This is a genomic window from Flavobacterium sp. UBA6195 (assembly GCF_002422095.1).
Classification (GTDB): Bacteria; Bacteroidota; Bacteroidia; order Flavobacteriales; family Flavobacteriaceae; genus Flavobacterium.
Genome location: NZ_DITB01000128.1, coordinates 1 through 51,778, shown reverse-complemented (window position 1 = coordinate 51,778; position 51,778 = coordinate 1). Strand labels below are relative to the sequence as shown.

At 32.9% G+C, this 51,778-nt stretch carries 52 protein-coding genes; 28 read left to right on the top strand and 24 right to left on the bottom strand.

All coding sequences use genetic code 11. From position 1 onward, the window contains the following. Positions 1–398 (bottom strand): DUF6252 family protein (locus tag B4I81_RS11665; RefSeq protein WP_291110826.1); only part of this gene is annotated, 398 nt, incomplete at its 3' end. A 138-nt stretch (positions 399–536) separates the two neighbouring features. On the opposite strand from B4I81_RS11665, the gene B4I81_RS11660 reads away from it, so the two are divergent. From B4I81_RS11660 to B4I81_RS11640, 5 genes are all read left to right on the top strand, one after another. After that, positions 537–1,091, top strand: a complete 555-nt coding sequence (locus tag B4I81_RS11660) for a 30S ribosomal protein S16 (RefSeq protein ID WP_291110824.1) — start codon at positions 537–539, stop codon at positions 1,089–1,091. A 15-nt stretch (positions 1,092–1,106) separates the two neighbouring features. Beyond that, positions 1,107–1,634 carry a ribosome maturation factor RimM gene (gene rimM, locus B4I81_RS11655; protein ID WP_291110822.1) on the top strand — a complete coding sequence of 176 codons (528 nt, stop codon included), beginning with the start codon at positions 1,107–1,109 and terminating at the stop codon, positions 1,632–1,634. 61 nt (positions 1,635–1,695) lie between these two features. After that, positions 1,696–2,400, top strand: a complete 705-nt coding sequence (locus tag B4I81_RS11650; RefSeq protein ID WP_291110820.1) for a tRNA1(Val) (adenine(37)-N6)-methyltransferase — start codon at positions 1,696–1,698, stop codon at positions 2,398–2,400. Between the two features lie 145 nt (positions 2,401–2,545). Continuing rightward, positions 2,546–3,724: an acyl-CoA dehydrogenase family protein gene (locus B4I81_RS11645; protein WP_291110818.1), complete on the top strand. Its 1,179-nt coding sequence runs from the start codon at positions 2,546–2,548 to the stop codon at positions 3,722–3,724. 124 nt (positions 3,725–3,848) lie between these two features. Further along, positions 3,849–4,631: a DUF3050 domain-containing protein gene (locus B4I81_RS11640; RefSeq protein ID WP_291110817.1), complete on the top strand. Its 783-nt coding sequence runs from the start codon at positions 3,849–3,851 to the stop codon at positions 4,629–4,631. Between the two features lie 31 nt (positions 4,632–4,662). On the opposite strand, the gene B4I81_RS11635 is transcribed toward B4I81_RS11640, so the two are convergent. From B4I81_RS11635 to trmB, 12 genes are all read right to left on the bottom strand, one after another. Further along, a complete protein-coding gene (locus B4I81_RS11635; RefSeq protein WP_026724435.1) occupies positions 4,663–4,995 on the bottom strand; it encodes a 2Fe-2S iron-sulfur cluster-binding protein in 333 nt (110 codons plus the stop codon). Further along, on the bottom strand, positions 4,995–5,450 hold the full coding sequence (locus B4I81_RS11630) for a DUF6036 family nucleotidyltransferase (RefSeq protein WP_291110814.1): 456 nt from the start codon (positions 5,448–5,450) through the stop codon (positions 4,995–4,997). The genes B4I81_RS11635 and B4I81_RS11630 overlap by 1 nt, the downstream gene beginning before the upstream one ends. Further along, entirely contained in the window at positions 5,428–5,640 is a 213-nt protein-coding gene (locus tag B4I81_RS11625; RefSeq protein WP_291110813.1) for a hypothetical protein, read from the bottom strand. Before B4I81_RS11625 ends, B4I81_RS11630 begins: the two co-directional genes overlap by 23 nt. 17 nt (positions 5,641–5,657) lie before the next feature. After that, entirely contained in the window at positions 5,658–6,716 is a 1,059-nt protein-coding gene (locus B4I81_RS11620) for an NAD(P)/FAD-dependent oxidoreductase (protein WP_291110811.1), read from the bottom strand. Positions 6,717–6,792: 76 nt separating this feature from the next. Continuing rightward, the gene (locus B4I81_RS11615) at positions 6,793–7,032 is read right to left on the bottom strand and encodes a NifU family protein (RefSeq protein WP_026724438.1); all 240 of its coding nucleotides are present in this window, start codon (positions 7,030–7,032) and stop codon (positions 6,793–6,795) included. 1 nt (position 7,033) lies between these two features. Next, positions 7,034–8,176, bottom strand: a complete 1,143-nt coding sequence (locus B4I81_RS11610) for an Mrp/NBP35 family ATP-binding protein (RefSeq protein ID WP_291110809.1) — start codon at positions 8,174–8,176, stop codon at positions 7,034–7,036. Positions 8,177–8,386: 210 nt separating this feature from the next. After that, positions 8,387–8,944 (bottom strand): YceI family protein, encoded by a 558-nt coding sequence (locus B4I81_RS11605; protein WP_291110807.1) that lies wholly within the window; start codon positions 8,942–8,944, stop codon positions 8,387–8,389. A 61-nt stretch (positions 8,945–9,005) separates the two neighbouring features. After that, on the bottom strand, positions 9,006–10,295 hold the full coding sequence (locus B4I81_RS11600; RefSeq protein ID WP_291110805.1) for a hypothetical protein: 1,290 nt from the start codon (positions 10,293–10,295) through the stop codon (positions 9,006–9,008). A gap of 25 nt (positions 10,296–10,320) precedes the next feature. Continuing rightward, complete coding sequence (locus B4I81_RS11595; protein ID WP_291110803.1) at positions 10,321–10,908, bottom strand: YceI family protein; 588 nt, start codon at positions 10,906–10,908, stop codon at positions 10,321–10,323. A gap of 163 nt (positions 10,909–11,071) precedes the next feature. Continuing rightward, entirely contained in the window at positions 11,072–11,407 is a 336-nt protein-coding gene (locus tag B4I81_RS11590) for an MGMT family protein (protein WP_291110802.1), read from the bottom strand. Continuing rightward, the gene (locus tag B4I81_RS11585) at positions 11,404–12,036 is read right to left on the bottom strand and encodes a LysE family transporter (protein ID WP_291110800.1); all 633 of its coding nucleotides are present in this window, start codon (positions 12,034–12,036) and stop codon (positions 11,404–11,406) included. Before B4I81_RS11585 ends, B4I81_RS11590 begins: the two co-directional genes overlap by 4 nt. Positions 12,037–12,089: 53 nt before the next feature. After that, entirely contained in the window at positions 12,090–12,764 is a 675-nt protein-coding gene (gene trmB / locus B4I81_RS11580) for a tRNA (guanosine(46)-N7)-methyltransferase TrmB (protein WP_291110798.1), read from the bottom strand. Positions 12,765–12,973: 209 nt separating this feature from the next. On the opposite strand from trmB, the gene B4I81_RS11575 reads away from it, so the two are divergent. Then, a complete protein-coding gene (locus B4I81_RS11575) occupies positions 12,974–13,795 on the top strand; it encodes a UDP-2,3-diacylglucosamine diphosphatase (protein ID WP_291110796.1) in 822 nt (273 codons plus the stop codon). Then, positions 13,795–14,850, top strand: coding sequence for a glycosyltransferase (locus B4I81_RS11570; RefSeq protein WP_291110794.1), 1,056 nt, complete (start codon positions 13,795–13,797; stop codon positions 14,848–14,850). The genes B4I81_RS11575 and B4I81_RS11570 overlap by 1 nt, the downstream gene beginning before the upstream one ends. Here B4I81_RS11570 and B4I81_RS11565 read toward each other — a convergent pair. Both B4I81_RS11565 and B4I81_RS11560 read right to left on the bottom strand, forming a co-directional pair. After that, the gene (locus B4I81_RS11565; protein WP_291110792.1) at positions 14,824–15,867 is read right to left on the bottom strand and encodes a sensor histidine kinase; all 1,044 of its coding nucleotides are present in this window, start codon (positions 15,865–15,867) and stop codon (positions 14,824–14,826) included. The genes B4I81_RS11570 and B4I81_RS11565 overlap by 27 nt on opposite strands. Further along, positions 15,867–16,556: a response regulator transcription factor gene (locus B4I81_RS11560; RefSeq protein ID WP_111566246.1), complete on the bottom strand. Its 690-nt coding sequence runs from the start codon at positions 16,554–16,556 to the stop codon at positions 15,867–15,869. The genes B4I81_RS11565 and B4I81_RS11560 overlap by 1 nt, the downstream gene beginning before the upstream one ends. Before the next feature lie 177 nt (positions 16,557–16,733). Here B4I81_RS11560 and B4I81_RS11555 point away from each other — a divergent pair, with 177 nt between their 5' ends. From B4I81_RS11555 to B4I81_RS11535, 5 genes are all read left to right on the top strand, one after another. Beyond that, a complete protein-coding gene (locus B4I81_RS11555; protein ID WP_291110790.1) occupies positions 16,734–19,514 on the top strand; it encodes a TonB-dependent receptor in 2,781 nt (926 codons plus the stop codon). A gap of 165 nt (positions 19,515–19,679) precedes the next feature. After that, positions 19,680–20,840 carry a hypothetical protein gene (locus B4I81_RS11550; protein ID WP_291110788.1) on the top strand — a complete coding sequence of 387 codons (1,161 nt, stop codon included), beginning with the start codon at positions 19,680–19,682 and terminating at the stop codon, positions 20,838–20,840. A 104-nt stretch (positions 20,841–20,944) separates the two neighbouring features. Continuing rightward, positions 20,945–21,286, top strand: coding sequence for a T9SS type A sorting domain-containing protein (locus B4I81_RS11545; RefSeq protein WP_291110786.1), 342 nt, complete (start codon positions 20,945–20,947; stop codon positions 21,284–21,286). Positions 21,287–21,390: 104 nt separating this feature from the next. Then, the gene (locus B4I81_RS11540; RefSeq protein ID WP_291110784.1) at positions 21,391–23,274 is read left to right on the top strand and encodes a T9SS type A sorting domain-containing protein; all 1,884 of its coding nucleotides are present in this window, start codon (positions 21,391–21,393) and stop codon (positions 23,272–23,274) included. A gap of 194 nt (positions 23,275–23,468) precedes the next feature. Then, entirely contained in the window at positions 23,469–24,449 is a 981-nt protein-coding gene (locus B4I81_RS11535; RefSeq protein ID WP_291110782.1) for an acyl transferase, read from the top strand. Here B4I81_RS11535 and tyrS read toward each other — a convergent pair. After that, positions 24,442–25,731: a tyrosine--tRNA ligase gene (gene tyrS, locus B4I81_RS11530; RefSeq protein ID WP_291110780.1), complete on the bottom strand. Its 1,290-nt coding sequence runs from the start codon at positions 25,729–25,731 to the stop codon at positions 24,442–24,444. The two genes, B4I81_RS11535 and tyrS, sit on opposite strands and share 8 nt — an antisense overlap. Before the next feature lie 150 nt (positions 25,732–25,881). Between tyrS and B4I81_RS11525 the strand changes: the two genes are divergently transcribed. Beyond that, complete coding sequence (locus B4I81_RS11525; protein ID WP_291110778.1) at positions 25,882–26,874, top strand: NAD-dependent epimerase/dehydratase family protein; 993 nt, start codon at positions 25,882–25,884, stop codon at positions 26,872–26,874. Here the strand turns inward: B4I81_RS11525 and B4I81_RS11520 are convergent. The 3 genes from B4I81_RS11520 to B4I81_RS11510 are packed head-to-tail and all read right to left on the bottom strand — an operon-like array spanning position 26,855 to position 29,300. Further along, positions 26,855–27,232 carry a DUF4296 domain-containing protein gene (locus B4I81_RS11520; RefSeq protein ID WP_291110776.1) on the bottom strand — a complete coding sequence of 126 codons (378 nt, stop codon included), beginning with the start codon at positions 27,230–27,232 and terminating at the stop codon, positions 26,855–26,857. The genes B4I81_RS11525 and B4I81_RS11520 overlap by 20 nt on opposite strands. Beyond that, on the bottom strand, positions 27,232–28,578 hold the full coding sequence (locus B4I81_RS11515; RefSeq protein WP_291110774.1) for a dihydroorotase: 1,347 nt from the start codon (positions 28,576–28,578) through the stop codon (positions 27,232–27,234). Before B4I81_RS11515 ends, B4I81_RS11520 begins: the two co-directional genes overlap by 1 nt. Continuing rightward, positions 28,578–29,300, bottom strand: a complete 723-nt coding sequence (locus tag B4I81_RS11510; protein ID WP_291110772.1) for a polyprenol monophosphomannose synthase — start codon at positions 29,298–29,300, stop codon at positions 28,578–28,580. Before B4I81_RS11510 ends, B4I81_RS11515 begins: the two co-directional genes overlap by 1 nt. A 107-nt stretch (positions 29,301–29,407) precedes the next feature. Here B4I81_RS11510 and B4I81_RS11505 point away from each other — a divergent pair, with 107 nt between their 5' ends. Continuing rightward, a complete protein-coding gene (locus tag B4I81_RS11505) occupies positions 29,408–30,073 on the top strand; it encodes a DUF4271 domain-containing protein (RefSeq protein ID WP_291110770.1) in 666 nt (221 codons plus the stop codon). 17 nt (positions 30,074–30,090) lie between these two features. After that, positions 30,091–30,840: a uroporphyrinogen-III synthase gene (locus tag B4I81_RS11500; RefSeq protein WP_026724456.1), complete on the top strand. Its 750-nt coding sequence runs from the start codon at positions 30,091–30,093 to the stop codon at positions 30,838–30,840. A 118-nt stretch (positions 30,841–30,958) separates the two neighbouring features. Here the strand turns inward: B4I81_RS11500 and pckA are convergent, their stop codons facing one another. Further along, a complete protein-coding gene (gene pckA, locus B4I81_RS11495; protein WP_291110768.1) occupies positions 30,959–32,584 on the bottom strand; it encodes a phosphoenolpyruvate carboxykinase (ATP) in 1,626 nt (541 codons plus the stop codon). Between the two features lie 70 nt (positions 32,585–32,654). Then, positions 32,655–33,041, bottom strand: coding sequence for a DUF423 domain-containing protein (locus tag B4I81_RS11490; protein ID WP_291110766.1), 387 nt, complete (start codon positions 33,039–33,041; stop codon positions 32,655–32,657). 123 nt (positions 33,042–33,164) lie between these two features. On the opposite strand from B4I81_RS11490, the gene B4I81_RS11485 reads away from it, so the two are divergent. Beyond that, entirely contained in the window at positions 33,165–34,535 is a 1,371-nt protein-coding gene (locus B4I81_RS11485; protein WP_291110764.1) for a saccharopine dehydrogenase family protein, read from the top strand. Positions 34,536–34,638: 103 nt separating this feature from the next. Continuing rightward, complete coding sequence (locus tag B4I81_RS11480) at positions 34,639–35,109, top strand: Lrp/AsnC family transcriptional regulator (protein ID WP_026724461.1); 471 nt, start codon at positions 34,639–34,641, stop codon at positions 35,107–35,109. An 81-nt stretch (positions 35,110–35,190) separates the two neighbouring features. On the opposite strand, the gene B4I81_RS11475 is transcribed toward B4I81_RS11480, so the two are convergent. Together B4I81_RS11475 and leuS are read right to left on the bottom strand one after the other, a co-directional pair. Beyond that, positions 35,191–35,886: a zinc metallopeptidase gene (locus B4I81_RS11475; protein ID WP_291110761.1), complete on the bottom strand. Its 696-nt coding sequence runs from the start codon at positions 35,884–35,886 to the stop codon at positions 35,191–35,193. Between the two features lie 258 nt (positions 35,887–36,144). After that, the gene (gene leuS / locus B4I81_RS11470; protein ID WP_291110759.1) at positions 36,145–39,006 is read right to left on the bottom strand and encodes a leucine--tRNA ligase; all 2,862 of its coding nucleotides are present in this window, start codon (positions 39,004–39,006) and stop codon (positions 36,145–36,147) included. Positions 39,007–39,200: 194 nt separating this feature from the next. Here leuS and B4I81_RS11465 point away from each other — a divergent pair, with 194 nt between their 5' ends. From B4I81_RS11465 to B4I81_RS11445, 5 genes are all read left to right on the top strand, one after another. Next, complete coding sequence (locus B4I81_RS11465; RefSeq protein WP_194093443.1) at positions 39,201–40,076, top strand: cell division protein FtsX; 876 nt, start codon at positions 39,201–39,203, stop codon at positions 40,074–40,076. 41 nt (positions 40,077–40,117) lie between these two features. Continuing rightward, positions 40,118–40,357 (top strand): DUF3098 domain-containing protein, encoded by a 240-nt coding sequence (locus B4I81_RS11460; RefSeq protein ID WP_111566266.1) that lies wholly within the window; start codon positions 40,118–40,120, stop codon positions 40,355–40,357. 67 nt (positions 40,358–40,424) lie between these two features. Next, positions 40,425–41,210: an undecaprenyl-diphosphate phosphatase gene (locus tag B4I81_RS11455; RefSeq protein ID WP_291110754.1), complete on the top strand. Its 786-nt coding sequence runs from the start codon at positions 40,425–40,427 to the stop codon at positions 41,208–41,210. Further along, positions 41,210–41,908: a tRNA pseudouridine(55) synthase TruB gene (gene truB / locus B4I81_RS11450; protein ID WP_291110753.1), complete on the top strand. Its 699-nt coding sequence runs from the start codon at positions 41,210–41,212 to the stop codon at positions 41,906–41,908. The genes B4I81_RS11455 and truB overlap by 1 nt, the downstream gene beginning before the upstream one ends. Next, on the top strand, positions 41,898–42,518 hold the full coding sequence (locus B4I81_RS11445) for a YiiX/YebB-like N1pC/P60 family cysteine hydrolase (protein WP_291110752.1): 621 nt from the start codon (positions 41,898–41,900) through the stop codon (positions 42,516–42,518). Before truB ends, B4I81_RS11445 begins: the two co-directional genes overlap by 11 nt. Here the strand turns inward: B4I81_RS11445 and B4I81_RS11440 are convergent. After that, positions 42,510–43,115, bottom strand: a complete 606-nt coding sequence (locus B4I81_RS11440; protein WP_291110750.1) for a thioredoxin family protein — start codon at positions 43,113–43,115, stop codon at positions 42,510–42,512. The genes B4I81_RS11445 and B4I81_RS11440 overlap by 9 nt on opposite strands. A gap of 64 nt (positions 43,116–43,179) precedes the next feature. Here B4I81_RS11440 and B4I81_RS11435 point away from each other — a divergent pair, with 64 nt between their 5' ends. The 6 genes from B4I81_RS11435 to asnS form a co-directional block, all read left to right on the top strand. Beyond that, positions 43,180–43,959, top strand: coding sequence for a patatin-like phospholipase family protein (locus tag B4I81_RS11435; RefSeq protein ID WP_291110748.1), 780 nt, complete (start codon positions 43,180–43,182; stop codon positions 43,957–43,959). A 68-nt stretch (positions 43,960–44,027) separates the two neighbouring features. Continuing rightward, on the top strand, positions 44,028–44,735 hold the full coding sequence (pyrH, locus tag B4I81_RS11430) for a UMP kinase (RefSeq protein ID WP_026724473.1): 708 nt from the start codon (positions 44,028–44,030) through the stop codon (positions 44,733–44,735). Positions 44,736–44,779: 44 nt separating this feature from the next. Further along, the gene (frr, locus tag B4I81_RS11425; protein WP_250580698.1) at positions 44,780–45,343 is read left to right on the top strand and encodes a ribosome recycling factor; all 564 of its coding nucleotides are present in this window, start codon (positions 44,780–44,782) and stop codon (positions 45,341–45,343) included. A gap of 66 nt (positions 45,344–45,409) precedes the next feature. After that, a complete protein-coding gene (locus B4I81_RS11420) occupies positions 45,410–47,893 on the top strand; it encodes a DUF5686 family protein (protein WP_291110744.1) in 2,484 nt (827 codons plus the stop codon). Positions 47,894–47,968: 75 nt separating this feature from the next. Then, entirely contained in the window at positions 47,969–50,380 is a 2,412-nt protein-coding gene (locus B4I81_RS11415; RefSeq protein ID WP_291110742.1) for an efflux RND transporter permease subunit, read from the top strand. A gap of 29 nt (positions 50,381–50,409) precedes the next feature. Continuing rightward, on the top strand, positions 50,410–51,778 hold a 1,369-nt coding region (gene asnS / locus B4I81_RS11410), incomplete at its 3' end, for an asparagine--tRNA ligase (protein ID WP_291110741.1).

Sequence of the window (51,778 nt, the reverse complement as noted above, 5' to 3'; positions counted from 1 at the left end):
ACATAACCCGTACCCTGATCAATAATTGAAGAAATTTTGTAAGCAGGGCCAGAATAAACTCTCGAATCATAATGATTAGAAAAATCGGGAGTATTAAAATCGTAAGATGCAAAATTCCTAACATCAGAAGTACCTAAAATATAAGTTCCCAAATTAGAAGCACTCGTTTTTAAGGTTACTGTTTCAAACTGAGTAAATGCTGTTATCGTCATAGCACCATCAGCATCTATCGAAACTCTGGCATCATTTGCTCTCCATGACTCATTATTAAAATTTGCTTGAAATGCAGGCGTATTAGTTTGTATATCCTCTTGACAAGAAGAAAACAGCATTGATAAAGCTAGAAAAGAAATAAATTTTCTCATTTTTTTAAATTGAAATTTGTAAAGTGGAAACAAAAATAACTTTTTTATTGAAACAAATACGCTTTATAATAAAAAATATTTTACACCAATTTACACAATTGTATTACAAAATTTTATATATTTGCACCCTTAAATAACCGAGGTCGAGAACCTCAAATTAATCACAAGATTATGTCAGTAAAAATTAGATTACAAAGACACGGAAAAAAAGGGAAACCTTTTTATTGGGTTGTTGCAGCAGATGCAAGATCAAAAAGAGATGGTAAATTCTTAGAAAAATTAGGAACTTACAATCCAAACACTAACCCTGCAACTATCGATTTAAACATCGAAAAAGCTGCACAATGGTTACACAATGGTGCTCAGCCAACTGACACCGCAAGAGCAATTTTATCTTATACAGGTGCTTTATTAAAACACCACTTAGATGGAGGAGTTCGTAAAGGTGCTTTAACTCAAGAACAAGCTGATGCAAAATTAGCTGCTTGGTTAGAAGAAAAAGCTGGTAAAGTTGAAGCTAAGAAATCAGGTTTATCAAAAGCTGAAGCTGATGCTAAAGCTAAAGCATTAAAAGCTGAACAAGAAGCAAACGCAAAACGTATTGCTGCACAAGCTGAGGCTGCAAAAGCTGCTGAAGCTACAGAAGAAGTTGCTGAAGAAGTAGTTGAAGCTGCTGCTGAAGAAGCTCCTGCTGTTGAAGAAAACAACGAAGAAACTCAAGCATAATTTTACAGCGATTCCATGCGTAAAGAAGATTGTTTCTATTTAGGTAAAATCGCGAAAAAATTTAGTTTCAAAGGGGAAGTATTGGCGTATTTAGACACCGACGAACCCGAATTGTATCAAAATTTGGAATCAGTTTTTGTTGAAATCAACAAAAGTCTGGTTCCATTTTTTATTGAAAGCAGTTCGCTTCACAAAGAAAAATTCTTACGCATTCGATTTGAAGACATTCAAACCGAAGATGAAGCTGACGAAATCATGGGAAGCGAAATTTATCTTCCACTTTCTATGTTACCTAAATTAGAGGGCACTCAGTTTTATTACCATGAAGTAATTGGATTTAATGTAATTGATACCCGTTTAGGAAATATTGGAAAAATTGCCGCTATTAATGACAGTGGTGCTCAACCTCTTTTTGAAATCGATAAAAACGGAACTGAAATTTTAATTCCGCTTATTGATGATTTCATTATTGCACTTGACAGAGCAAATAAAACCATTACTTTAGAAACTCCTGAAGGTTTGGTTGACCTTTATTTACAGTAGTTGACAGTCGCAGTCACAGTTTACAGTTTTTTAAATTGTTTAAATTCAATCCTTAATCATTTTGTTTAAATTCAAAAAATTTTACGTAAATCAAGAGCGTTGTGCTATGAAAATTGGCACTGATGGTGTTTTGCTTGGCGCTTGGACACCATTAATCAACAATCCGTACAATGTTTTGGATATTGGTGCAGGAACTGGAATTTTATCTTTAATGCTAGCCCAAAGAAGCAATGCCGAACAAATTGATGCGATTGAAATTGACGAAGATGCTTACGAACAATGTGTTGAGAATTTTGAAGCTTCACCTTGGGGTGATAAATTATTTTGTTTTCATGCGGGTTTGGATGAATTTGTGGACGAACCTGAAGATGAATACGATTTGATTATTTCCAATCCGCCTTTTTATACCGATGATTATAAATCAGATAATGTTTCGAGAGATTTAGCCCGTTTTGAAGATGCTTTGCCTTTTGAAGAATTAATTGAAGCGGCTGCTTTATTACTTTCGGATAATGGAATTTTCTCTGTAATTATTCCATATAAAGAAGAAGAACGTTTTGTTGCTATGTGTAAAGAATTGGATTTATTTCCATTAAAAATTACTCGTGTAAAAGGCACGCCAACATCGGAAATCAAAAGAAGTTTATTAGCTTTTTGTCGAATGGAACAAACTCCGTTAATTGATGAGTTAGTCATTGAAATTTCCAGACATAATTATACTCCTGAATACATCGAATTAACGAAAGAGTTCTATTTGAAGATGTAGCCCTAGCCCAGATGGCAGCGGCATCTCCCGATAGCTATCGGGAATAAAGCGGACAGCTGGAAAAAGCTTCTTAAAAAATTATAACACTTGTTCGTTGATTTGTTAAAAATCTTTACTTACTTTTGTGACTTTCAAATCAAAAACTATGAGACCAGACTTATTTCAATCTCCAGATTATTATTTATTAGACGAATTATTATCTGACGAACATAAAATGGTGCGTGATGCTGCACGTGCTTGGGTAAAAAAAGAAGTTTCTCCAATTATTGAAGAATACGCACAAAGAGCAGAATTCCCAAAACAAATTGTAAAAGGTTTAGGAGAAATTGGTGGATTTGGTCCGTATATTCCAGTAGAATATGGTGGTGCTGGATTAGATCAAATTTCTTATGGATTAATCATGCAAGAAATTGAAAGAGGAGATTCGGGTGTACGTTCGACTTCTTCTGTTCAGTCTTCATTAGTGATGTATCCAATTTGGAAATACGGAAACGAAGAACAAAGAATGAAATATTTACCAAAATTAGCCACTGGAGAATTCATTGGTTGTTTTGGTTTAACAGAGCCAGATTACGGTTCAAATCCAGGTGGAATGGTAACTAATTTTAAAGATATGGGCGATCATTATCTTTTAAATGGTGCTAAAATGTGGATTTCGAATGCGCCTTTTGCTGACATTGCAATAGTTTGGGCTAAAAACGAAGAAGGAAGAATTCACGGTTTAATCGTAGAAAGAGGAATGGAAGGTTTTTCAACTCCTGAAACCCACAATAAATGGTCGTTAAGAGCTTCAGCCACTGGAGAGCTTATTTTTGACAATGTAAAAGTTCCAAAAGAAAACTTATTACCAAACAAATCTGGATTAGGAGCACCACTAGGATGTTTAGATTCGGCACGTTATGGAATTGCTTGGGGAGCGATTGGAGCAGCAATGGATTGTTATGATACAGCTTTGAGATATTCAAAAGAAAGAATTCAGTTTGACAAACCAATTGGAGCAACTCAATTACAACAAAAGAAATTAGCTGAAATGATTACTGAAATCACAAAAGCACAATTGTTAACTTGGAGATTGGGTGTTTTAAGAAACGAAGAAAAAGCTACTTCAGCTCAAATTTCGATGGCAAAAAGAAACAATGTTGATATGGCGTTAACAATTGCTCGTGATGCACGTCAAATGTTAGGCGGAATGGGAATTACAGGTGAATATTCTATCATGAGACACATGATGAACTTAGAATCTGTAGTGACTTATGAAGGAACGCACGACATTCACTTGTTAATTACAGGTATGGATGTAACTGGTTTCCCTGCTTTCAAGTAATTAAACAATAGATAAAATTGATACAAAATGCTTCTCTTTTTAGGGAAGCATTTTTACATTTGCAGTGTACAGATTCAAAACCAAAAGAAGTTAGAATTTCGTATATAGAAATAAAAAATGCCCTATGAATATTCAAACCATAAACCAATCGATTGAAAATCAGAAAGAACAATTATTAAATCATTCGTTATACAATAAAGTAAAAACGATTGACGATTTACATTGTTTCTTAGAAAACCACATTTATGCGGTTTGGGATTTTATGTCGTTATTAAAAGCTTTGCAAAACAAATTAACTTGTACTACAACGCCTTGGTTACCCATAGGAAATCCAGAGATTCGTTATTTAATTAACGAGATAGTTGTAGCAGAAGAAACCGATTTAACTATTGTTGGAACGCGTCAAAGTCATTTTGAAATGTATTTGGATGCTATGACACAATGTGGTGCTTCGACAACTCAAATTAATGCATTTTTGAAAAATGTGGAAGAAACGAAAAATATTTTTGTATCCATAAAACAAAGTGATTTACATCCGAATGTGAAAGCGTTTTTAGATTTTACATTTAGAGTAATTGAACAAGGAAAACCACATGAAATTGCGGCTGCTTTTACTTTTGGAAGAGAAGATTTAATTCCGAATATGTTTACCGAAATCTTGAGAAACTTTCAGCAAAACTTCCCAGAAACCGATTTATCAAAACTCATTTATTATTTCGAAAGACATATTGAATTAGACGCCGATGAGCACGGACCAATGGCAATGCAAATGATTACTGAACTTTGTGGTGATTCAGAACAAAAATGGAATGAAGTTCAAAAAGTTTCGATTACAGCTTTAGAAAAAAGAATCGGACTTTGGAATGCAATTGAAGAGCAAATGGAACATAAACATGAATTAGTATAAAATGAAAAGCGAGAATTTCTTCTCGCTTTTTTTATTGTTCTGGTGCTATTTCAATTTCCAATCCTTCTAAATCTTCTGTGATTGGAATTTGGCAACCTAATCGTGAATTATCCTTTACGTGATAGGCTTCCCAAAGCATGGCTTCCTCATCTGGATTGCGTTCTAAAGAAACTACATCATTTAAAATATAACACTGACAAGAGGCGCACATAGCCATTCCTCCACAAACACCAACGGTTCCCTCTTCGGCTAATTCATAAGAACGAATTAACTCCATGATGTTCATGTTCATGTCGGTTGGCGCTAACACTTCGTGTTTAACTCCGTTTCTATCGGTTATGAAAATGGTTACGTCTTGTGGCATTATTTGTTTTTTTTCTTTAATTGTTCAATATCAAGTAAATCTTTCAATCTTCCTGTTGCCATTTTGTTTTTCATCAAATCTTCAAAATCGATATAAGGAACTTTAAAGTTTTCTAGATTTAGAAATAAACGATTTTTGAAAGCTTCATTAAAATTTAAACCACTTACTTTCGTTAATATTTCAATTTTTCTGGGTTCTACTCCAATGCTCCAAACATCAAATTTATCACTTTCAAAATCTTCAATTGAAAAAATAGGAGCTCCAAAATCTTTATAAACCAATTGTAATTTGTTGTAATTTTCAACTGTTTGATTAATCCACAAATCCATATCACCCGTACTTCTGCCATAGCCATGCAAAATAACAGCATATCCTCCAACCAATAAATAATCAACACCATGTTTATCTAAAAGTTGTAAAAATTCTAAAAAATCAATATTGAATAAGTTCGGCATGTTTTCTTGAAGAAAATACGGTTCTATCTACTTTCTTATCAGGAGTTGTATCAAAAATAGAATTTATAATATCACAAGCATAATTTAAACGTTCAAGAGGTGTTTTGTCTTTATAAAAAGTCACATGATCATCTGCTTCTTCAAAAGATGATTTACTTACAACGCTCCTGTCCATTCTTATACTTTCCATATTACAAATATAAAAATTTAATCAATCGATTTTACAACTGCTTTTTCAGCTTCTTTTCTGGTACCATCAAAACCATCTACTCCAGAAACAGTAGTATATTTCAATACGTAACGTTTTCCTGGATTGATTCTATTATATACACTTTGACACATTAAAGTGGCTTCGTGGAATCCACATAAAATCAACTTTAATTTTCCTGGATATATGTTAACGTCGCCGATAGCGTAAATTCCGTCGATATTGGTTTGATAATCTAAAGCGTTATTTACTTTGATAGCGTTCTTTTCGATTTCTAATCCCCAGTTGGCAATTGGTCCTAATTTTGGCGTTAATCCAAAAAGCGGAATAAAATAATCACATTCTGCTTTCATTCTGGCTCCATTAACTTCAATATCAACTGCTGTTATTCTCTCACTACCATTAAACCCAACAACTTCAGCTGGTGTAACTAATTTAATTTTTCCAACGTTCTTTAATTCTTGTACTTTTTCAACCGAATCTAAAGCACCACGAAATTCGTTTCTTCTGTGAACTAAAGTCACTGAATTTGCAACATTCGACAAGAAAATGCTCCAATCTAAAGCCGAGTCACCTCCACCAGCGATTACGATATTTTTTCCACGATATTTTTCTGGATCTTTAACGAAGTAATCCACTCCACGGTCTTCTTTTTCGTAGAATTCGATATCTTTTAAAATAGGCTTTCTTGGTTCGAAAGTTCCTAATCCACCTGCAATAGCTACTGCTTTTGCATGATGTTGTGTTCCTTCATTAGTGGTTACAATAAAAGTTCCGTCTTCTAATTTTTCAATAGTTTCAGCGGTTTCACCTAATGTAAATCCAGGTTGAAACTGTTTGATTTGTTCCATTAAATTCGTAACCAAATCACCTGCTAAAACTGAAGGATAACCTGGAATATCGAAGATTGGTTTTTTTGGATATAATTCTGCTAATTGCCCGCCAGGTTGTGGCAAAGCATCAATAATATGACATTTAAGTTGTAAAAGTCCGGCTTCGAAAACGGCAAAAAGTCCCGTAGGACCAGCACCGATTATAAGAATATCTGTTTGAATCATTTTTTTAATTTTGAAAGTAGCAAAGTAACAAACTAGTACAATGTAGAAATATGATTTATGTCATACTATTGCTTTACTAGGCAATATTTTCTACCGTTTCAATTTGAGGGACGTATTTTTTAATCGTGGTTTCTACACCAGCTTTCATGGTGCTGATACTTAAACTACAATTGGTACACGCTCCTTCTAAACGAACTTTAACATGTTTGTCTTCAATAATTTCTACTAATGAGATGTTGCCACCATCCGAATTCAAAAACGGACGAATTTCGTCTAGTGCTTTTTCAACATTCTCTTTTATTTCTAATGTAGTCATATTATTTTCCTTTAACAGCAGAACAACCTGCCATTGTTGTTATTTTGATAGCTTCAGTTGGCGGTAATGTTTCGTTACGATTTACCGTTTCTTGCACTACATTTCTTGTAATATTTTCGAATACACCCTCTAAAACTGAAGCCGTTTGCAATGCTGCTGGGCGACCGTAATCTCCTGCTTCACGAATACTTTGTACTAATGGCACTTCACCTAACAAAGGCACTTGTAAATCTTCTGCTAAGTTTTTAGCTCCTTCTTTCCCAAAGATATAATATTTATTTTCAGGAAGTTCTTCTGGAGTGAAATACGCCATATTTTCGATAATTCCTAAAACAGGAACATTAATCGATTCTGACAGGAACATTGAAACTCCTTTTTTTGCATCGGCCAAAGCCACAGCTTGTGGTGTACTTACTACAACCGCTCCAGTAATCGGCAACGATTGCATAATTGACAAATGAATATCACCTGTTCCTGGTGGTAAATCGATTAGCATGAAATCTAATTCGCCCCAGTTGGCATCAAAAATCATTTGGTTTAATGCTTTGGCAGCCATAGGACCTCTCCAAATCACCGCTTGGTCTGGTTTTGTGAAAAATCCGATAGACAAAATCTCAACTCCGTAACTTGCAACGGGTTGCATTTTTGATTTTCCATCCACCTCAACTGAAATAGGTTTTGAGTTTTCAACATCAAACATAATTGGCATTGAAGGTCCGTAGATATCAGCATCTAAAACTCCAACTTTGAATCCCATTTTAGCTAAAGTTACCGCAAGATTTGCAGTAATCGTAGATTTTCCCACACCACCTTTTCCTGAAGCAACTGCGATAATATTTGAAATCCCAGGAATTTGTTTTCCACGAATTAAATTTGGATTTTCTGGTTTTTCTGGCGCTTCAACTTTGATGTTTACTTTTACTTTGGCTTTTTCGTAAACTTTTTCGTGAATTACTTTTATGATATCAACTTCTGCACGTTTTTTAATATGCAAAGCTGGTGTTGATAAAAGTAAATCCACCACAACCTCATCGCCAAAAGTAATTACATTTTGAACTGCTCCACTTTCTACCATGTTTTTACCTTCACCTGCAACGGAAATAGTTTCTAATGCAGCTAAAATTTCTTTTCTATCTAATTTCATTTTTTAAGATTTTAATAAATCAGTTTTAAACAGTATAACTTACGTTTTTATTCAGACTGATTTTAGATTGCAAAGATAGTAAGAACTTTAGGAGTTTAAAACTTAAAAAGTTTAAAGTTTTTATAATTTGATAGTTAGAATCTATGATTAAATAAAAAAAGCAACCCTTCATAAAAAGATTGCTTTCTTAAACTAATTGAAAAAAAATTATTAATACTGTAAGAATAAATTGAAATTGATATCAACATTGTCATTAACTACCACCATGCCTAATAATTTTTTAGGAGATTTCAATTTAAAATCCTTGATGTTTAACTTCAATTGTCCTTTTACATTATTTGTGTTTGAATTGAAAATTACTGGAACCAAATATTCTCTTTCAACACCAGCGATTTTTACGTTTAATTTTGCGGTTATGTTTTCTTTAATAGTATTGATTTCTTTAACATTGATTACAATATGAGGATAATCCTCTGCTTTAAGTATTGCTTTGAAATCTTTAGTTATCATTTTGTGAGCGCAATCAAAACCTGTACTTCTTATGAAAAGTTTTGCACCTTCTAACACTATTTTGTTATTGTTTCTAGCTATTGAAACCTGCAAATCATTCTCAATAAAATCTGGATTATATTTACATTCAAAGCTATTGACATTTGATTTCCCTTTAATTGTCACTTCACTTTTATTCGTGATTTTAACTTTAGTTACGTTTTTAGAAAAACCAAAACTCAAAAGAATAACAACTGTTATAATACCTATTGTTTTCATAACCTTAAAGTAAAAGCGAAAAGCTGGTTTACTTTTCGCTTTTAAATTTACTATTATTTTCTTAGAAACTAATCACTGCCTCAGCAACGAATCCATTAAATTTACCTCCATCTAAAATATTTCCTGTTGTAAAACCATCATATTTTTGAGTTACATATTCAACTTTTGCTAAGATGTTTTTAGTCATAAACCAACCACCACCAATATTGAATCTTGTAATATCTACATCAACACCTGATACATCTTCAGCAGATACTGAGTTATAACGACCACCGAAGTAGAAGTTTTCAGATTTACCAAATCTGTATAGTAATTCAGCTCCTAATTGTGTAGCACTTCTTCTGTCTGTTTCAGCTAAATTTTTACCGTTAGTTAATTCTAACATTCCAAAGAATTCTAATCCTTTATATTTAACAAATGGGTTAAACATAATAGCCGTTAATTTGTTATTAAAATTTGGATTATAACGTCCTGTTGTAAAAGCATTTGCTCCTGTTGTTGCAGCTCCATTTGTTAAAGGTGGCGCCATTACAAAGTAATATCTTGCTCCAGCTCTATCTCCAGCATATAAATAAGTTCTAGTTGCCCAAGCTGTATTATATAACGATCCTGTAAATCTAACTCTTAAATCAGAATTTATTTGTTTGTCATAACCTAATTTAGCAACAATTGAAGGACTTGGATTTCCATTCACCACATCATCTTTTACATCTTGATTTAATTTAGTATTTGTAGCTCCTAACATTGCTAAAAAACCACCTTTTCTGTAATAAACTTCCGCCCCAACTTCAGTTGTAAATGAATCCATTAAATAATTCCCAACGAATGGATTATATAAGGCCTGCGCGTTATCTGAACGTCTAAAATGCGCATCACCATAATTAATCTCCATATGTCCAAACATAATCGTTACATTTTTCATTAAATCAGATGCTAATCCTTCTTTTATGAAATCTAAATTATCAATTTGGAAATATCCTCCTTTTACATAAGGTTCTGGGTGATGACGAGATGACAAATAAGTTCTTAAGTGCATTCTAAGTCCTTTTGCTAAAGCAACGTCTAAATCTAAGTTAGCAGTAGCTAAGTTGAAATTGTTTGTAATTGGCACTAATGCAGGAGCTCCTGTAGCATTTTCATGATCAATTGCTTGATATTGTAATGTTGAAGCACCACCAACTCTCACTTTTATTCCATCAAAAGTGGAAACAGTATCTTTTGGACTTTCAAAAACATTGATTCCCCTTTTATCAGGTTGTCTGTAATTATCCAAATCTCTATTCTGAGCCTGTATTCCTGTACTTAAGCCTAAGGCTGCAACGACTAACGAAAATTTAATAAATGTTTTCATGATTTTCAAATTTAAATATGTTTGTTTAGTTATAAGTTACTTTAAAATCAACGGTTACGTCTTTACCCGTTTTAATTGTTCCCATTAAAGCTGTTGGTGGTTTTACACTGTAAGTTGTCATGTCAATTTTTGTTTTTCCAGAAACTATTGCTTTTTTACCTACAATTTTAACTGCGAAAGTTTGATTGATTTTTTTGGTTACTCCTGAAATGGTTAAATCTCCTTGAGTTTCTACAGTAAAACTTCCAGCTGACGCTTCGGTAATTTTTGATACATTAGTTACTTTAAAATTAATTGTTTTATGAGTTTTACTATTTAAGGCCTTGTAAGTGTTATTATCCATTCCGCTTTTACCACTTTTTAATTGCTCTACTTCTACTGCAAAATCAAGGTTTTTGATTGATTTTAAATCTCCAGCCTCAATTGCCATTGTAGCTTTTCCACTCATCGCTTTAGCGTCGATTTCCCAATCGTGAAGATTTGAAGTTCCTAGAACTTTTAATTTACTTTCTGCTAAAACCACCTTAGAATCTTGTGCAACTAAAGTGCTAAAATTACAAACTACTATTAAGAGTGTTAGTAATGTTCCAAACTGTGTTTTTAATTTGCTCATAATACCTAAAATTTATTGAATACTATTTGTTCTAATTTTATAGTACAAATTTCAGGCGAAAAAAAAATGTATTACATGACATTTGTCACGTTTGTTACAGAAAGATTGAAGTAAATTATTGGAAATTGTAACTTAATCGTTTGCGTAAAAAGAATAAAGATTATTAAAAATTAGGCTCCCAAAAATGTTTTTCAAAATCAATAATTTGATTTTCCACCACTTTTATTCCTTCATTCTCTAAAAGTTGCTGCATCAGATTTGTGCCTTCAAAATGATGTTTTCCAGAAAGCATTCCAATTCTATTTACAACGCGATGCGCTGGGACATCTTCTAAATTGTGAGAAGCATTCATAGCCCAACCCACCATTCGAGCAGAACGTGCTGCACCAATAGCCTTTGCAATGGCGCCATAGGAGGTTACTTTACCTTCGGGAATTTGGCGAACGATTTCGTAAACGCGTTCAAAAAAGTTATCGCTATTTGATTTTAATTTGCTCAAGAATTAAAAAACATTTTATACAAGGAAGAAATAGCAACAACACCAGTTAAGATGGCTATTAAAAAATTTATATTTTGAACAATGAAAGTTAGTTTGTGTTCAATTTTTTTGAAAAAACGAGCATAAAGATAGAACACGAAATAAGTTCCAGAAGCGGCTGAAAAAGAAAACAATAAGATGGAAACAATATCGTATTGAAATAATTCTTTTGAAGCCATCATCAAAGAAGTTAAAGCGTACCAAGGAATGGCAAACATATTAAAAGAAGACAATGCCATTCCGTAAAAGAAACGATTTCTTTTCTTGTCAATTTTCACTTCAATTTCTTTTTTCTTTTTGGCATTAAATCCCATTATGGCAAAAGCAATGGTTAACGCAATGAAAATAAAAGTTCCAATTTTTTTCAATCCTTCACTAAAAACAGGATTAGCATCTAAAAATTTAGCAAAATAAGTTCCTAAAAAGCTTTGAATAAAAACTACTACTACAGCCCCGAAAGCAAAATTTAAGGCTTGTTTTTGACTTTCTTTGATGCTGATTTTAGCAATCGTCATATTCAACATACCCGGAATAATGATACCGCCTATGGAAATTATCAAACCTAGAAAAATGGCTAAAACAAACGTCATAAATTGATTTTTATCAAAAGTAAGGAAGAATATTGAAATGAATGTAACAAAGATTACTTAATTCGGAACTTAATATAAGTAATAGGTTTGTTAACTTCTAAATATTGACTTTCGTAAAATGTTTGAATTCCAATTACTTCTGCTGGCGCTCCTTCGTTTTTATAAATATTATGATTAGCATAAATTACTTCATGACCTAAACCATGTAACAATCCTAACGTGTAACCGTGCATGAATTCTGAATCTGTTTTTAAATGCATCAATCCGCTTGGTTTTAGGATTTTTTTATAGCGTTCTAAAAACTCGGCATTCGTCATTCTGTGCTTCGTTCTTTTGTATTTGATTTGTGGATCTGGGAAAGTAATCCAAATTTCAGACACTTCATTTTCAGCGAAAATATGATTGATTAACTCGATTTGCGTTCTTACAAAAGCTACGTTATTCATACCCGATTCTACCGCAGTTTTTGCACCACGCCAAAATCTTGCTCCTTTGATATCAATTCCAATGAAGTTTTTTTCAGGAAATCTTTCGGCTAAACCAACAGAATATTCGCCTTTCCCACAACCTAATTCTAATACAATTGGATTATCATTTTTAAAGAATTCACTATTCCATTTACCTCTTAACGGAAATTCATTCCCAACAACTTCTTCTCTTGTTGGTTGAAAAACATTAGTAAACGTTTCGTTTTCTTTAAATCGCTTTAATTTATTTTTACTTCCCACTTCTAATTTATTTTGGGCAAAATTAATCAAATAATTAGCAACACAAATAAACTTTTAATAATGTTTCAATAACCTTAACATTAGATAGGTTATCGTTTTTTGCATAAAACTTTTATTTTGAAATCGCAATTAATAAAAAGTTGCGCAAGCAACACCGACGAAAAAAAAGCGATTCAATATGTGACCGCTAAAAAATATAATCCACACATATGAAAAAACGTAAAGTTGAAGTGGTTGTTATTTCCGATGTTCATCTTGGAACGTATGGTTGCCATGCGAAAGAATTATTGGATTATTTATCTTCGATAAAACCTAAAATTTTAGTTCTAAATGGCGATATTATTGATATTTGGCAATTTAGAAAATCCTATTTCCCATCGAAACACTTAGAAGTAATTAAGAAGATTATTTCGATGAGTACCAAAGGTACAAAAGTGTATTATATCACCGGTAATCACGATGAATTTCTTAGGAAATTTACCGATTTACACATGGGAAACATCAGTTTAATTGATAAACTCGTGTTAGAATTAGATCACAAAAGAGCTTGGATTTTTCACGGAGACGTTTTTGACGCTTCGATTACCCAAGCCAAATGGCTAGCAAAATTAGGCGGTTGGGGTTACGACATATTGATTCTAATCAATAGATTTATCAATTGGGTTTTAGCCCGATTTAACAAAGAACCGTATTCGCTTTCTAAGAAAATTAAAAACAATGTAAAATCTGCTGTTAAATTTATCACTAACTTTGAAAATGTTTGTGTGGAATTGGCGATAGAAAACGACTACGATTATGTAATTTGCGGACATATTCACGAACCTAAAATTGAGTTCATGGAAAATGAAAAAGGAGAAGTTTTCTATTTGAATTCAGGCGATTGGATAGAAAATTTAACCGCACTAGAATACAACAACAAAAAGTGGAAATTATACCAACACGATAGAAATTTTAGTTCGGAGGAAAATGAGTATAATTTTGAAGATGAAAATAAATTAGCCGAACAATTTATTGCGGTTTTGAAAAAGTAATGAAGAAAAAAATACTTATTGCGCCACTCAATTGGGGTTTAGGACATGCCACAAGATGTATTCCTATTATAAAAGCATTGGAAGAAAATGGTTTTGAACCCATTATTGCTTCTGACGGAGTAGCTTTAGCTTTGTTGAAAAAAGAATTCCCAAATCTTTTGAGTATTGAATTGCCTGCCTACAACATTCAATATGCAGAAAAAGGCAAAAACTTTAAGTGGAAATTAGCGCTTCAAATGCCAAAAATGATGTTGGCCATCAAAAAAGAGAAATCAAAAATCAATAAGATTATCGAAAACTATGAAATTGATGGTGTTATTAGCGATAATAGATTGGGCGTTTATTCTTCAAAAGTGCCTTCGGTTTTCATTACACATCAATTGAATGTACTTTCTGGAAAAACTTCTTGGCTGACTACCAAATTGCATTCACGTTACATTTCTAAATTTGATGCTTGTTGGGTTCCCGATGTTGCTGGAGTGGAAAATTTATCAGGTAAATTAGGGCATCCTGAAAAAATAGTTGAGAAAATCAATTACATCGGTCCGTTAAGTCGCATTGAAAAAAAATCATTACCAATTAAATACGACATAATGGTTTTATTATCAGGACCAGAACCACAACGCACTTTATTGGAAAAAAAACTTATCAAAGAATTAGAAAATAGTTCGAAGGAAATTCTTTTTGTAAAAGGAATTGTGGAATCACAACAACAAATTGAAAAAGTAAATTCGATTACCTATTACAATTTCATGAATTCGGAACAGTTAAGTACTGCTTTTAACGAAAGTGAATTTGTGGTTTGTCGTTCGGGTTATACTACGGTTATGGATTTAGCAAAATTGGAGAAAAAAGTGTTTTTTATTCCTACGCCTGGTCAATACGAACAAGAATATTTGGCTAAAAAGTTTAAATCGGAAATTGTGGCTCCAAGTTGCAAGCAAGAAAAATTCAAAGCTTCCAAATTAGAAAAAATTCACTTTTATAAAGGATTTAAGGATTTTTCTGCAAACCCGAATTGGAATGAACTATTTAGTCTTTTCCAAAGTAAATGAAAATTCTGAACCAACACCAATTTGACTTTCCACATAGATTTTTTCATCGTGTCCTTCAATGATATGCTTCACAATGGCTAATCCTAATCCAGAACCTCCTTCGCTTCTTGCACCACTTTTATCTACTCGGTAAAAACGTTCGAATAAACGTGGAATGTTTTGTTTGGCAATTCCTTCACCGTTATCGGTAATTCTTACGATGACTTTATTTTTGGTTAAATCTTCGATTCCAACTTCAGTAGTTCCGCCTTTTTTACCGTATTTAATGGAATTTACAACCAAGTTCGTTACTACTTGTTGGATTTTTTCTTGGTCGGCCATTACCCAAATAGGTTTAGCGTATTTCATATCAAAAGTCAAGGTAATGTTTTTGTTAGCTGCTTTCATTTCGAACAAATCAAACACGTTTTGAATTACCTCAACAATATTAAAACGAGTTACATCTAGATTAATTTCACCAACTTCTAATTTGGTAATCATATCCAAATCTTTCACGATGTAAATCAAGCGTTCTACCCCTTTTTCAGCACGTTCTAAATATTTTTTACGAATGTTTTTATCCTCCATCGCGCCATCAAGAAGTGTAAGCAAATAACCTTGAATCGTAAAAAGAGGCGTTTTTAATTCGTGAGAAACGTTCCCTAAAAATTCTTTTCGGTATTCTTCTCTAATTTTTAAGGTTTCGATTTCTAATTTTTTATCTCGGGCAAACTTTTTTACTTCTCTAGTTAAAGTAGCCATATCAGTAGTTACTGGTTGGCTTATATAGGAAGTAGTTTCTAATAAAGAAACATCATCATATATTTTTTTTACTCTTTTGTAAATAAAATGCTCTACTCTAAATTGAATTAAAAAGAATGTAGCCGCATAAAAAATTAGCGAAAAACCTAAAACAACCAGTAAATTTAATGACTGAACAAAATAATGATATAAAAAAATAGTCGCTAAAAAGAACAAGGTTACATATAACGATGACTTTAAAGCGAACTTATAAGATTTTTTAAATTTTAATTGCATTAAAATTCGATTTTATAGCCAACTCCTTTAATGGTTTTAAAGAAGCTATCTCCAATTTTTTCTCTTAATTTTCTGATGTGAACATCGATGGTTCTTCCACCCACTACTACTTCGTTACCCCAAACTTTGTCTAAAATTTCTTCACGAGTAAACACTTTTCCAGGTTTTGTAGCTAGTAAATAGAACAATTCAAATTCTTTACGAGGCAAGATGATTTCTTCGCCATCTTTAATGATTTTGTATTCTTCTCTGTTAATTTCGATATTTCCTACCGTTAAAGTTGTCGTTGAAGAAACACCTTCTACTCCTTTTAATCTTCTTAATAATGCTTGTACTTTACTAACCAAAACTTTTGGCTTGATGGGTTTTGCAATGTAATCGTCAGCTCCTGCATCAAAACCTGCTACTTGTGAATAATCTTCGGAACGAGCAGTTAAAAAAGTAATAATCGTATCTTGAAGTTCTGGAATTTTTCTAATATTTTCACAAGCTTCCATTCCGTCCATTTCGGGCATCATAACATCCATAATAATTAATTGTGGATGCTCTTTTTTTGCTTTCGCGATAGCTTCTTTTCCGTTTGAAGCCGTTATAATTTGATAGCCTTCTTGAGAAAGATTATATCCTACAATTTCTAGGATATCTTGCTCATCATCAACCAATAAGATCTTAATGTCTTTTTTCTTCATTACAAAAATTGTTATGTTTTGGTTTGTAAAGGTAAAGATAAAATAAAATGTTCAAAGGAGTTTACAATTATTTAATCTATTAACAATTCGATAACGCATTGGCAACTAATTCATAACAGGCAAGTAACTTTACTATAACACTTCCGCAGTTCCTTTGCACAAAATTAATAACACAACATGAAACTACGTTTTTTATTATTGTCATTATTCTTTGCAGCTACAATGTTTGCACAAAATGGAACTGTAACCGGAACTATTTTAGACAAAGAATTTAACAACGAACCTTTACCTTTTGCTAATATAGTAATTAAAGGTACAAAACAAGGAACTTCTACAGATGAAAATGGTAAATATTCCATTTCTTTAAAACCAGGAAATTACACTTTAGTAATTGGATATTTAGGATATGAAACCAAAGAAATTCCATTTACAATTAAAGCAAATGAGAAAAAAGTAATCAATCACACTTTAGAAGCTAGTGGAGTTCAATTAGCTGATGTTGAAATTGTACAGACTGTTTCTAAAGAAAAAGAAAGTGCTTTGCTTCAAGAACAATTAAAAGCTGTTGAAATTAAACAGAGTATTGGAGCACAAGAAATGTCTAGAAAAGGAATTAGCAATGTTGAAACAGGTTTAACTAAAGTAACTGGAATCACCAAAGTAGAATCAAGAGGTCTTTTTATTAGAGGTTTAGAAGATCGTTACAATAATTTATTGATTAACAACTTAGCTGTTCCTTCAAACAGTCCATTTAAAAAGATTATTCCTTTAGATTTATTCCCTACTGATATTGTAGGTTACATGGATATCTTTAAAACATTTAATCCAAATGTTTATGGAGATTTTGCTGGAGCAACTATCGATATCAACACAACACAACCAACAGAAAGCTTCACTAAAATTAGTTATGGTGTTGGATATGTTTCTAACAACAATATGCGTGATTTCTTAATTTCGCCTGATGCAGACAACACTAAAAGTTTCTTTGGTTTTGGGGGACAAGAAAGAGAATTGCCTTCTGGTTTTGGATCTACTCCAAACGGACAAATTGACAATAACTTTGAATCTACTTGGAATGTAAAGAAAATTGGAGCGCCTCTTAATACAAGTTTTGGAGTTACACATGCTAACAAATTTGATGTAGGAAACAAGCCATACAAAATGTATTATTTTATTTCTGCAAATTTTGATAATAAATATCAGTTTAGAGAAGGAATTCAAAGAACATTCCAAACAGGACAAGGTATTTACGATAATAATTTTAGAACATCGCAATACAAATTTGGAACTCAAGCATCTGCTTTATTTTCATTGAACTTTAAATCAGACAGATTAAAGATAACTACGAATTCTTTATTCATAAAAGCTACTCAAAACGAAATACAAGATCAAATAGGTTATACGAGAAATAATGTTCAAAATCCAAATGAAATTATCCGTTTAAATCAATATGATGAATCAAATTATTTTACAAATCAAATTCAATCAGAATATAAGATTACTAAAGATGGGAAACATCTTGTAAAAGGAGGTTTATCGTATACGAGAACAAAATTCACCCAACCAGATAGAAAATTTATCAATGGAACAAAAGTAAGTGAAGATGATATCGAAGTTCGTTTTGGAAGTAACAACTTGATTCGCCAATTTTTAGATGTTGAAAACAACTTTCACATGTCGGGTTTAATGGAATACAACTATAAATTTGGTAAAAACGAAGACAAACAAAATAAAATTGCTTTAGGATACAATGGCTATGCAGAATACATGAAAACATCATATAGATTCATTGCGGGATTACCAAATGATGCTAGTTTACCTGCAAGTATTGTAAATTTAAACAATATTGACTCGTTTATTCAAACTGCAATTGCTAATAACGATATTTCTTTTAGAGAAGAAACAGGTGGTGAATATAAAACCAAAATATTTAGCAGAGTAGATGGTTTCTACGGAAATATTACTTACAACATTACACCTAAATTAGAATTAAACGCAGGGGTAAGAGCTGAAAACACTATAAGAGATTTAAAATACAGAACGATTAGTGACCCTATTGGAAGTACATATAGAAAAATTGAAACTAGTGAATTGGATATTTTGCCATCATTAAACTTAAAATATGCTGTAAGCGAAAGCAAAAACATACGTTTTGCGGCTAGTAGAACAATTACTCGTCCTGTTTTATTTGAATCTTTACCTATTACATACATCAATGCTGATGGTACATCTGAAAAAGGAAATGCATTGTTAGTTAATAGTACAAACAATAATGTAGATTTAAAATTTGAAGTTTTCCCAACAAAAGACGAACTATTTGCTGTAACTGCTTTTGGAAAATATATCGAAAATCCAATTGAACGTTCATTTGACAACTTTGGTGGTGGTAGTGGTCAACAAGTATCATATTACAACAACAAGTCGGCAACCCTTTTTGGATTAGAGTTTGAAAGCATAATTCAATTAAGTAGATTAAGCGATAATTTAAAAGGAGCTTCATTTGGATTCAACACTTCTATCATGCATACAGAAGCTACAGCAGAAAAAGATCGTTCTAGCCAAAATGGAACTTATTTTGATACTTTCGACAAACGTCAATTACAAGGAGCGTCTAACTGGTTAGTAAATGCCGATTTAAAATATGATTTTAAATTTTCTGAAAAATGGACTAACACAGCTACTTTCGTATATGGTGTTTATGGAGAAAGAATTTATGCTGTAGGTATAGCAGGCTTAGATCATGTTTACGAAAAACCATTTCATAAGTTAGACTTTATTTGGAGTCAGAACATTAACAAGGCATGGGATGTGAAATTATCAGTCGATAATATTTTAAACCCAAATTACGAAAGAATAATGGGTGATGAAAGTCAAATACCTGTAAATGAGAACTCTTTAACGGTTCAAAGTTTCAAACGTGGAACTGGATTCTCACTTGGAGCATCTTATAAATTCTAACACAAGAGCAGCGCAAGCTGCTCTTGTTGTTTACACAAAAGCAACATTGCTTTTACTTTTTTTTGATAGTATCATAATTATTAAATAATACAAGCGAAACATTCAGAAAACAAACCAAGTGTAAGTTTGTATCAAATATTAAAAACAACAAAAACTAAATTTATTATGAAAAAATTTGCTTTATGCTTATCAATTTTAGCAACGATATTTACTAGTTGTTCAACTAGTGATGATGAAGGTACTGTTCAACCAGTAGAAGGAGAAATTACAGGTTCTGCAACAACAAACAGAACATTTGCTTTTGGAAATTATACTTTAAACGGAATTTACACAATTGAAAACGGTGTAACGGTAACTTTTGATGCTGGTTCTACAATTACAGCAAACGGTGCAAATGGTGTTGACGCTATTTTAGTAAAAAATGGTGGTAAATTAATCATGAACGGTACGGCATCTCAACCAATTGTATTAACAGAATCTACTTCAACTCCTGGTTCATGGGGTGGAATTATCATGTATGGTGATGCTCCTATTAATGGTGCTGGTGGAACTTCAACAAAAACATCAGAAGACGGATTAAACTTAACGTATGGCGGAACAAACGCAACACACAATGGTGGAACATTACGTTATGTTAGAGTAGAATTTGCCGGTAAAAAAATTACTGATGGAACAAGTGAAATGAATGGTTTTTCATTTTATTCTGTTGGTTCAGGAACTATTTTAGAAAACTTAGTTTCTTATAAAGGTGCTGATGATGGATTCGAATTTTATGGTGGAACTGTAAGTGCATCTAACTTAATTTCTTACGGAAACTATGATGATTCATTTGACTGGCAAGACGGTTGGAAAGGACAAAACAATTCAAATTGGTATGCTTACCAAACTGGAACTGGAAACTTCGGAATGGAAATTGAAGCTTCAAATAACAACAACGCTTTTTACCCAGTTATTGCAAACATTACATTAAAAAGAGCAGCTGGAACAAACACTGAAGGAGGTTCTTCAGCAGCTGAATATGATGCTATCCAATTCAAAAAACAAGGAAATGGTGATTTTACAAACATTGTAATTTCAGGCTACACAACTTCAGGATCTACTGCTGTTAGAATTCAAGATGCAGCAACAAACACTGACCAAGTTAATACAAGCAAAATTAAACTAACTACTGTAAAAATTAATGACGGAACTTCTCAGTATGCTGGAGCAGGGACTGTAAGTGTATCTTTCCCAGTTGGACAATATACTACAAGTGATGTTGCTACAGGAGCGAGTATTACAAATGGCGTTTGGTCAACTGTCGCTGGTACTACATTATTACAATAATATTTCTCATAAAACTTTAAAATCCCTCTTCGTGAGGGATTTTTTATTTGGCATTGTATTTGTAATTAAAAAATAGTTATCTTTACACTCAATATTAGTTTCGCATGAAAAAAAAATACTTTTATACTATTTTTCTTCTAACATTTTTGTTTTCTTTTAGCCTTCAGGCACAAGAGAACAAATCTGCTATTGCAACTAAAACTCAAGAACCTACAATTGAGGGCTTAGCCATTTACCCAAATCCCGTAAACTCTGGAAAAATTTACATTACTACCAAATCGTCATTAGACAAAAAGGTAGAAATTTTTAACGTACTTGGAAAAAAAGTACTGGAGACGGTTATTACTTCAAAAGAAGTAAATGTTAGTACTTTATCTCCAGGAGTTTATTTTATTAAAATAAAAGAAGGTGAAGCATCTGCAACCAGAAAACTAATTATCAATTAGTTAATTAATTTGCACTGCTTAAAATTAATTATAAGTTAACACCTTATTTTTAGTTTAAAATTTAAAAACTATTTATCTTTGTAACATAATTTAATTTTATAAAAATGAAAAAACTTTACACTTTATTATTAATAGCAGTAAGTACTTTGTCTTTTGGACAAATTTTATCTGATGACTTTAATTATACAGATGGTGCTTTATTATCAGGAAATGGATGGACAGTTCATAGTGGCACAACTAATGCAATCGATGTTGGAACATCAAATGGTTTAACTTACGCTGACTATTCTGGAATTACAGGTTTTACAGGAGCGGTTGTAGGAAATGCAGCAAGACTAGATCAAAATGGAGAAGATGTAAATAGAGCATTTGCTGCACCAGTTACTTCTGGAGATTTATATGTTTCATTTTTAGTAAATGTAACAACACCGGTTGATGGTTATTACTTAAGCTTAGGAACAGGAACAAATTCATTTTTTTCAAGATTGTTTACAAAACCATCAACAAATGCTGGGAAAATAAATTTTGGTATTGGAAATAGTGCGGCTACTTATTCAACAACAGATTTTGACATAAATACAACATATTTAGTTGTTATTAAATATGGAGTGTCTGCAACTGGACCATTAAGCTTGTGGGTTTTTTCAAGTGGAATTCCAGCAACTGAAGTTGCAGCAGGTACACCTGTAGCAACATCTACTGGTTCTGGAGGTGCAAGTGTTGCAGGTGTTTATTTAAGACAATATAATGCTGCACAAAACATAACTGTTGACGGATTAAGAGTATATTCAACATGGTTTGGAGCAACACCTTGTGATTTAACACTAGCTGCAGAAACTGCAACTTGTGACGCAACAACTTTTGGCTTAGACGGCTACACAGTTACAATTCCATTTACAGGCGGAAATACTGCTGCTTATACTTTAAACGCTTCAAGTGGTACAATTTCTGGAGATAATCCATCAACTACTGTAGCAGGTAACATTATTATTACAGGCGCTACAGAAGGAACTAATGTTACTTTATCAGTTACGGGTGGGTGTACATTATCTAGAACTGTAACTGCTCCAGAATGTAAACCAGTTAATACTTTACCAGTTTCTGAGCCTTTTAATTATACTGCAGGAACAACGTTGAACACATCTCAAATGTGGACAAACACATCTACAGCTGCTGATGAAATAACGGCAGTATCTGGAAACTTATCTTATACAGGAATTACACCAACTGGAAATTCAGTTTCATTTGCAGGTACTGGAAGTGATACAAGATTACCATTTACAGAAACAACTTCAGGTGAATTATATGCATCGTTTTTAGTTAGTGTAACTGACTTAACTGGCATCTCAACTACAGGTCAAACTTATTTTGCAACTCTTTCAGATTTAAGCAATACTTTTACTGTAGCAAGAATTTATATTAAAACAGACGGTACTACATACCAATTTGGAATTAGCCCAACAACTGCAACAGCAGATATTGTATGGTCTTCAAATACACCATACGCTCTTGGAACTACTCAATACTTAGTTTTAAAATATGACTTTACTAACAATGTTTTAGTATTAGTTGAAAATCCTACTATCGGAGGGACAGGAAATGCTGCAGCTACAGTTACACCAACAGCTCCTCTAACAAGTTTAGCTAATTTTATTTTACGTCAAGATTCTGCAACAACTACACCTGCAATGACTATTGATGAATTAAAAATAGATACAACTCCAAACTTTACTTTATCTTCATCATCATTTGACAGCATCAATGGTTTGAAAATGTATCCAAATCCATTATCAGGAAACACATTATTCTTAACATCTACTGCTAATGCTGATATGTCAGTTCAGATTTTTGACTTATTAGGTAAAGAAGTTGTAAACTCTAAAGTAATGAACAACACTGTAAATGTTTCTGGTTTAAATGCTGGAGTTTACATCGTAAAAGTTACTGAAGAAGGAAAAACTGCTACAAGAAAATTAGTTATTCAATAATTGAAATGCTGAACTGAATTCAACATGACAAGAATAGAAAAAGCATCAACGAAAGTTGGTGCTTTTTTCATATAAATTATTACCCAAACAAACCTATTTATCCTAATAAATTCTATAATTTCAGACAGATTTCAACATAAAACAAAAATCTGCGAATCTGCGGTCAAAAGAACATTTCTTTCTATTTTTGCACCATGATTTCACAAGAAGACATTTTCCAAATTAACTCAAAGAAAGAATTTGAAAAAATTACTTTAAAAGTTTTTCGTCATCAATACGATACTAATTTGGTGTACCAACAATTTTGCAATTTCTTGAAAAAGGATAAAACCAATGTGAAATCGTTAATCGAAATTCCATTTTTACCGATTCAATTTTTTAAAAGCCATTCCGTATTGAGTTCATCCGAAGCTATTCAACAAATCTTTACCAGTAGCGGCACAACCGGAATGCAAACCAGCAAACATTTAGTTACCGATGTTAGTTGGTACGAAATGAGTTATCGCTTAGGTTTTTCCGAATTCTATGGAAATATTGAAGATTATTGTATTTTAGCCTTGCTTCCATCCTATTTAGAACGCGAAGGTTCATCGTTAATTTACATGGTAGAAGATTTAATTCAAAGCAGCAATCATTCAGCTTCTGGATTTTATTTGAATAACTACGATGAATTAATTTCTAAACTAATCGAGTTGGATAATTCAGGTCAAAATGTGATTTTAATTGGCGTAACTTATGCTTTATTGGATTTAATTGAGAAGCAAAAATTCCAATTAAAAAACACCATTATCATGGAAACTGGAGGTATGAAAGGCAAACGAAAAGAAATGATTCGCGAAGAATTGCATTCAATTTTATGCAACGGATTTGGTGTTTCAAAAATTCATTCCGAATATGGTATGACCGAATTACTTTCACAAGCGTATTCATTAGGTGATGGTATTTTCGAATGTCCACCTTGGATGCAAATTTTAGTTCGTGATACTGAAGATGCTTTAACTTATGTTTCCGAAGGAAAAACGGGCGGAATTAATGTGATTGATTTGGCTAATATCAATTCGTGTTCGTTTGTTGCTACTCAAGATTTGGGGAAAAAATATCCCAACCATTCTTTCGAAGTGTTGGGACGTTTTGATCATTCTGATATTCGTGGTTGCAACCTGATGGTTATTTAACCTTAATCACATAATAATTTTTCTTTCCTTTTTGCAATAACAAAAATTGATTGTTGATTAAATCCTCTTTTGTAATGATTTTATCTTCCCCAACTTTTTCCTTGTTTAAGGAGATTGAGTTTTGTTTCAATTCTCTACGCGCATCACTATTAGAAGCTAAGAAATTCGTTTTTGCTGCCAAAGCTGCAATCATATCCAAACCAGCATTCAAATCTTCCATTGAAATCTCAGCTTGAGGAACACCATCAAAAACTTCTAAAAAGGTTTTCTCATCTAACTTTTTCAACTCATCCATTGACGGACTAAAAAAAGCATTGGATGCTGCAATTGCATTTTCCAAATCTGCTGTAGAATGAACCATTGTAGTGATTTCTTCTGCTAAACGTTTTTGTAACGCTCTTAAATGAGGCGCTTCGTTATGTGCTGCAATTAATTTTTCAATGGTTTCTTTGTCTAAGAACGTGAAAATCTTAATGTATTTTTCAGCATCAACATCCGAAGTATTTAACCAATATTGGTAGAATTTGTAAGGCGAAGTTCTTTCCGCATCCAACCAAATATTTCCACCTTCTGATTTTCCGAATTTCGTTCCATCCGCTTTTGTAATCAACGGACAAGTTAAGGCATAGGCTTTTCCAGATTCAATTCTACGCACTAATTCTGTTCCCGTGGTGATATTTCCCCATTGGTCACTTCCGCCCATTTGTAGCGTACATTTTTTTGCACGGTATAAATGTAAAAAGTCATATCCTTGTACTAATTGGTATGTAAATTCAGTAAACGACATTCCTTCTGAAGTTTCTCCAGTTAAACGTTTTTTTACTGAATCTTTCGCCATCATGTAGTTCACTGTAATATGTTTACCCACATCGCGAATGAAATCTAAGAAAGAGAATTCTTTCATCCAATCGTAATTGTTTACTAACTCGGCAGCATTAGGTTCGGCTGAAGTAAAATCTAAAAAGCGAGCCAATTGTCCTTTAATAGCTTCTTGATTGTGACGCAAAGTAGCTTCATCTAATAAATTTCTTTCATTAGATTTTCCTGATGGATCACCAATCATTCCGGTTGCTCCACCTACAAGCGCTAACGGTTTATGACCACTCAATTGAAAATGTCTCAATAACATCACCCCAACTAAATGTCCTATATGCAATGAATCGGCGGTTGGATCAATCCCCACATACGCCACACGCATTTGCTCCATCAAATGTTCTTCTGTGCCTGGCATTACGTCGTGGAGCATTCCTCTCCAAGTCACTTCTTCAATAAAATTTTTCATGATTCTTAAATAATTTGAGCAAAGATAGTTTTTAGTTTAAAAGTTTAAAAGTTTTATTCAAAATTCAAGGGTAAATTAAAGCTCAAGTCCAAAAACAATTCTTAGTAAATCCAACTTCCAGCTTCCAGCAAAAAATATTATCTTTACATCATGATTTTAGTTACAGGAGCAACAGGTTTAGTAGGTTCGCATTTATTAGTACAACTTCTTCAAGAAAATGAGGAAGTAAAAGCGCTATTTCGTTCTGAAAAACAAATTGAAAAAGTGAAAAATGTTTTTGCTTTTTATAATCAAACCGCTCTTTTTGATAAAATCCAATGGGTAAAAGGCGATATTACGGATATTCCTTCTTTAGAAATTGCCTTTCAGAATGTTACCTATGTGTACCATTGTGCTGCATTAATTTCATTTGATCCAAATGATGAAGAAGAACTAAGAAAAATCAACATTGAAGGCACTGCAAATATTGTAAATTGCTGCATTGATTTTGGCGTAAAAAAACTTTGCCATGTGAGTTCAATTGCTGCCTTAGGAACACCAAAAGATTACGAAAACAGCATCACAGAAGAAACAGAATGGAATCCTGAAGATTTACATAGCGATTATGCCATTACAAAATACGGAGCCGAAATGGAAGTATGGCGTGGACATCAGGAAGGTCTTGAAGTGGTAATCGTAAATCCAGGTGTTATTTTTGGTTATGGTTTTCCCAAAAAAGGAAGCGATCAGATCATCCAATCTGTAAAAAAAGGCATGACATTTTACACGAAAGGAAATATTGGAATTGTGTGTGTTGAGGATGTGGTGAAATGTATGGCACAATTAATGAAAAGCAATATAAACGGAGAACGATTTACTATAGTGGGAGAAAACATTTCCACAAAAGAATTACTTGATTATATTGCTATCGAATTACAAGTTAAAAAACCCAACAGAGAAGCCACAAAATGGATAACCGCGGTAGCTTGGAGAATGGATTGGTTGATCTCAAAATTAACAAATCGAAAAAGAAGATTTTCACGGAATTTAGCTCATTCTGCCCACACAACTACTCCGCTTGAAGCTACAAAAATAGAAAACACATTAGGTTTAGTTTTTCAAAAAAAGGAAGATTATTTAAAAACTATTCTGAAACTTCAATAACGTTGTTTTTTACAGGGTCATTTATAACCTTTCCTGCTTTTTGTATGTTTTGGTCGAGTCGTTCAGATACTTTTTTATAAATTCTTTTGTAAACACGAGAATCTGCAGCGTAATATAATTGGTTTTCCTTGTACGTAACACTATCAATTTGGTATTTTTCAAAAATAAATTGATTAGGTTTTATGTTCTGTTCAATGAGTTTATTTGGGTAGGCTCCTTCAATGGCTTGCAATAACGAAACATCATAGATAATATCTACCATTACCTCTTCTTCTAAAAGACGCTCGGGCTTTTTAACCGGATTTTTTGAACAGGAAATCGCAGTTACAATAAACAATAAATAAAATAGTTGTTTCATTAAGCTTCTCTTTCAAATAATAAACGCTGACCTACTTTTACCTCTTTTACTTTTCCATTGTGATATACTAATTTACCATTGACAAAAGTATGAGTAATTCTTGATTTAAAATTGTAACCTTCAAATGGCGACCAACCGCATTTGTACAAAATATTTTCCTTTTTAACATTCCATGGTAAATGTGTGTTAACTATGGCTAAATCAGCGAAATATCCTTCACGTATAAAACCGCGTTTTTCAATTTTGAAGATTTTAGCTGGGTTATGACACATTTTTTCAACAATTCGCTCTACCGAAATTTTTCCTTGATGATGTGCTTCAAACATGGCTACAACAGCGTGCTGAACTAGCGGCCCACCTGAAGGACAAGTTAAATAAGGATTGCTTTTCTCTTCGAGAGTATGAGGAGCATGATCGGTTGCAATAACATCAATTCTATCGTCTAATAAGGCTTTCCATAAAACATCCTTATCGGCTTGGGTTTTCACAGCTGGATTCCATTTAATTAAAGCGCCCTTTGTTTCATAATCGGCATCTGTAAACCATAAATGATGTAAACAAACCTCAGCTGTAATTTGTTTTTGCTCTAAAGGAATCTTATTTGTAAACAATTCCATTTCCTTAGCTGTAGATAAGTGAAAAACGTGTAGTCTAGCACCCGTTTTCTTAGCCAATTCAATAGCTCTAGAAGATGATAAATAGCAAGCTTCTTCGCTTCTTATCAAATGATGGTATTTCATTGGAATATCATCACCAAATTCTTCTTTATATTTTTGGATGTTGGCTTTAATAGTTGCTTCATCTTCACAATGAACCGCAATTAACATTTTAGTTGAGGAGAAAATCTTTTCTAAAACTTCTGGATTATCTACCAACATATTTCCAGTTGAAGAACCCAAAAACAATTTAATTCCGGCAACATTTCTTGGATTGGTTTTTAAAACTTCTTCCAGATTGTCATTGGTTCCTCCCATCATAAACGAATAATTCGCATATGATGTTTTAGCTGCAATTTGATATTTATCTTCTAAAAGTTCTTGCGTAACGGCATTTGGAACTGTATTTGGTTGCTCTATAAATGACGTGATTCCGCCAGCAACTGCAGCTCTACTTTCTGTTTCAATATTTCCTTTATGAGTAAGCCCTGGCTCTCTAAAATGCACTTGATCGTCAATAGCTCCGGGAATCACATAACTCCCTTCTGCATCAATAATAACACAGTCAGATGATTTTGGACTAATTTTCTCCGCAATTTCCTTAATGAATTCATTTTCAATTAAAATATCACCCTCAAAAATAGCTCCTTCATTAACAATTTTGGCATTTCGAATTAAAACAGTACTCATTATATTCTATTAAATATTTTTCTTAACCTCAACATTATTACTCCTACTACGGCTTCGCGGATAATTCCTCCACTCATTTTTGATTGTCCTTTTGTTCTATCGGTAAAAATGATAGGCACTTCAACAATTTTAAAATTCTTTACGAAAGCGCGATATTTCATTTCAATCTGAAACGCATAACCCACAAATTTTATTTGATCCAAATTGATAGCTTCTAAAACTTGTCTTCTGTAACATTTGAATCCTGCAGTAGCATCTGCAATTTTCATACCTGTTATCATTCGAACGTAAACGGAAGCAAAATAAGATAGTAAAACACGACTCAAAGGCCAATTTACCACATTAACTCCGTTAGAATATCGGGAACCAATGGCAACATCTGCACCATTTTCACAAGCAACTAACAACTTTTCTAAATCATTTGGATTGTGAGAAAAATCGGCATCCATTTCAAAAATATAATCATATCCATGAGAAAGCGCCCATTTAAACCCCGCCACATAAGCCGTACCTAAACCCGATTTTTTCATACGTACTTTTAGATGCAATCGTGTTGGAAATTCTTCTTGCATTTCTTTCACTTTTGCCGGTGTACCATCAGGCGAATTGTCATCTACAATTAAAACATGAAAAGAAGTAGGCAAAGACAAAACTGCCTTTACAATTGCTTCAATATTTTCAATTTCGTTAAATGTTGGAATTACAACAATACCCTGAGCCATAAAAAAACTTGTATTTCAGTTGCAAAAATAAGGTATTTCTAGCTGACAATTCTTAATAATTTTATAATAATGAAAGTGACACTATTTTTTGTAATTTTGCGCCAATTATGTTAGCAATTCAATTACACGACAGAATCATCGAAAGCAAAGATTGGGCAACCATCTTGTTTATAATTTGCGTGGCTATAATTGCTATTAATAAAACTATATCATCTGTTCGATTTAACGAGTTTGTTCGATTGGCATACTCCGACAAATACACTAAAATTTATCGCGATAGTAGTAACTTGATGAGTGGTTTTACCATTTCGATGTTTGTATTGCAACTGATTTCGTTTTCATTTTTTACGCTATTGGTTTTAAATCAATTTAATAGAGCTGAAAAAACCGATTTGATTGTTTACATCCAAATCTTTACTTTTTTGAGTGTTTTTATCCTTTCTAAATTCTTAATTGAAAAAATTATTGCAACAGCATTTAAAATTGAAGAGTTTAACGAGCAATTTAACTTACTGAAAGTCAATTACAGGGCTTATTTTGGATTAATTTTGTTACCTGTTAATATCATTTTATTCTACAATTCGTTTGATTCGGATTGGTTTTTTTGGACATTGTTGATTACCCTAATCACCATAAACATCACTACTTACTTGGTTGCATTGAAATTGTATCAAAATTTACTATTACGTAAAATATTTTATTTTATTTTATATCTTTGCACCCTTGAAATAGCACCTTACTATTTTATTTATAATTGGTTTACAAAAAATTAGAGAGAAATATGTCAAATTTGAAAGTGAAAACAATATTAGTTTCACAACCAGAGCCTAAAGTAGAAAATTCTCCTTATTTTGAGCTTCAAAATAAACTGAAAGTAAAGGTTGATTTTCGACCTTTCATCCATGTAGAAGGTGTTCCGGCTAAAGAAGTTCGCGCTCAAAAAATCGACTTAAATAATTATACTGCTATCATATTAACAAGTAGAAATGCTGTAGATCACTTTTTTAGAGTGGCTGAAGAAATGCGCTACAAAGTGCCAGAAGATTTAAAATATTTCTGTCAGTCTGAAGCGGTTGCTTTTTACTTACAACGTTATGTAGTATATAGAAAGAGAAAAATTTATGTGGGTCAAAAAGACTTCGCTGATTTAGCTCCGCTAATTAAAAAATATAAAGACGAAAAATTCTTATTACCAAATACCGACCAATTAAACGCCGATGTTCCACAAACATTAGATGGTTTAAAAGTAGAATGGAAACAAGGAATTTTCTACAGAACGGTAATGAGTGATTTATCAGACTTGAAAGATGTTTATTACGACATTTTAGCGTTTTTTAGTCCAACAGGAATTAAATCGTTATTTAAAAACTTCCCTGATTTTCAACAAAACAACACTAGAATTGCTGTTTTTGGCGAAACTACTAAAAAAGAAGCTTTAGAACACGGTTTACGTGTTGACATCATGGCTCCAAGTCCTGGAACTCCATCTATGACAGGAGCTTTAGAAAAATATGTAGCTGAAGCTAACAAAGGAAAATAAAAACAAGCAAAAATATATAGAACCCAAATTCGAAAGAGTTTGGGTTTTTTGTTTGATTAATACCAATAAAAAAGTCCCGAAAATTTCGGGACTTTTTTGTATATAAATTTTCTTAATATTACAATTGAGGACCAGCTGCCACTAATGATTTTCCTTCTTCGTTGTCTGTATATTGAACGAAGTTTTTGATGAATCTTGAAGCTAAATCTTCTGCTTTTGTTTGCCATTCAGCTGCATCAGCATAGGTATTTCTTGGATCTAAAATGTTAGTATCTACATTTGGTAAAGCAGTAGGCACTACAAAATTAAATACTGGAACTGTTTTCGTTTCTGCATTTTCGATAGAACCATCTAAAATAGCATCGATAATTGCGCGAGTATCTTTAATTGAAATACGTTTTCCTGTTCCGTTCCAACCTGTGTTAACCATATAAGCTGTAGCATTGTGTTGCTCCATTTTCTTAACTAATTCTTCACCGTATTTTGTTGGGTGTAATGATAAGAATGCTTTTCCGAAACAAGCTGAGAATGTTGGTTCTGGTTGTGTTACTCCTCTTTCAGTTCCGGCTAATTTAGCTGTAAATCCTGATAAGAAGTAATATTTAGTTTGCTCTGGAGTTAGTTTAGAAACTGGCGGCATTACTCCGAATGCATCTGCCGTTAAGAAAATAACTTTAGTAGCGTGACCTGCTTTAGAAACGGGTCTTACAATATTTTCAATATGATAAATTGGATAAGAAACACGTGTATTTTGTGTCACTGAACCATCTTTGAAATCAATTTTTCCGTTAGCATCAACGGTTACATTTTCTAACAACGCATCTCTTTTGATAGCTCCAAAGATATCTGGTTCGTTTGCTGCACTTAAATCGATAGTTTTAGCATAACATCCACCTTCAAAGTTGAAAACACCATCATTATCCCATCCGTGTTCGTCGTCTCCTATTAATTCACGTTTTGGATCTGTTGATAATGTAGTTTTTCCTGTTCCTGATAATCCAAAGAAAACAGCAACATCGCCATCTTTTCCTTTATTAGCCGAACAGTGCATAGAAGCAATTCCTTGTAATGGTAAGTAATAGTTCATCATAGAGAACAATCCTTTTTTCATTTCACCACCGTACCAAGTTCCTCCAATTAATTGGATTTTTTCAGTTAAGTTAAATGCCACATATACTTCAGAATTTAATCCGTGAGCTGCGTAATCTTTAAAACTTGTTTTTGAACCATTCATTACTACGAAATCAGGCTCACCAAAGTTATCTAATTCTGCTTCTGTTGGACGGATGAACATGTTTTTTACAAAGTGTGCTTGCCATGCTACTTCCATGATGAAACGAACTTTCAGTCTAGTGTTTTCGTTTGCTCCACAAAAAGCGTCAACAACGTATAATTTTTTATTTGATAATTGCTTTACCGTAGTTTCTTTTAAAGCATTCCAAGTATCTTGAGAAATTGGTTTGTTATCGTTAGCTGCTTTATCAGAATTCCACCAAATCGTGTTTTCTGTAACGCTATCTTTAACAATATATTTGTCTTTAGGAGAACGACCTGTGAATTCACCAGTCATTACGTTTACCGCTCCAAGTTCTGACAACTGACCTCTTTCAAAACCTTCTAAAGCTGGGTTTAATTCTTCATTATATAAATAATCGTATGAAGGATTGTATATGATTTCTGACACATTAACGATTCCGTATTTTTCTAACGAAATCGATTTCGTAGTTTGAGCATTCGTATCCATAAAATTAGGTTTTGTTGTGTTTATAAATAAAGTGCAAAATTATAAATTAAATTTGAGATATCCTTTTAATTTAGTGTTTTTTAGATAAAATAACATAAAATAAGTATCCCCAAGCTGAAACCAAAAACAGCCCCCCAATTGGTGTAATCGGACCTAAAAATTTTGTCTTTAAATTTGTAATTGTATTTGTAGCCAAAAAATAAATAGAGCCTGAAAAAAACAAAACGCCAATTATTGTCAAATAAAAAATAATCGAACGTTCTTTCTCTCCTAAAAAAGTAAAAGTTCCAATAAAAAGTAAAAACAAAGCATGATACATTTGATAACGCACCCCAACTTCAAATGTTGCCAATTGTTCCACCGAAAGTACTTTTTTTAATCCATGAGCCCCAAATGCTCCCAAAATTATTGCTGTAACTCCCAAAATAACCGCAACCAAAAGAATTTTCTTGTCCATTTTATAAAATTTGAGACCAAAGATAGCAAAAGTTTTTATGTTAAATTATGACATAAATGAAGAATTTGTTTTTACAAATATAACATTTTACTATCTTCGTGTGATATTTTCAGATTTTACAAAATGAGACAAATTTTAGTCATTGGAGCGGGTCGTTCTGCTTCATCCCTTATAAAATACCTTTTAGACCATTCCGAAGCACAAAATCTTCAGCTTACTATTGGCGATTTGTCAGAAGAATTGGCTAAACAAAAAACCAACAATCATAAAAATGCGAGAGCGATTGCTTTTGATATTTTTAATGAAGCGCAACGAAAAGAAGAAATTCAAAAGGCAGATGTGGTTGTTTCTATGTTACCAGCACATTTGCATTTAGAAGTTGCTAAAGACTGTATTACCTATAAAAAACACATGGTAACTGCATCTTATATTAGTCCAGCGATGCAAGAATTAGACGCTGCTGCTAAAGAAAACGGTTTGGTTTTTATGAACGAAATTGGGCTTGACCCAGGAATCGACCACATGAGTGCGATGAAAGTATTAGATGAAATTCGTGAAAAAGGCGGAGAAATCATTTTATTTGAATCGTTCTGTGGTGGATTAGTTGCTCCTGAAAGCGATACTAATTTATGGAATTACAAATTTACTTGGAATCCTAGAAACGTAGTTTTGGCTGGACAAGGCGGAGCTGCAAAATTCATACAAGAAGGAAAATACAAATACATTCCCTATTCAAAATTATTTAGAAGAACTGAATTTTTAGAGGTAGAAGGTTACGGAAGATTTGAAGCATACGCAAATCGTGATTCTCTAAAATATAGAAGCGTTTACGGATTAGATGACGCTTTAACTTGTTACCGAGGAACCATCAGAAGAGTGGGGTATTCAAGAGCTTGGGATATTTTAGTACAATTAGGCATGACCGATGATTCTTATACGATTGACAATTCGGAAGAAATGACCTATCGTGAATTTACAAATTCATTTTTACCTTATCATCCAACCGATACTGTGGAAATTAAACTTCGCGCCATTCAAAAAATTGATCAAGACGATATAATTTGGGATAAATTAGTAGAAATCGATTTATTCAATCCAAACAAAAAAGTAGGATTAGTTAAAGCGACGCCAGCCCAAATTTTAGAAAAAATCTTAGCTGAAAAATGGGCTTTAGAACCAAATGATAAAGACATGATTGTAATGTATCATAAATTTGGCTATGAATTAAATGGTGAGAAAAAACAAATTGATGCTACCATGGTTTGTATTGGTGATGACCAAACCTATACAGCTATGGCAAAAACGGTTGGACTTCCCGTTGCTATTGCTACATTGAAAATCTTAAACAAAGAAATTACAACTCCTGGAGTTCAATTGCCAATTACTAAAGAAGTGTACAAGCCCATCTTAAAAGAACTAGAAGATTATGGTGTAATTTTCAAAGAAATTGAAGTTCCGTATTTAGGTTATAATCCTCTAAATGTAAAGAATTAAGCAATTATTATTCAAAATAGAAAATCCGAAATCGTAATTGGTTTCGGATTTTTTTATTACGTTTGAAATTGATTTTGTATTTTTACTTTCAAATAAATTGAAAATGAAGATAAATCACTTACAAATTGAAATCGACGGAATCGATAAAGAAATTCTTCGCGATTTAATGGAAGATGCTCGCAAACCTATTTTACAGATTGCGAATAAAATTGGGATTTCGGGTGCTGCGATTCATCAACGTTTGCGAAAATTAGAACAAGCGGGTGTGATTTCAGGTTCGAAGTTTATTGTGGACACGAAAGTTTTGGGTTATAGTACGATGGCTTTTATCGGAATATATTTAGAAAAAGCGTCAAGTAATCCAGAAGTAGTGAAAGAATTGAAAAAGATTCCAGAAGTTTTGGAATGTCATTATACGACCGGGAATTGGAGTATTTTAATCAAAATCATTTGTCGAGATAACGAGCATTTGATGCAATTACTCAACAAGAAAATACAACCCATTGATGGCGTTTCAAGAACCGAAACCTATATTTCTTTAGAACAACAAATTGAGAGACAAATTCAGTTGTAAATTTCAAATTCAAAAATCAAGAACAAACAAAAAACCCAAACTCTGAATGAATTTGGGTTTTAAAATATAATATCAAACTAATTATTCTCTCGAACCTAAAATTTGGAAAGCCCAATATAACAAAGACGCTAAAGCTCCTAAAGCTGCAACAACATAAGTTCTTGCTGCCCATTTTAATGAATCTTCGGCACCTGCATATTCTTGTTGGCTAACCATGTTTTTATTTTTCAACCAAGCTAATGCTCTGTTACTTGCATCGTATTCCACTGGAAGCGTAACGAAACTGAAGGTAGTTGCAATAGCCATTAAAATTAAACCTGCAACCGCTACATAAAAACCAATACTTGATTTAGAAGCGAAACCTAAAATCAAACCACCCATAATCAACCATTGCGACATGCTTGACGAAATGTTTACTACAGGCACCATTTTAGAACGCATCGTTATCCAACTGTAGGCCTGAGCATGTTGCACCGCATGTCCCACTTCGTGAGCCGCAACAGCAGCCGCAGCCGCATTTCTTTGATTATAAACTGCTTCTGATAAGTTTACCGTTTTATCCATAGGATTGTAATGATCCGTTAATCTTCCGGGTGTTGAAATTACTTTTACATCAAAAATTCCGTGATCGTGAAGCATTTTCTCGGCGATTTCTGCTCCACTCATTCCGTTTCGTAATGACACTTTTGAATAGTATTCAAACTTGCTCTTCAAACGCGAGCTTACTAACCAACTTACTAGAGCAATCGCCCCAATCATGATATAATATCCAAACATAATTTTTCTTTTTAATTTTATAAACTATATACAAAATTTAAGCCAATTTATCTTAAATGACAAGTTGACATTTTGATTTATTTATTATACGTAAAAAATGAAAAATGTTACAAAAACTAAAAGAAAAAACCGCAGATTCGCAGATTAATTTGAAATCAGTGAATCTGCGGTTTCATATTAATCACAAGTTTGTTACTCTGAAAGAGACTCTACAAAGTTTGCGTGAGATTCTTTCAGCATGACAAAAATGTATTGAAATTATCCTACCAAATTAATAATCTTACCCGGAACAATAATGACTTTATTTGGAGTTCTACCTTGTAATTGTGCTTGTGTTCTTTCGTCTGTCATTACAATTTCTTCAATTTGAGCTGCCGTTAAATCTAATGGCAATTTAATAGTGAAACGCATTTTTCCATTGAAAGAAACCGGATATTCTTTTTCAGATTCTACTAAATATTTTTCTTCAAATTTTGGAAAAGCAACCGTTGCAATGGAACCTTCATGACCTAGAGCAGACCACAATTCCTCAGCAATATGAGGCGCATAAGGAGAAACTAAAACCGCTAATGGTTCTAAAATTGCTCTATGATTGCATTTTAATTGTTGTAATTCGTTTACACAAATCATGAATTGAGAAACCGACGTATTAAAAGAGAAATTCTCAATATCTTCCGTTACTTTTTTGATGGTTTTATGTAGCGATTTGTACATATCCGCTGTTGGTTCGTCATTGGTGATGTTTAAACCGTTGTCATCAAAATACAAACGCCATAGTTTTTTCAAGAAACCGTAAACACCTGTGATTCCAGCGGTATTCCAAGGTTTTGCTTGCTCTAATGGTCCTAAAAACATTTCGTACAAACGCAACGTATCGGCACCATATTCATTACAAATATCATCTGGATTGACTACATTGTATTTCGATTTTGACATTTTTTCTACTTCACGACCTACAATAAATGTACGGACAGCTCGCGAGCTGTCCCTAGCAGCATCCTCATAAATGAATTCCGCATCTTTATAATCTGAATATAATGGATGTGCTTTGAATTTTTCAATGTCTAATTCGTTAGTAATATCATTAATACAAGATAAATCAACGTGAATTGGGTGAACATTTTTATCTTTAATCAATCCTTTTGAATATAAGGTTTTTGAATCTTCACTTCTGTAAACAAAAGCACTCATTCCTAAAATCATTCCTTGATTGATTAATTTTTTGAATGGCTCTTCAGTTGGAGCGAAACCTCTATCTTTTAAGAATTTGTTCCAAAAACGAGAATACAATAAATGTCCGGTAGCGTGTTCGCTTCCACCAATGTATAAATCTACGTTTTCCCAATATTTTAAAGCTTCTTCATTTGCAAATTCTTCGGTGTTGTGCGCATCCATATAACGCATCCAATACCAAGAAGAACCTGCCCAACCTGGCATCGTGTTTAATTCAAGTGGAAAAATAGTTACATTATCTATTAACTGATTACTAACCACTGAACGCTGAACACTGTCCCACGCCCAAACCGTTGCGTTTCCTAAAGGTGGCTGACCATCTTCGGTTGGTAAATATTTTTCTACTTCTGGCAAAACAATTGGCAAATGTTTTTTGTCAATCATTTGTGGTAAACCATTCACATAATATACTGGAAAAGGTTCACCCCAATAGCGTTGGCGAGAGAAAACCGCATCACGTAAACGGTAATTTACTTTTGCCTTTCCTGCTCCAATTTTTTCTAATTCTTCAATGACTTTTTTAGTTCCCGATTTGTAATCCAAACCATTTAAGAAGTCAGAATTTACTAATTCGAAACCGCCTTTTTCTCCGTAAGCTGCTTCTGAAATATCTTGGTTGAAAATATTTTTAATTTCAGGCATTCCGTGTGTTCCTTTGAAGAAATTCGCGAAAGCATAATCACGCTCATCGCCACATGGAACCGCCATCACCGCACCTGTTCCATAACCAGCCAATACGTAATCGCCAATCCAAACTGGAATTGGTTCTTTCGTAAAAGGATGTTCCGCATACGCACCAGTGAAAACACCTGAAATCGTTTTAACATCTGCCATTCTTTCTCTTTCCGAACGTTTTGCAGTAGCTTCAATGTAAGCATCAACCGCTGCTTTTTGTTCTGGAGTTGTGATTTGAGCAACCAATTCGTGTTCTGGCGCTAACGTCATAAACGTTACTCCGAAAATGGTATCAGGACGCGTTGTAAATACTTCGATAACTGCATCATGATTTTTCAAATTAAAAGTAACAGCAGCTCCAACTGATTTTCCAATCCAATTTCTTTGTGATTCTTTAATAGATTCACTCCAATCGATAGTTTCTAAACCTTGTATCAAGCGTTCTGCGTAAGCTGAAATTCGCATCGACCATTGTGTCATTTTTTTACGAATTACCGGGTGTCCACCACGTTCTGAAACACCGTTTACGATTTCGTCATTAGCTAAAACTGTTCCTAAAGCCGGACACCAGTTTACTTCAGTCTCGGCTAAATAGGTTAATCTATATTGTAATAAGATTTTTTGTTGTTCTTCAGAAGAAAATGCTTTCCATTCTGAAGCTGAAAATGGTGCAATATTATCATCACAAACGGCATTTACATTCGCATTTCCGTTTTTCTCGAATTCTTGAATTAAAGTGCAAATGCTTTCTGCTTTATCCGAATTTTTGTTGTACCAAGATTCGAATAATTGGATAAAAATCCACTGCGTATGTTTGTAATAATCTGGATTTGATGTACGCACTTCTCTACTCCAATCGAATGAAAATCCGATTTTATCTAATTGTTCACGGTAGCGCGCAATATTCTCACGAGTGGTTTTTTCTGGATGTTGACCTGTTTGAATCGCATATTGTTCGGCTGGTAAACCAAATGAATCGTACCCTTGTGGATGCAATACATTAAAACCTTGATGTCTTTTATAACGCGCCACAATATCAGAAGCAATGTAACCCAGCGGATGCCCAACGTGTAAGCCCGCTCCAGAAGGATAAGGAAACATGTCTAAAACATAATATTTTGGTTTGTCTGAATTATTTGATGCAGCAAAAGTTTGGTTTTCTGCCCAATATTGTTGCCATTTGGCTTCGATTTCGTTATGGAAGTACTTCATTATTTTAGTTTTCAGTCTCAGTTTTCAGTCTCAGTTTTTAGCCTCAATTTGAACTACTGATGACTGCGACTGCGACTGACTACTATTTTTTTTCGGTGCAAAAATACATTTTATAATACTAAAGTTAAAACTTTGTTGTTATATTCTATGTAAACAAAATTTCTTTACTATTTTTACGGCTTAAATAGAAATATATGGCATCATCTTTTGAAAATTACAACAAACGACGTTTGATATCTTCTTACTTTTCGGTAGTATTGAGTATCTTTTTAGTATTGTTCCTTTTGGGAGCTTTAGGACTTTTTGTAATTAATTCGAAAAAGATAACTAACGATTTTAAAGAAAACATCCCGATGACCGTTTTCTTTGATAACGATGCAAATGATTCTATCATCAGTGCTTTTGATACTGAAATGAAAAATGCAAAATTCATCAAAGAATATGCGTTTGTTCACAAGGATAGTGCTGCTAAAAATAATGTGGACATCGTTGGAAAAGATTTTATGGAGTTTTTAGGATTCAATCCGCTTCAAAATTCATTTGATATTCACTTAAAAGGGGATTACGTTAATGCCGATAGTATCAAGAAAATTGAACGTAACATTCGTAAAAACGAAATGGTTTCGGAAATTATCTACGATAAAGAATTGGTTGACATGGTAAACGAAAACGTAACAAAAATCACGTTTTGGATTTTAATAATCAGCGGAATTTTAACGGTTGTAGCGATGTTGTTAATCAACAGTTCTATGCGATTATCGATTTATTCTCACCGTTTTACTATTAAAACCATGCAGATGGTGGGAGCAACAAAATCGTTCATTAGAAAACCTTTTATTTGGAGAAGTATTAAACTAGGATTAATTGGTTCTGGATTAGCTATCATCGGAATTATCGCTTTAGCTATTTATGTAGATGGTATATTCCCAAGTTTAGGCATTGCTAAAGATTACGTTTCGCTTGGTATTGTAATTACTGGTGTTTTAGGAATTGGAATTCTAATTACTTGGATTAGTACCTTTTTTGCTACACAACGTTTCTTGAATTTAAAAACAGACGATCTTTATTAGTATTCATTGAATAGCGTTCAGTGAATTAAAAAAATATAAAAATGGAAAATAACAACAAACCTGAATTTCTTTTTGATAAAGTAAATTATAAAATTCTTTTAGTTGGATTAGCTGTGATTGCGCTTGGATTTATCCTAATGAGTGGTGGCGGAAGCGAAGATCCAAATGTATTCAATGGTGAAGAATTATTTAGTTTCAGAAGAATTCGTTTAGCTCCAACCGTAGTTTTAATTGGATTTGGAATTACGATTTATTCGATTTTAAAAAACCCTAAAAAATAGTCTTCAGTGTTCAGTTATTAGTAAGCAGGTTTTGCTAATCACTAGTCACTAATCACTAATTACTAAAATGAATACACTTCAAGCCATTATTCTTGCCATTATTGAAGGAATAACCGAATTTTTACCTGTTTCCTCAACAGGTCATATGATTATTGCTTCGTCTTTTTTTGGCATTGCACAAGACGATTTTACTAAACTCTTCACGATTGTAATTCAGCTAGGAACGATACTTTCAGTGATTGTTCTCTACTTCAAACGCTTTTTTCAGTCGCTTGATTTTTACTTTAAATTATTCGTTGCTTTTATTCCTGCCGTAATTTTTGGATTGTTATTAAGTGATTTTATCGATGGTTTACTAGAAAATCCTATCACTGTAGCAGTTTCCCTAATTATCGGTGGCTTTTTATTATTGAAAGTTGATGAATGGTTTGGCAATTCGGAAGGAACTGAAATTTCCTATTTAACCGCTTTTAAAATTGGATTATTCCAATGTTTAGCGATGATTCCAGGTGTTTCTAGAAGTGGCGCTAGTATTGTAGGCGGAATGACACAAAAATTATCGCGAACAACTGCAGCCGAATTTTCATTTTTCTTAGCGATTCCAACGATGTTAGGAGCAACTTTGAAAAAATCATACGATTATTATAAAGATGGTTTTGTACTTTCTGACGACCAAATTAATTTGTTAATCATTGGAAATGTGGTTGGATTTATTGTAGCCTTAATCGCTATTAAATCATTCATCGGATTTTTAACCAAACACGGATTTAAAGTTTTTGGTTATTACCGAATCGTTGCTGGAATTGCAATTCTATTCATTCATTTCTTCGTTCAAAAATTAACTATTATCTAATGAATGCCGAAGAATTTTTAGCAGGAAAAGTACTTTTAATCGACAAACCCTTGACTTGGTCCTCTTTTCAAGCGGTTAATAAATTGAAATACATTTTAAAACGCAAATACGACTTACCAAAGAAATTCAAAATTGGTCACGCTGGAACTTTAGATCCGTTAGCAACTGGTTTATTAATTATTTGCACAGGAAAATTCACCAAAAGCATTACTGAAATTCAGGCACAAGCTAAAGAATATACGGGAACGATTATGGTTGGAGCTACTACTCCATCGTATGATTTAGAAACCGAAATTGACGCTACTTTTCCAACCGAACACATTACCGAAGAATTGATTTTGGAAACCACAAAACAGTTTTTAGGTGAAATCGACCAGAAACCTCCTGTTTTTTCTGCGATTAAAAAAGATGGAAAACGTTTGTATGAACACGCACGCGCTGGTGAAGAAGTAGAAATTCAATCGAGAAAAACTACTATTTACGAATTTGAAATCACTAGAATTCAATTACCAGAAATCGATTTTAGAGTAAAATGTAGTAAAGGAACTTACATTCGTTCGTTAGCGTATGACTTTGGATTAGCGTTACAATCAGGCGGACATTTAACCGCGCTTCGAAGAACTAAAATTGGGGATTATGATGTTAAAAATGCAATTACTCCTGATGATTTTGAAAAACAAATAAAAGATGAAATTTAGACTTTCGATTCTTCTAATTATAATTTCCCTTTTTGGTTTCTCACAAAACGTAAAACTAAAAACAGGCGATTTATTGTTTCAATCTATGAATTGCGGCCCACTTTGCGAAGCAATTAACGAAGTAACCGAAGGTTATCAAGGAAAAGATTTCAGTCATTTGGGAATGGTGTACATCAAAAACGATTCGATTTTCGTAATAGAAGCTGCTGGAAAAGCTGTAAAAGTTACACCTTATGAAACATTCAAAACCTACACAAAAGAAGAAATGTTCGTAGGAAGATTAAAAAGAAAATACCGTAAATACATTCCAGAAGCCATTTCGTTTTCATTACAACAAGTTGGAGTTCCCTATGACGATGAATATTTATACGACAATGGAAAATATTATTGTTCGGAATTAATTTATGATGCGTTTTTGCATTCATACAAAAAACCTTTGTTTGATTTATTTCCGATGACTTTTAAATCGCCAAAATCAAATGAGTATTTCGAAGTTTGGGCAGACTATTATGAAAAACTAAAAATGGAAATCCCTGAAGGTCAACTAGGCTGTAACCCTGGCGGAATTTCCACTTCTAATAAGTTAAAAATTATTGGAACTTTACGCTAAGATATTTTCATGCATTTCCACGATTTCGTTCTGAATCGAAATTCCTTTATCGTGTAAATACCATTTTTGCAATTCAATTTTAGCGGTTTCATCTACTACACCATGAGCAGCTTTGTAATCTAAGATTAATTGTTTTGCACCTGCTGGTCTTGGCCCCCAATCGGCCACAACTTCAAAAGTTTCCGCATCTAAAATGATTAATTTTGGAATTGCTTTTCCTCCATTGGTTAAAAAATGTTGCATTAAAGCATCGTTATCATCGCGCAAAGCAATTTTTAATTCTACTTTATCTGTTACTTCCGCCATTTTGTGAATTACAGGAACAATTTGGGCAGCGTCGCCACACCAACCTTCGCTTAGTACCAACCAAATGTATTTTTTATCTAAGTTTTGTAGTTTTGTTTTTACCTCATCTGTAACCTCGATAGTTTTTTCTAAACGATTCATTCTCGTCTCATTCAGTTCGGAGTATTTCAATAAATCTTCTGATTGCGTGTGACCAGTAGATTTTCCTTCAGCAATTAAACTGGTTACTTTTTTCCTGTAATCGGCATAAGAAAAACTGTTTTCTAGTGCTTGTTTTATAGTATTTATCATCTTCTTAACTTTATTTGGCAAATTTAATTCTAATTTTGGTAATTATCTGTAAGAAATGTTACATATGGAAAATTCGTCAAAATCTATCGGAATTGTATTGTCAGGTGGGGGTTCTAAAGGAATTGCTCATGCTGGTGCTTTGCAATTTTTAACTGAACAAGGTATCCAACCTTCTTGTATTGCTGGAACAAGTGCTGGTGCTATCGTTGGGGGATTATTTGCTTTTGGAAAAACGCCAGAAGAAATTCTAGAATTTTTCAAATCGATTTACTTTTTTCATTGGAAACATTTTACATTCAAAAAAGCAGGATTGATTGATTCGGAATCCTTCAAAAGTTATTTTGCAGAAATTTTAGGTGATGTCACCATTGGTGATTTAAAAATTCCAGCTTACATCACGGCAACCGATTTGGTTAAAGGAAAACTGAAAATTTTTAATTCCGAAGCGAAACTTATCGATGCTATTTTAGCTTCATCCTCTTTTCCAGGAATGTTATCACCATATGAAATCAATAAGAAATTATACAGCGATGGTGGTATTTTGAATCATTTCCCAACCGATATTTTACAAGGAAGATGTGATTATTTAATTGGGGTTTACGTAAGTCCAATTCAAAATATCGAATCCAAAGATTTAAAATCAATAAAATCTGTCACCAGTAGAGCCTTTGATTTATTGTATGCCAATTACAATTATCAAAAGTTCAATTTGTGTGATTGGGTTATCGAACCAAAGGAATTAGCTAATTTTAGTACATTTGAAACCAGTAAAACTAAAATGAATGCCATTTTTGAGATTGGATACAACGAGGCTAAAAAATCATTTCAAAATTTAGATATATAATTGTTAAAACATTTTTTTCTAAAAAAAGCTATTTAACTATATTTGCACCACAAATAATACAACACACGATGAAGTACAAAAGAATTCTTCTAAAATTAAGCGGTGAGGCTTTAATGGGTGATAGACAATATGGAATTGACCCACAACGCTTAGCTGAGTATGCTGCCGAAATAAAACAAATTCACGATAAAGGTGTAGAAATTGCAATCGTTATTGGTGGTGGAAACATTTTTAGAGGTGTAGCTGGTGCAAGCAACGGAATGGACAGAGTGCAAGGTGATTACATGGGAATGTTGGCAACAGTTATTAACGGTATGGCTTTACAAGGTGCTTTAGAAGAAGCTGGAATGCAAACGCGTTTACAAACCGCTTTAAAAATTGAAGCTATTGCTGAACCTTATATCAAAAGAAGAGCTACTCGCCATTTAGAAAAAGGAAGAATTGTAATTTTTGGTGCTGGAACTGGAAATCCGTACTTTACAACAGATACAGCAGCAGTTTTAAGAGGAATTGAAGTAGGTGCTGATGTAATTTTAAAAGGAACTCGTGTTGATGGTGTTTACACTTCAGACCCAGAAAAAAATGCAGATGCAGTTAAATTCGACTTTATTTCGTTTGAAGATGTATTAGCAAAAGGATTAAATGTAATGGATACCACTGCTTTTACATTAAGTCAAGAAAATAAATTACCTATTATTGTGTTTGACATGAATAAAGATGGTAACTTGTTAAAAGTTTGCGAAGGCGAAACTATCGGAACAACAGTAACAATATAAGTACAAAGTACAAAATTAGAAGTACGAAGTAAAAATTTAGAGATATGACTGAAGAGATTAACTTTATTTTAGACAGTGCAAAAGAAGCTATGAATGGTTCGATTGCTCATTTAGAAAAAGAATTCTTAAATATTAGAGCTGGAAAAGCTTCGCCTCAAATGCTAGGTGGTGTTTTTGTGGATTATTATGGTTCGCAAACGCCTATTTCACAAGTAGCCAACATCAATGCTCCAGATGCGAGAACATTAACCGTTACTCCTTGGGAAAAAAATATGTTAGGCCCAATTGAAAAAGCAATTATGATTGCTAATTTAGGGTTAAACCCAATGAATAATGGTGAAAACATTATCATCAACATTCCTGCTTTAACAGAAGAAAGAAGACGCGACTTAGTTAAACAAGCGAAACACGAAGCTGAAGAAGCAAAAATTGGTATCCGAAATCACAGAAAAGATGCGAACACGGATATCAAGAAAGAAGAAAAAAACGGAACAGCGGAAGACATATGTAAAAAAGCAGAAGAAGATGTTCAAAAATTAACAGATGCGTTCATCAAGAAAATTGAAGAGCTTTTAGCCGTTAAAGAAGCTGAAATCATGAAAGTATAAATTTTAAATCCCGATTCGTAGTCGGGATTTTTTATTTTGAATATCTTTGTAAGAAATAAACCCTTCATGAAATACTTTTGGCTTTTTTTGTGCTTTTTCATTTCTCTTAGTTCTGTAGCACAAACCAAAATTAAAGGACAAGTTATCGACTTTGATTCAAAAGTTCCCATCGCTTTTGCTTCAATTTCTTATGATAATAAAAAATTCAATGCCGATTGGGAAGGGAAATTTACAATTGATGTAAAAGATATCAAAATTCCAGCAAGAATAAATTTTAAAGGATATTATGAAAAGACCTTTTATCCACAAAAGGAAATTCAATTCATTACAATTAAACTTGTTAACGATTTAAACGAAAAGAAAACGGAAATTCACACTGATATTGAAGTAAACAATATTATTAAGAAAGTAATTGAAAACCGAAAGTCAAACGATCCTGAAAAAGGGTTATCGACTTTTCAATATAAAAATTATGAATACCTTCAAATAACCGCAAATCCAGATAGTATTTCTTCTAAAATTGACACCATTTATAAAAAAAGATTCCTGAGAAAACCAACTATTAAATTGGATTCAACGAATTACAAATTCAAAAAATTCTCAGAGAAACAACATTTGTATCAAACAGAAAAAGTAAATTTAATCCAACACCATCAAAAACAAAGCAAAGAAACAATTTTAGCCACAAGAATGGCCGGTTTTGAACAACCTATATATGAATACTTAGGCTTAAAACTCATTTCCTATTCGGTGTATGAAAATCCATTTGAAATACTTGAAATTCCAGTTCAAAATCCAATATCTAACTATGGCAGAAGGTTATACAATTATAAGCTAATTGATACAGTTAAAATAGAAGGCAGAAGCTCGTATCGAATTTATTTTGAACCTAAAAAACTCAATACAAACAGACTAAGAGGATTACTTTATATTGATTCTCAAAATTATGCCATTTCACAAGCCTATTTTAGAATTTATGGAGTAGTAAATATTAATGCGACTTACACATTTGACTATAAAAAAGAATTTGATATCTGGTTTCCAAAAAATCGAAAATTTAGAGTTTCAAAAGGCAACAATCATGAAGATATTAAAATATTAGGAGGAACCATAAAATTCAGCTCTAGTCTAGAAGAAATTGAAAACAATAATGCTACAGATCATGCCTTTGTAATAATTGAATCAACTCCTTTTGATATAGAAATTAATAAAAAAGTTGAAATTTCTAAACCAAGAGTTAAGATTGAAATTCCGGAGAATAGTTTAAAAAGAGATAACGAATATTGGTCCGTTTTTAAAAAGGAGAGTCTAGATAAAAGAAAACTTCGCACCTATACTTCTATTGACAGTTTATCACTTTCCGAAAAAATCGAACATAAAATTTTTCTAGGGCGAAAAATTATTAATGGATATGTTCCTATTTCTATATTTGATATTGATTTAAGAAGTATAGTAAAATACAATAATTTTGAAGGATTCCGTTTTGGTTTAGGCGCAGTAACCAATTCTAAATTATCAAAAAAATACAAAGTTGCTTTCTATGGCGCTTATGGTTTAAAAGATGAGGAATTCAAATTCGGGATTACTCCTTCTTACTTAGCTGATAAAAATTCTGAAACTTGGATAAGTGCATCTTATTCTGAAGACATTTACGAAATTGCTCAAACTAATTTTGTAACTGATTCACGAAGATTCAAAATTTATGATCCACGACCAATTAACATTTCTACTTTCTACAACAACAAAATGAGTTCGGCTTTTATTGAGAGTAAGTTTTTACCAAAAACCTCCAGCTATTTTGGAATTTCTCATAATCAAATTCAGCCTCTTTTTGATTACACATTTATAAATGACGGAAAATCTTATACCAATTACACCATTACTGCATTACAATTAGCAATTCAATGGAATCCGTTCAGTAATTACATGCAAACACCTGTTGGAAAAATTGAATATGAAAAAAGACATCCAAAATTTTCAATTCAGTATACCCAAACATTACCCAATTTACTTGAAAATGATTTCGTTTTCTCAAAACTAGATTTCAAAACTTATTATGAATTGCCATTTTTGTCAGGTCAAAAAAGTTCGATTTTACTACAAACTGGTATAGCATTTGGCGATGTTCCAATTACGCATTTATACAGTATTGTTCCTAATAATTTGAACAGAGATGCCATTCTTCAACGAATAACATTTGCAGGAAAAAACAGTTTTGAAACCATGTATTTTAACGAATTTTTCTCCAACAAATATGCGTCTTTACAATTAAAACATACTTTTAATAAAATTCGTCTTGGATACAAAATTAATCCTGAATTTACAATCGTAACCCGAATGGCTGTTGGTTCAAACAATAAAAATAATCAACACGTTGGAATAGGATATAAAACACTAGAAGACGGTTTTTTTGAAAGTGGAGTTGAATGCAATAAAATCTTCAAAGGTTTTGGCTTAGTTGCCTTTTACAGATATGGCCCCAACCAATTACCAAATTTTGATGACAACATTGCAATTAAAGTATCCTATTATTTAGATTTAGGATTCTAAATTTAACTTAAAAATTACGCTCAACACCAATATTTCAAGCAATTATCCTTACCTTTGCACCCTAATTTTTGAGAGATGTTAAAGTGGTTAAGCACCAGTTTTTGGGATTATATTGCCAGTAGAATTTTAAGAAACCGCGTTTTTTTATTACTTCTTGTTTTACTTTTTACGATTTTCATGAGTTTTCAGTGGAAAAACATGCGTTTTACCTTTACTGAAGCCAATTTATTACCTGATGATCATGAAGTAAACATTCAATACAATTCTTTTTTAGAAAAATTTGGTGAAGAAGGAAATCTAGTAGTATTAGGTTTCAAGGACAAGAATTTCTTTACCGAGAAAAATATAAAAGCTTGGGAAAAATTCATTGCCGAAATCAAGAAAGACAAAGCTGTTGAACTTACCTTATCTATTGAAGATTTAAAAGTACTTGAGAAAGACACATTAGAACAAAAATTCAAATTAGTTCCTTTCATCAATAATGATAGCATATCTAACAATTATCTAAAAGAAAAGGAAAAAGAATTCTTCAATAATTTACCTTTCTATGAAGGTATGCTGTTCAATAAAGAAAGTGGTGCAGTGCGTTTTGCCATTTACATGGATAAAAAAATTGTAAACACACCTGCAAGAAAACAATTTATTGAAAAACATCTTAACCAAGACAGAATTAACGCCTTCGAAAAAGAAACCGGATTAGATCTTCGTGTTTCTGGAATGCCATACATTAGAACACTGAATGCTAATAGCATTATTAGTGAAATTGGATTGTTCGTTGGTGCAGCACTTGGAATTACTTCATTACTATTCTTTTTCTTTTTTAGAAGTTTCAGAGCTACCATGGTTTCCATGTTTGTGGTAATTATTGGCGTAATGTGGTCGTTTGGAACGCTAGGTTTGTTACATTATGAAATAACCGTTTTAACAGCAATTATTCCTCCATTAATCATTGTTATCGGAATTCCTAACTGTATTTTCCTTATCAACAAATACCAGCAAGAAATTAAAAATCACGGAAATAAAGCCAAATCCTTACAACGGGTAATTTCTAAAGTTGGGAATGCTACTTTAATGACGAATTTAACTACTGCTGCTGGTTTTGGAACCTTCATTTTTACAGATAGTAAATTATTGAAAGAATTTGGAGTTGTAGCTTCATTAAACATTGTTTTCTTATTTATACTTTGTTTAATTATCATTCCAATTGTTTATAGTTATATGCCAATGCCTAAAGAGAAACACTTAGCACATTTAGGTAAAAACTATATGGCTAAATTTATTCATTGGATTGAAAACACAATAAGACACCATAGAATTGCTGTTTTTTCAACAGCCATTGGGATTTTAGTGATGGGAATTATTGGAATTTATCAAATTAAAATTTCGGGAAGTATTATTGAAGATATGCCAAAAAAGGCGCCTTTTTACAAAGACATTTTATTCTATGAAAAGGAATTTGATGGTGTTATGCCATTAGAAATTGTTATTGACACTAAAAAACCAAAAGGTGCTTTAAAATCAGTAACATTAAAACGAATAGAAGAACTTCAAGAAACCATTGAAGAAATTCCTGAATTATCAAAACCTGTTTCTATTGTTAATTTAGTCAAATATTCAAAACAAGCTTACTATAACGGAAATCCTGAATATTACGAATTACCTACCAAACAAGAAGAAGCGTTTATTTTATCCTATATAAAAAATTCGACTAAAAAAGGAAACGAAAATATGCTGAAAAGCTATGTTGATAGTACTGGGCAATATGCACGTATCACGACTTTTATGCGAGATATTGGTACAGACAAAATGCAAAAAATTGAAGAACGTTTACAAGACAAAATCAATCACATTTTCCCGAAAGAACGCTATGAAGTTTCACTAACAGGAAAAGCTTATGTTTTTGAAAAAGGAACCCATTATTTAATTGACAATTTAGTACAATCGCTAATTTTTGCTATTGTTTTAATTTCGTTATTAATGGCATACATGTTCCGTTCTTTCAAGATGATAATCGTTTCATTATTACCAAACATATTGCCATTAGTAATGACTGCTGGATTAATGGGTTATTTTGGAATTCCAATTAAACCATCCACCATATTAGTATTTAGTATTGCGTTTGGAATATCAGTAGATGATACGATTCACTTTTTGGCCAAATACCGTCAAGAATTAAAAGCTAATGATTGGAAAATAAAACGTTCTGTCTATGCCACTTTAAAAGAAGCAGGTATTAGTATGTTTTACACTTCAGTGGTATTGTTCTTTGGATTCTCAGTATTTACATTATCTAGCTTTGGCGGAACTGTAGCATTAGGAGGATTAGTTGCTACAACATTACTTTTTGCAATGATTTCAAACCTAATCTTGTTACCAGCATTATTACTTTCGTTAGATAAAACGATTGCTAACCAACAAGAATTTTTAGAACCAACATTAGATATTTTAGCAGAAGATATTGAAGAAGAAAATTCAAACGAGAAATAGTATATTTGCATTATATAATACATAAAGAAATGAAACACTCAAAAGTTATAGACCTTTTAAACAGTACGAAAACACTACATGAAGTAACAGCAAAAGGTTGGGTTAGAACATTTAGAAACAATCAATTTATTGCGTTGAACGATGGTTCAACCATTCATAATATTCAGTGTGTGGTAGATTTTGAAAACACACCAGATGAAACTTTAAAAAGAATAACAACTGGAGCTGCTATTTGCGTTACAGGAACTTTAGCAGAAAGTCGGGGCGCTGGACAAAAAGTAGAAATTCAAGTAACGAAATTAGAAATTTTAGGTGATAGCGATGCGGAGAAATTCCCAATGCAACCTAAAAAACACTCGTTAGAATTTTTACGCGAAAATGCTCATTTACGCGTAAGAACCAATGTTTTTGGAGCAATTATGCGTGTGCGATCAACTTTAGCGTTTGCAGTACATCAATATTTTCAAGAAAAAGGATTTTTCTATGTGAATACGCCTATCATCACAGGTTCTGATGCTGAAGGTGCTGGAGAAATGTTTCAAGTAACTTCTTTGCCAATCGATGGTTCGGCTCCAAGAAACGAAGACGGAAGCATCAACTATAAAGAAGATTTCTTCGGAAAACAAACCAACTTAACCGTTTCTGGACAATTAGAAGGCGAAACTTTTGCTATGGCTTTAGGTCAAATTTATACCTTCGGACCAACATTCCGTGCGGAGAACTCAAACACTTCTCGTCACTTGGCTGAGTTTTGGATGATTGAACCAGAAGTGGCTTTCAATGATTTAGCGGATAACATGGATTTGGCTGAAGATTTCATCAAATACGTTATCAAATATACGGTTGATAAGTGTGGCGATGATTTAAAATTCTTAGAAGCAAGACTTTTAGAAGAAGAAAAGTCAAAACCTCAATCCGATAGAAGCGAAATGTCTCTTTTAGAAAAATTAAGTTTTGTACTTGATAACAACTTCAAACGTGTTTCTTATACAGAAGCTATTGATATTTTAAAAGACTCAACGCCAAATAAAAAGAAAAAATTCCAATACATCATTAACGAATGGGGTGCTGATTTACAAAGTGAGCACGAACGTTTCTTAGTAGAAAAACACTTTAAATGTCCGGTAATTTTATTTGATTATCCAGCAAAAATTAAAGCGTTTTACATGCGTTTGAACGACAACACGGAACCAGGAAAAGAAACTGTTAGAGCAATGGACATTTTATTCCCAGGAATTGGAGAAATTGTTGGAGGTTCGCAAAGAGAAGAGCGTTACGATGTATTAGTAGAAAAAATGAAAGCCTTAGGAATCGACGAAGAAGAACTTTGGTGGTATTTAGACACTAGAAGATTCGGTTCGGCTGTGCACTCAGGTTTCGGATTAGGTTTTGAAAGAT

What these genes read in the sequence shown, in the direction of transcription:
- B4I81_RS11520 (WP_291110776.1), bottom strand. Translation starts at nt 27,232, where the DNA reads ATGAAACAACTATTTTATTTATTGTTTATTGTAACTGCGATTTCCTGT.
- B4I81_RS11475 (WP_291110761.1), bottom strand. Translation starts at nt 35,886, where the DNA reads ATGTTTGGATATTATATCATGATTGGGGCGATTGCTCTAGTAAGTTGG.
- B4I81_RS11635 (WP_026724435.1), bottom strand. Translation starts at nt 4,995, where the DNA reads ATGCCACAAGACGTAACCATTTTCATAACCGATAGAAACGGAGTTAAA.
- pyrH (WP_026724473.1), top strand. Translation starts at nt 44,028, where the DNA reads ATGAAGTACAAAAGAATTCTTCTAAAATTAAGCGGTGAGGCTTTAATG.
- B4I81_RS11440 (WP_291110750.1), bottom strand. Translation starts at nt 43,115, where the DNA reads ATGATAAATACTATAAAACAAGCACTAGAAAACAGTTTTTCTTATGCC.
- B4I81_RS11525 (WP_291110778.1), top strand. Translation starts at nt 25,882, where the DNA reads ATGATTTTAGTTACAGGAGCAACAGGTTTAGTAGGTTCGCATTTATTA.
- B4I81_RS11605 (WP_291110807.1), bottom strand. Translation starts at nt 8,944, where the DNA reads ATGAAAACAATAGGTATTATAACAGTTGTTATTCTTTTGAGTTTTGGT.
- truB (WP_291110753.1), top strand. Translation starts at nt 41,210, where the DNA reads ATGAATGCCGAAGAATTTTTAGCAGGAAAAGTACTTTTAATCGACAAA.
- B4I81_RS11480 (WP_026724461.1), top strand. Translation starts at nt 34,639, where the DNA reads ATGAAGATAAATCACTTACAAATTGAAATCGACGGAATCGATAAAGAA.
- B4I81_RS11415 (WP_291110742.1), top strand. Translation starts at nt 47,969, where the DNA reads ATGTTAAAGTGGTTAAGCACCAGTTTTTGGGATTATATTGCCAGTAGA.
- B4I81_RS11610 (WP_291110809.1), bottom strand. Translation starts at nt 8,176, where the DNA reads ATGAAATTAGATAGAAAAGAAATTTTAGCTGCATTAGAAACTATTTCC.
- B4I81_RS11545 (WP_291110786.1), top strand. Translation starts at nt 20,945, where the DNA reads ATGAAAAAAAAATACTTTTATACTATTTTTCTTCTAACATTTTTGTTT.
- B4I81_RS11540 (WP_291110784.1), top strand. Translation starts at nt 21,391, where the DNA reads ATGAAAAAACTTTACACTTTATTATTAATAGCAGTAAGTACTTTGTCT.
- B4I81_RS11515 (WP_291110774.1), bottom strand. Translation starts at nt 28,578, where the DNA reads ATGAGTACTGTTTTAATTCGAAATGCCAAAATTGTTAATGAAGGAGCT.
- B4I81_RS11505 (WP_291110770.1), top strand. Translation starts at nt 29,408, where the DNA reads ATGTTAGCAATTCAATTACACGACAGAATCATCGAAAGCAAAGATTGG.
- B4I81_RS11455 (WP_291110754.1), top strand. Translation starts at nt 40,425, where the DNA reads ATGAATACACTTCAAGCCATTATTCTTGCCATTATTGAAGGAATAACC.
- B4I81_RS11460 (WP_111566266.1), top strand. Translation starts at nt 40,118, where the DNA reads ATGGAAAATAACAACAAACCTGAATTTCTTTTTGATAAAGTAAATTAT.
- leuS (WP_291110759.1), bottom strand. Translation starts at nt 39,006, where the DNA reads ATGAAGTACTTCCATAACGAAATCGAAGCCAAATGGCAACAATATTGG.
- B4I81_RS11640 (WP_291110817.1), top strand. Translation starts at nt 3,849, where the DNA reads ATGAATATTCAAACCATAAACCAATCGATTGAAAATCAGAAAGAACAA.
- B4I81_RS11585 (WP_291110800.1), bottom strand. Translation starts at nt 12,036, where the DNA reads ATGACGTTTGTTTTAGCCATTTTTCTAGGTTTGATAATTTCCATAGGC.
- B4I81_RS11445 (WP_291110752.1), top strand. Translation starts at nt 41,898, where the DNA reads ATGAAATTTAGACTTTCGATTCTTCTAATTATAATTTCCCTTTTTGGT.
- pckA (WP_291110768.1), bottom strand. Translation starts at nt 32,584, where the DNA reads ATGGATACGAATGCTCAAACTACGAAATCGATTTCGTTAGAAAAATAC.
- B4I81_RS11535 (WP_291110782.1), top strand. Translation starts at nt 23,469, where the DNA reads ATGATTTCACAAGAAGACATTTTCCAAATTAACTCAAAGAAAGAATTT.
- B4I81_RS11565 (WP_291110792.1), bottom strand. Translation starts at nt 15,867, where the DNA reads ATGCAATTAAAATTTAAAAAATCTTATAAGTTCGCTTTAAAGTCATCG.
- B4I81_RS11630 (WP_291110814.1), bottom strand. Translation starts at nt 5,450, where the DNA reads ATGCCGAACTTATTCAATATTGATTTTTTAGAATTTTTACAACTTTTA.
- B4I81_RS11570 (WP_291110794.1), top strand. Translation starts at nt 13,795, where the DNA reads ATGAAGAAAAAAATACTTATTGCGCCACTCAATTGGGGTTTAGGACAT.
- B4I81_RS11465 (WP_194093443.1), top strand. Translation starts at nt 39,201, where the DNA reads ATGGCATCATCTTTTGAAAATTACAACAAACGACGTTTGATATCTTCT.
- tyrS (WP_291110780.1), bottom strand. Translation starts at nt 25,731, where the DNA reads ATGAAAAATTTTATTGAAGAAGTGACTTGGAGAGGAATGCTCCACGAC.
- B4I81_RS11485 (WP_291110764.1), top strand. Translation starts at nt 33,165, where the DNA reads ATGAGACAAATTTTAGTCATTGGAGCGGGTCGTTCTGCTTCATCCCTT.
- B4I81_RS11595 (WP_291110803.1), bottom strand. Translation starts at nt 10,908, where the DNA reads ATGAGCAAATTAAAAACACAGTTTGGAACATTACTAACACTCTTAATA.
- B4I81_RS11660 (WP_291110824.1), top strand. Translation starts at nt 537, where the DNA reads ATGTCAGTAAAAATTAGATTACAAAGACACGGAAAAAAAGGGAAACCT.
- B4I81_RS11490 (WP_291110766.1), bottom strand. Translation starts at nt 33,041, where the DNA reads ATGGACAAGAAAATTCTTTTGGTTGCGGTTATTTTGGGAGTTACAGCA.
- B4I81_RS11550 (WP_291110788.1), top strand. Translation starts at nt 19,680, where the DNA reads ATGAAAAAATTTGCTTTATGCTTATCAATTTTAGCAACGATATTTACT.
- B4I81_RS11625 (WP_291110813.1), bottom strand. Translation starts at nt 5,640, where the DNA reads ATGGAAAGTATAAGAATGGACAGGAGCGTTGTAAGTAAATCATCTTTT.
- B4I81_RS11645 (WP_291110818.1), top strand. Translation starts at nt 2,546, where the DNA reads ATGAGACCAGACTTATTTCAATCTCCAGATTATTATTTATTAGACGAA.
- B4I81_RS11435 (WP_291110748.1), top strand. Translation starts at nt 43,180, where the DNA reads ATGGAAAATTCGTCAAAATCTATCGGAATTGTATTGTCAGGTGGGGGT.
- B4I81_RS11555 (WP_291110790.1), top strand. Translation starts at nt 16,734, where the DNA reads ATGAAACTACGTTTTTTATTATTGTCATTATTCTTTGCAGCTACAATG.
- B4I81_RS11420 (WP_291110744.1), top strand. Translation starts at nt 45,410, where the DNA reads ATGAAATACTTTTGGCTTTTTTTGTGCTTTTTCATTTCTCTTAGTTCT.
- B4I81_RS11560 (WP_111566246.1), bottom strand. Translation starts at nt 16,556, where the DNA reads ATGAAGAAAAAAGACATTAAGATCTTATTGGTTGATGATGAGCAAGAT.
- frr (WP_250580698.1), top strand. Translation starts at nt 44,780, where the DNA reads ATGACTGAAGAGATTAACTTTATTTTAGACAGTGCAAAAGAAGCTATG.
- B4I81_RS11600 (WP_291110805.1), bottom strand. Translation starts at nt 10,295, where the DNA reads ATGAAAACATTTATTAAATTTTCGTTAGTCGTTGCAGCCTTAGGCTTA.
- B4I81_RS11575 (WP_291110796.1), top strand. Translation starts at nt 12,974, where the DNA reads ATGAAAAAACGTAAAGTTGAAGTGGTTGTTATTTCCGATGTTCATCTT.
- rimM (WP_291110822.1), top strand. Translation starts at nt 1,107, where the DNA reads ATGCGTAAAGAAGATTGTTTCTATTTAGGTAAAATCGCGAAAAAATTT.
- B4I81_RS11510 (WP_291110772.1), bottom strand. Translation starts at nt 29,300, where the DNA reads ATGGCTCAGGGTATTGTTGTAATTCCAACATTTAACGAAATTGAAAAT.
- B4I81_RS11615 (WP_026724438.1), bottom strand. Translation starts at nt 7,032, where the DNA reads ATGACTACATTAGAAATAAAAGAGAATGTTGAAAAAGCACTAGACGAA.
- B4I81_RS11620 (WP_291110811.1), bottom strand. Translation starts at nt 6,716, where the DNA reads ATGATTCAAACAGATATTCTTATAATCGGTGCTGGTCCTACGGGACTT.